Genomic DNA, 56,123 nt, shown 5'->3' with positions numbered 1-56,123 from the left:
AACCAGGTCACCGACGAATAGCCGGGCAGGCCGGACTCCGCCAGCGTGGGCAGCTCGGGCGCGAGCGCGCTGCGCTGCTGGCTGGTCACGGCCAGGGCCCGCAGGCGGCCGCTCTTCACGTGGGGCATGCCGGTGGGAATCGAGTCGAACAGCACATGCACCTGGCCCGTCGCCAGGTCGGCAATCGACTGGGCCGTGCCCTTGTACGGCACGTGCGTCATCTCGATGCCGGCCTGCGCGCTGAAGGCCGCGGCATTGAGGTGCACGATGGTGCCGTTGCCGCTGCTGGCGTAGTTGAGCTGGCCGGGGTGCGCCTTGGCGTAGGCGATCAGGTCCGCCACCGATTTGACGGGCAGCGAGGGCGTGACCAGCAGCACGCTGGCGGCGTCCGCCACGTGGGCCACGGGTGTGAAGTCCTTGCGCGGGTCATAGGCCAGGCGCGGCATGAGGTGGGGCGAGATCGCGTGCGTGCTGCTGGTGGTCAGCAGCAGCGTGTAGCCGTCGGCCGGGGCCTTGGCGGCCTCGGCCGCGCCGATGGTGCCGCCCGCGCCGGGCCGGTTGTCCACCACCATCTGCTGGCCCAGGTCCTGCGACACGCGCTGCGTGACCACGCGCGCCACCAGATCGGTGGCCCCGCTGGCCGGAAACGGCACGATCACGCGCACGGGGTGGCTGGGCCAGGCCTGCGCAGAGACCCCGCCGGCCGTCGCGGTGAGCGACAACGCAACGAGCAGGCAACGGGTGAAATTCACGAATCGCATGGAGCACTCCGATCGGGCACGCGGCAAAAGGGGCCATCTTAGGAATCGGTGCGCCTGCTGACCAACAGCAATTCGGCAAAGACCTTTGCCGCAACGGCAAAGCACTCGATACTTTGCACATTCCCGAGCAAACCCGTTCCAAGCCCCTTCAAAGCCGTTTGCGCCTTTCTCCACCATGCGAGCCCACCTGCTGCAAGACACCGCCCTGCGCTACTTCCTCGAAGTGGCGCAATGCGGATCGCTGACCGAAGCCTCCGCCCGGCTGCACGTGGCCGCATCGGCCCTGAGCCGCCAGATCGCGGGGCTGGAGGCGCAACTGGGCACGCCGCTGTTCGAGCGGCACCCGCGCGGCATGGTGCTGACGGCGGCCGGCGAGATCCTCGCCACGCATGCGCGGCGCACCGGGCTGGACGCGGAGCGCGCGCTGGGCGAGATCGGCGCGCTGCTCGGGCTGCGTGCGGGCCAGGTGCGCCTGGCCACCTCGGATGTGTTCGCCAACGAACTGGTGCCCCGGCTGTGCGTGGCGTTCCAGCGCGAGCATGCGGGCATCCGCTTCACGGTGACGGCGCTGCCCACCGCGCAGGTGCCGGAGGCCGTGCGCACGGGTGTGGCCGACATCGGCCTGTGCTTCAGCCGCGCGCCGCAGCCCGGCATCCAGGTGGCCCACCGCCAGAGCGCGCCCGTGCTCGCCATGCTGCCGCCCGGGCACCCGCTGGCCGGCGCCAGCCGCGTCAGCCTGGCGCAGATGGCCCGGTTCCCGCTCGTGCTGCCGCCGCAGGAAACCATCGTGCGCCAGATGATCGACATGGCCTGCAGCCGCCAGGGCCTGCAACTGGAGCCCGTGCTGGTCAGCAACCACGCCCGCACGGTGCTGGAGTTCGTGGCGCATGGCGGCGGCGTATCGGTATCGAGCGAAATCGCCACGCGCCATGCCGTGGCCGCAGGCGCCATCGTGGCCCGGCCCCTCGGCGACCCGGGCATGGACCTGCGCGACATTGAAGTGCAGACCCTCGCCGGCCGCGCGTTGCCCGTGGCTGCACAGGCCTTTCTGGAGCGGCTGAAGCAAGAGTTGCCGGGACTGTGACAGGCGGCAGGGCAGGCCTGCAGGATCAGGGGCCTGCCATGCGGTGCTGCAGCGCTTTCAGCACCTCGGCGTCGAGCACGCCCCGGTGCACGCTGTGCAGGGCGTCGTTGAGCAACTCCCAGGTCGGACCCTTGCCCCGCTGATCGGCAGTTTTCACATGAAACGCGTCAAGGGCTTCGAAAGGCACGGTGCGGCACGCCTCGGCCGTGATCGGCGCCTTGGCATGCAAATGCACGTAGAGCGCGGGCGCGGGCCGGCCATCCGCCAGCTTTCCCGTATCGATCTTCACTTCGAACAGGGTGCCGTGGCGGTGGTCGAGGTCGCCGTGCGATGGCAGCTTGCGGGGAGCGCCGATCCGCGGGGCCGACCCTTGCGCCTCGGCGTCAGTCGCCATGTTCAGCAGGTGCGACACATGTTTCAGGTCAGGGTACGGAAAGGTCTTGATCAGATCGGCCCCGATGGCATCGACGGACCGGTGCAGTCCCTCGATCGCCGCGATGCGCTCATTCAGCGCCTGGAGCGCGTCCGAGACCGATGGCATCCCCGCCACGCCCGCCGCCGCCAGCTGCTCGCGCCGGGCCTGCCACTGCCCCCGTACGCCGAACCATCCATCGAGCGTTTGCCGCATCTGCCGCACGGCGCTCAGCGGCTCGGTGCGCGGGTCCATCGCTGCGCTGATTGCACAAGCGTCCTTGTGCATCGATTCGGCCAGCGCCAACAAGTCGCCAGGCCCGCGCAGCCCGCCGAGCTTTGGCGCAGGGAACGTTTTCAGACGCTCCTGGGCCAGCTCCAGCACGACCGTCTGTCGCAGGGACAGCGCAGGGGCGGTCTCCTGATCCGCCTTGTTGCGCGCGAAGGCTTTGCGTGCCTTGCCCATACCGGATCGCGTGGGCCGTGTTGCGCGAGCGGAACCGGACGCGGCGGTTTCTTCCAACACCGAATCGCTCTGCGCATCGTCGTCCGGCAACGCTGCGGTTTCGCGTCGCGTCGGATGTCCCAGGAATGTGTTGCCTTCCAACAGCTTGCCAACGGTGTAGGAGACTTTGTGGGCGTTCAGCACCGCATCGCACTGCTGGGCCAGCGCGCCGACGGCGGCTACCAGCCGCTTGGCGAAGTCGAGAGCGCCGGACTGCGAAGCACCGGTTTCGGTGTCGAAGTGGCGGCTCGCGAGCACGATGAATGTCTCGGCGTGCTCACGCAAAAGCAAAGCGCCGTTTTCCATGCGGCTCACCATCGGTTGCTGCCGGGGGATGCGGGCATCCTGCAGCAGGTCGATCGCAGGGGCGTCCGACAGGTTTGCCGCACAGGTCAGCAGCGCGACGGTCTCTCGAAGAATCTCCGTGCCATTCAAGCCTTCTGCAACCACCATGCGATTGCACAATGTCCAGATCTGCTCCTTGTGCAGATCGAACGCTCTCATCCGCAGATTCGTGAGCGTGAGGATGGCCTCCTTCAAGTTCTCGGTCATCGTCGGATAGGCCTTGAGATGGGCGGGCGCACTCAGGTTTTCGATCGCCTCGGAAGTCGCACGGAGATAAGGTTCGATCGCCTCGACGGCGAGATCAACCTGACCGAGGTAGGCATGCAGGTCGCGGTCCAGCGCTGGCAGGTCCACTGGCTCCGAGCGCGCCTGGAGCATGCGTTGCGAAAGCGAGTAGCCTGCCTCGGCAGGCAATGGGGGAAGGTAGCCCACCAAGGTGGCGGCCAGCGCTGCGCGCTTGTTGTAGAGGGCCACGAACGATGTTCGTCCGTCCTCACCGGCCCGGTGAAGTTCGGTCATCTCCTTGAAGGCCGCAATGCCGCGATCTGCCGACTGAAAGGCCATCCACAACGTGCGCTGCTGTTTCTCGACCGTGACGAGCCCGCGCGTCCAAAGCTGGTCGAAAGTACGGAGATAAGCCATTGCACCGCCAACCGTCTGGGCGGCGGCCATGGCTACCTGCTTTTTTTCGTGTTTCTCAATCTGCTGTTGCTGCGCCGGCGTCGGTACCCGCTGCGCGGGCAACTGCGCACGGGGCGCAGGCGCCCCATGGCTCGCCGCGGCGCCGCTGGAGCGGGGAACAAGGCGCTCCGTCAAGTGGCTGGATGGGCTGGCCGACACGCTGGCATGCTGGTCGTCAGCGGGCACTGCCGCCTGATCCTGCACAGCGCGATGGCCACGGTCGTTCCGAGAGGTGCCTGCCGATTGCACGTGTTCGCCGGACACGGGCCTACCCTTCGAACGCGATGGGCAAGGGCTGCAAACTCATGCCTTCATGGACTTTTGCAGATCCACCAGTACCTGATCCGTCAAGGCGCCACGGTGCACTGGTCCTAGCAACGCGGCATTGAGGGCTTCCCACTTGCGGCCCAGCGCGCGCTGTTCGGCCGTTTTGACATGCACTGCCGCCAGCTCGCCGGGGGAGATATTGGCGATGGCATCGGTTCCTACCACGTTCTTGGTATGGAAGTGCACATAGAGAGGTGCCGCTGGCTGCCCGTTCGACAGTGGCTCCACAGCAAGGCGCACTTCGAACAGCGTGCCGTGGTCGCCATCCGGATCGCCGTCGGACGGCAGCTTGCGGACCGCCCCGTCCGGCACGGCCGCGCCGGAGTTCAGCAGCATGGACACATGGTTTGCCCTCGGCAGCGCGTATTGCTTCACGAGATCGATCTCGAACGCACTGACCTGCTCGTGCAAGGTCTGCACCTGTACAGCGCGCTGGGCCACCTCTTTTTGCAACTCGACCGTTTTCGGCTCCAGTTCGACGCCGGTCAAACCGTCAAGCTGTTGGCTGCGCTGGGCCCAGATGCCGGGCTGGCCGAACCATTCCACCAGCGCGCGGCGCATCATCTGGCCCGCATTGACGGGATCGGTGCCGGCGTCGAGCGCAGCCCGGATGTCCTTCGTGTCCTGCTTCATCGACGCCGCCAGGGCGAAGAAGTCGAAGCGCGCTCCGGACGGCGCCGCTGGCGGCTTGCGGAATTGGTTGACGCGTGCTTGCGCCAGTTCGATGCAGACCTGCTGCTGCACCGACAAGCCGGGCTTCGAAGCCGAGGCAGCCGATGCCCCCGATGCGGAGTGCGTGGCCTTCGCATGGCGGCGGGATTTGCGGCCGGGCCTGGACGACTGCGCCTGAGCCGCCTGATCGGAGGCCGCGGCTTCCTGCGCTGCGGCGGCGGGCTCTTCCGACTCGAGCGGAGCCTCACGCGCGGTCGTTGCCTGCCCCTCCGTAGTGAACTCATGGACGCGCTCTGCGATCTGTGGCGAAAGCTTGTACGCGTTGAGCACCTCGCCGATCTCGGTGGTCAGGAGCCGGATGCTCGCCGCCATTTCCAGCGCCGCCCTGCCGACCGGTGATGCGGCCAGGTCCTGGTCCGGCGGCAGATCCCGGGTCGCGGCCGTGAGGTGATCGTGCGCGTGGTGTTCCAGCACCTTCACGTAGTTTTGAAGCCATGCCTCCTTGCCAGGCAGGGGCCCGACGCGCGCGTCCTGCAGCAGATCCACGACGCCGCGCATGCGCACGACATCGCCGACGAGTCCTTTCTGCATTTCCCGGGTCTGGCCGGTCACGCTTTCAGTCTCGTCGGCCAGCGTCAGCATCATGATGCTCAGCATCACTCGATCCACGTGCGAATTGATGGCGATGAGCCGGCTCTCGGCCGTGCCCATGACTGCAGCCTTGAGCGTTGTTTCGGCACCGGCCGTCGATTCGAACGTTTCCCGCTTCCCTAGCGACTTCAGGGTTTCTGCCAACGCGACGGCACAAGGCTCCAGCTCTTTGAGTTGCGTATCCGTTTGCTCGATATAGCGGGTCCACAATGCCCGGGCGGTCGCCATGTCAGGATAAGAAAGAAGCTTATCCCGCAGCGGCTTGACGTCAACTTTGGGCGTCGTCATGACCAGGCGATAAGCAGCCATCGTCCGCTGCTGCTCAATAAAGACCGGAAAGAGTGGGCCGAGCTTTTGCGCCTGGCCCATCGTCAGCTTGCCCAGCGCCTCCATGGCAGCCTGGGCTCTCGGGAAAGCACGGGACGATGTGAAGCGCATGGCCGGAGCATGGGTCGCCATCGACATCCTGTCCGAGGCCGTGTGATATTGCTGGAGGAAGGGAACCGCCTCGTCGATGGTTCTGCCCGCCGCCAGGGCTGCAGGCGAAGGGCGCGCCAACGCTGTTTCCAAGACACCGCGCTGCGGGAGGGCGCTGGTTCGGGGACGCTGTGCCGCGGCGTTGGCAGAGCCACTGGCCTCCGCACCGCTGCGCGAGCGCAAAGTATCCGAAGGCCCGCCTTGGTGGACCGAGGAGCCGCGCTGCCGCCCTGCCGATGTACTGGCCGAGGGAGACGCGCCTTGCGAAGGTGGCGTGGTGGCAGGACCGGACGGTGCCCTTGCGGCATGGCCGCGACGGTTCACATTTCCTGAGGGCATGGAAAACCTTGACGAAGTCAATCTACAGCCTGAAGGATGGCTGTGGTACTGCGGAAAGACTCTCAAAACCCGAAGCAGCTCAGGGGCTGGCGAAGCCCCCTTTGCAAAGCGTGGGGGCCCGCCCAGCCCTCACGCCGTGGCTACTTCTCGGCGTGCTGCTGGCGAAACTCCCGCGCCTTGCCGAAGTGCCCGCACCCGATGAACGGCACCGGCGGGCGCAGCGCGGACAGCGGCGAAGGGTGGTTGGCGGCGAGCACCAGATGGCCCCGGTCGCCCGGAATCCAAACGCGCTTGGATTGGGCGTGCGAGCCCCACAGCATGAACACCACCGGCCGATCGCCCTCGGCCACATGGCGGATCACTGCGTCGGTGAGCTCCTCCCAGCCCTTGCCGGAATGGATGGCGGCCTGGCCCTCTTCCACCGTGAGGCAGGTGTTGAGCAGCAGCACGCCATTTTTGGCCCATTTGGCGAGGCTGCCGCCCGGCTCGGGCCAGGCGGGAAAGGGGGTGCCCAGGTCGCGCTGCATCTCCTTGAAGATGTTGCGCAGCGAAGGCGGCAGCTGCACGCCGGGCGCCACCGAAAACGCGAGGCCCTCGGCCTGCCCGCGGCCGTGGTACGGGTCCTGCCCCAGGATGACCACGCGCACCTGATCGGGCGGGGTCAGCTCCAGCGCGCGCAGCGGCCGGGGCGGGAAGATGGCGGCGCCATCCGCCAGCCGTGCCTTCAGAAACGCCAGCAGCGCCTGCCCCCGCGCACCGGCGAAAAAGGCATCCACCAGGGGCTGCCATCCGGCCGCCACGGGCCAGTCGGCAGGATCGGCGCTGTGCAGCTGGGTGGACGGCGCCACGGAATCATTCATGCTCAAAACAGCCTCCAGCACAATAAGATCTAGGGCATATAGCTATTAATTTAATAGCATCCAGCAAACCGGTGTCAGGCGAACAGCTTGGCCAGGGCCTCGCCGGGTTCCGGCGCCCGCATGAAGGCCTCGCCGACCAGGAAGGCGTTCACGCCCGCATCGCGCATCTGCCGCACGTCGGCGGGCGAGAGAATGCCCGACTCGGTCACCAGCAGGCGGTCGGCCGGCACGTTCTTTTGCAGCGCCAGGGTGGTCGAGAGCGACACCTCGAAGGTCCGTAGATTGCGGTTGTTGATGCCCACCAGCGGCGTGCGCAGGCGCAGCGCCCGGTCCAGCTCGGCGCCGTCGTGCACCTCCACCAGCACTGCCATGTCCAGGCTGCGGGCGATGGCCTCGAAATCGGCCATCTGCGCATCGTCCAGGCAGGCCGCGATCAGCAGGATGGCATCGGCGCCCATGGCCCGCGATTCATAGATCTGGTAGGCGTCCACCATGAAATCCTTGCGCAGCACCGGCAGCTGGCAGCTGGCGCGCGCCTGCTTCAGGTAGTCGGGCTGGCCCTGGAAGAATTGCCGGTCGGTCAGCACCGACAGGCACGCCGCGCTCACCTTGCCGTCTCCCTCGGCATAGCTCTGGGCGATGTCGGCGGGAATGAAATCCGCGCGCAGCACGCCCTTGGACGGGCTGGCCTTCTTGACCTCGGCGATCACCGCCGCCTGGCCCTTGGCTATTTTTGCGCGCAGCGCCCCTTCGAAGTCGCGCGTGAGCACGCGGCTTTCCGCATCCGCGCGAATGGCGGCCAGGGACGCTTTCTTTTGCGCTGCCGCGATTTCCTCGCGCTTGACGGCAATGATCTTGTTCAGGATGTCACTCATGTCGAAAACCTTCTCCGGCTCCTAGAGCCTCTTTTGTATCGATGGACGACCGCGGCGGGCACCCGACCCTCCGCAATAGGGCCCCCCTCAGTCCGCCGCCAGCGCATGGGTGCGCGCGACGAGTTGCTCCAGCTTGGCGAGGGCGGCTCCGCTGGCAATGGCGGCGCGGGCGCGGACGATGCCGTCCGCGATCGAGTCGGCCACATTGGCGGCATACAGCGCCGCGCCGGCATTCAGGCAGACGATGTCCTGGGCCGGGCCGGGCTGGCCGCGCAGTACGCCCAGCAGCACCTCGCGCGACTGCTCGGGGGTGTCCACCTTCAGGGTCCGGTTGCTGGCCATGGCCAGGCCGAAGTCCTCGGGGTGGATTTCGTACTCGGTGATCTCGCCCTTTTTCAGCTCGCCCACCAACGTGGCCGCGCCCAGGCTGACCTCGTCCATGCCGTCGCGGCCATAGACCACCACGGCGTGCTCGGCGCCCAGCCGCTGCAGCGCGCGCACCTGGATGCCCACCAGGTCGGGGTGGAACACCCCCATGAGGATGTTGGGCGCGCCCGCCGGGTTGGTGAGCGGCCCGAGGATGTTGAACAGCGTGCGCACGCCCATTTCCTTGCGCACCGGCGCCACGTTCTTCATGGCGGGGTGGTGGTTGGGCGCGAACATGAAGCCGATGCCGACCTCGGCGATGCAGCGCGCGATGGCCTCGGGCGGCAGGTTGATGTGCACGCCCAGCGACTCCATCACGTCGGCGCTGCCGCTCTTGCTGGAGACGCCGCGCCCGCCGTGCTTGGCGGTCTTGGCGCCGGCAGCGGCGGCCACGAACATCGCGCAGGTGGAGATGTTGAAGGTGTTGGCGCCATCGCCGCCCGTGCCCACGATGTCCACCATGTGCGTGGTGTCCGGCACGTGGACCTTGTTGGAGAACTCGCGCATGACCTGCGCGGCGGCGGCGATCTCGCCGATGGTTTCCTTCTTGACGCGCAGGCCGGTCACGATGGCCGCCGTCATCACGGGCGACAGTTCGCCGCGCATGATGAGGCGCATCAGGTGCAGCATCTCGTCGTGGAAGATTTCGCGGTGCTCGATGGTGCGCTGCAGCGCTTCCTGGGGGGTAATGGACATTCCGTTTCCTCGAATGAAACTCAGGCGCCGGGACGCTCGGAGAGCGCAAGCCGGATGCCGAAACCGATGAACATCGCACCGGCCACGCGGTCCAGCCAATGCATGCCTCGCTGGATCGCACCCTGGCGGCGGGCCATCCACGCCGCCGCCAGCGCCCAGCCGGCGTTGACCGGAATGGCGTTGATGTTGAACAGCACGCCCAGCAGCACGAAGGCCCAGGCCTTGTTCTCGGTGCCCGGTGCGATGAACTGGGGCACGAAGGCCAGAAAGAAGATGGCCACCTTGGGGTTGAGCACGTTGGTCCAGAACCCGCCCAGGAACACCTTCTTCAGCGAAGCTGGCGCCGAGGGCGCGGCGCGCGCGGCGGCCAGATCGGCGCCATCGGCCGCGCCGGCAGGGGCCCTGGCCCACAGCATGCGAACGCCCATCCACAGCAGGTAGGCGGCCCCCACCCATTTGAGTGCCGTGAAGGCCGTGGCCGACGCGGCCAGCAACGCCCCCACGCCCACGGCCGCCGCGACGATGTGCACGAAGCACCCGGCCGTGATCCCGAAGCCCGCGACGAGCCCGGCGCGCACGCCGGATTTCAGCGCGTTCGTGACGATGTAGAGCACGTCCGGCCCGGGCGTGAGGTTGAGCAGCCATCCGGCCGCGATGAACAGGAGCAGCTGGTGCGTCTCGATCATGGCCGCGCCTGCAGGAAGTTGCGCAGCATGGCGTGGCCGTGCTCGGTGAGGATGCTTTCCGGGTGGAACTGCACGCCCTCGATGTCCAGCGTCTTGTGGCGCACGCCCATGATCTCGCCGTCGTCGGTCCAGGCCGTCACCTCCAGCACGTCCGGGCAGGTGGCCCGCTCGATGGACAGCGAGTGGTAGCGGTTCACCGTGAACTGCTCGGGCAGGCCGGCGAACACGCCTTGCTGGGTGGTGGTGATCACGCTGGTCTTGCCGTGCATCAGTTCCTGGGCCCGCACGATGGTGCCGCCGAATGCCGCCCCGATGGCCTGGTGGCCCAGGCACACCCCCAGGATGGGCAGCTTGCCGGCGAAGTGGTGGATGGCGGCCACCGAGATGCCGGCTTCGGCCGGCGAGCACGGCCCGGGAGAGATGACGAGCCGGTCGGGCGCCCGTGCGGCGATGCCCTCCAGCGTGATCTCGTCGTTGCGGTACACCTCGACCTCGGCACCCAGCTCTCCGAAGTACTGGACGATGTTGTAGGTGAAGCTGTCGTAGTTGTCGACCATCAGCAGCATGGCTTTGACCTCTTGAATGCTTGGGGTGCCGGGCCCGGCCCCCGTTGGGAAATGCACTCCCGTCACACGGCGCGGCCCGGTCCGGGCGCGTCCGCGGCTGCCGAGGCAGCGGAGGGAGACTTTTTTGGGATGCGCGCCCGCGCGGCGCACCAGGGGTGTCAGTTCGCAGGCTTGCGCCAACGAAGGGGGAAGGGTGCCGCCAGGCAAGGACGCGGATGAGGCATGGCGGCGATTATCACCTGCCTGCCCACCCCGCAGTGCAAAGGACGGATTCGCGGGGCGCCGGCCCCTGCGACGCCTCGCAGGCGCCCCAACGAGCCCTGCGGCGCGCCGCTCTCCCGCGCCACGCCGGAGCCCGCCGCACTTCGCATGGCCGCAATCCGCATCGCATACAGAGCGTTTACATACGCTTGCCACGCGGAAAGTCGGAACCTCCGCGTTGGGTCCTGCAACCGCCCCCTTTCCGTTCCGAAAAGGCCGATTGCCGTCCAGTGCATTTCTTCATCAACTGCAAGGGGTCAATCCATGGGTGCGATAAAAAAACGCGTTCAAATCAATCGCGAAGGGCATTGAAAAGGCTGTTCAGGGCGTAGGGCAGATTGCCAAAGGCCTGGCCACGCTCGATCTGAAAGGGGCGGCGGCCGGTCTCAAGAAGCTGGGAGAGGCGGGCGGAGACATCGCCCGCGGCGCCATCAACCTCACGCCGGCCGCATTGGCGGCCAATACCTTACTGGACGGGGCGCTCGACAAGGTGCTCAAGAAGGTGCAGAGCGTCGCCCAGAAGGTGGTGGACACCGCCGTGGACAGCGTCGAGGGCGGCCTCACGAGCATCAAGAAGGGCGCCGTGGGCCTGGCCAAGGGCATTGCCAAAGGCAACCTGTCTCAGGCCCTGAACGGCATCAAGGACCTGGCGCTGGGCGCCATGGAAACCGCCTCCAATTTCGGGCCCGGCGGCATCGCCAAGAACGTGGCGCGCCTGGCGGTGGACTCCACCATCGACTTGGCCACGCAGGAGGTCACCAAGGCCGCGTCCAAGGTGCTGGACCCCAACGGCACATCGCTGCTGGGTGGCCTGGCGGTGGACACGATCGGCGCGGCCACCAGCGGCGGCCTGAGTTCCTCGCGCGCGGGCCGTTTCGCCGATGGCGAGAGTTTCCGCAAGGGCGCCAATGACCTGCCCGACACCCGCTCGCCCGGCCTGCGCCAGGACGGAGACGACCTGTCCGGCACGCGCCTGACGACCAACCGCCAGGGCGTGGACGAGCTGTGCGACACGCCTCCGACGGGCTTCCGCCAGGGCGCGCGAGACGCTGCCGAAACCGCGGCCCGCGATGCGGTCGACACGGTCGTCCAGAGCACCATCGACAAGCTGATGCTCAGCCTGCAGCAGACGCTGGACCCCAACAACGACTCGAACGCGGTCGGCACCGGCACGAACCTGGTCGGCGGTGCGTTGCAGGACGCCGCCAGCACGGCCGTGCAGACCCGCGGCCGCCGCGGCGCGGATGGCTCGCGCCAGGCCCAGGGCCCGGACGAAGTGCCGCCGCAGACCCGCCGCGAGGCCGTCAAGGAATCGGTGCAGAACTCGGTGCACAACGCCGTCGACATGGCCATCCAGGCCGCTGTGCAAGCCGCCCTGTACACGCTGCTGCCCAAGCTGGGGCTCGACCAGAACAGCGCGCTGGCAGCGCTCGGCCAGGGCGTGCTCGAGGACACGCTGTCCAACGTGAGCAGCCCGCGCAACGCGACGGGCCTGAAGTCGGGCAGCCGCCAGGTGGCCTCGGACCTCAAGCAAGGCCTGCAGAACTCCATCCAGGAAAAGCTGCTCGGCGTGGCGGACCAGGCCATCCAGGGCATCGTCGATCAGGTCATGGCCAAGGGCCTGCAGGGCCTGCAACCGACGGGCGGCGCATCGTCGCCGAGCGCTGGCGGCGTGGGCAGCCAGCTGGGCTCGGACCTGCGTGCCGGCATCCAGGACCGCATCCAGTCCGTGGTGAAGGACGTGATCAGCGGCGTGATGCAGTCGGTGATCGACACCGCCAACCAGGGGGTGGCCGCGGGCCTGTCCCTCGGCAAGGGCCTGCCGCAACTGCCACAGCTGCCCCAGCTGCCCGCCAGCACCACCGAAACCCGCGTGTCGATCGACATGCACATGCACATCCGCGCCTGACGCGGACGCTTCTTCCTCCATTCTTTTGAAAGGCAATGACCATGGACGACTCCAATGTTCACGAAGATCCCATCGCCGCCTTGGCCGTCTCCCTGGTCAACGCCATCCGCGAGAACCAGCTGGACGAAGCGGAAACCATGCTGGAGGAGCTGAATGCGCTCAGCCCGGACACCGAGGAGTACCTGATCTTTCCGGTGCTCATCGCGATCCAGCGGGGCTACACGCAAGAGGCCCTTCAGTACCTGAACACGCTGGGCGAGGACACCGCCCCGGAACTCAAGGCCCTGTGCCTGAACATCCTGGGCGACCCGACCTGGCACTACCACGCACAAAGCTGCCTGGAAAGCGGCGACGAGCACGTGCGCAAATCCATGCGCGAACTGCTCCAGCTGGAGCCCGAGATCGCTGGCGATCTCGCATAGGGCCGCCGCCATGCTGAAGCTCACTCCCCAGGCCGACCTGGGCGTGTTCTACGACGCGGATTCAGCCCGCTACGCGGCGGGCTGCGCCCAGGACTACACGCAGACGGTCACCCGCGACGCCTTCGCCGCGTTCTACGCCGAATGCCCATCCATCGGCTTCGAGTCCGATGGCGCGCCGATCGGCGGCATCCTGTTCGATGGAGAACAGGCCCACATCGCGGTGCTGCCGCGTTACCACGGCCTCTGGGCCCTGCTGCTCAAGCCGGCGCTGCAGTGGCTGTTTTCGCTGAAAGCCGAGATTCTGGTCGCGGTGGAGAACGACAACCACCGCTGCCTGCGCTTCATGGAGCGCCATGGCTGGCAGCGGATCGAAGCCCGCGGCGACGACATCATCTACCGCATCACGCCGCAGGGCGGCCTGCGCAAGACCGAGTACCCGCGCCCCCACCGCAATGGCGCGCCAGCCGCGCGCGCGGCGGGTCCCGCCTTCTTCGGAGCATCGCCATGCCTTCACCCTCAATGAGCGCCGCCGACAGGCAGCCGCCCCAGGCCTGGGGCGCTGGAGCGCACCGGATCGTTCCCCATGACGGCGCGGGCGTTCGCCTGCGGCTCGTGTCCATGGTCCAGCCTCCCATTCTTCTGGATGACGGATTCCCCCGCTCTTCCGGGCTCTGGGTGTCCAGCAACCTGTTGCTGCCCGGTTGCGAAAGCGCTTTGACGCAGCGGCACATGGCCGTGCAGGGCCTGCTGGTGCGGCTGGAGGCGCTGGCAGGCCAGGAGGGGCGGGAATTGAACCGCACCCTTCGCCTGTTCTCGGACAACCGGCTTTCGCAGGTGCACGCCAACAGCGCGGACTTCGAGCGCCTGAGCGCTCCCAGCGGCCTGTCGGGCCCAGCCGTGCCCCCCGTCTGCGGCGACGCGATCGCGTGCATCGACGAAGAGCGCGAATGGCTGCTGGTCGACGCCCAGAAAGGCTTTCACCCCGGAGGCATGGCCCCTTCAGCCGCGCTGATCGCCTCGATCGTGCGGCTGGCAGAGGTGCCGGTGCATGCACGCCGCCGGCTGGTGGACGCTGGCGACCCCGCGGGCACGATCGAGGCGGCCAGGCCCCTGGTGCTCGAAGCCGCGCGCGCCCTGGTGCAGCAAGGGCTGGGCGACACGAAGGTCCAGCTGTCGGCGCAGGCCATCGCATTGGCCGAGCATCTGAGCCCGGCCCACCTGATCCAGTGGCTGCTCACCGATGCGGCGCTGCCGTTTCGCGACCAGGCCCTGCCCACCACCTGACCCTGGTGGCCCGGCACCCACCGCAGGGGTCCGGGCCCCGTGGCAGGCCTGCTGCAGGCCGCATCCGATCCACGCGGCACCGCTGTCGACGCAGTGATTTTCGGGGTCGCGAAGCACAACGTTTTCCCATTCATTCCGTCTCGAACTCCGAGACACCTTTCTCAACCCTGGCAGGGAGCGTGGCCGCAAGCGGTCGCCTCCGTTGTCCAACGAAGGCGGCGTCCATGAACACCACGGTCAACGGCTACACAGCCTCTCTCAGCATCACCATCGGGCGCTCCCAGCCCGGCAAGACGGCGGGCAACACGGCCGCGCAGACCAAGGAGGCCGCGGCAGCCCTGGCGAAATACATGCACCAGAACGGCATCGAAACGCAGACGCCGAATGGGCTCTACGGGCTGGCCCGCAACACCTCGGGCCAAACGCCCGAGGACGTCTCGGAAGCGGCGAATTTCATGCTGACCCACCCGGATGTCTACGCGCTGCTGGACCCTTCCGGCGGTGACGGTACCGCGGACGTCTCCAGTTTCGACTTCGCGGCGCGCGGCGGCTACGACGCGCAACTGCAGGACAGCACGCCAGAGAGCGCGGTCCCCATGAACGAGCAGGCCGCCTCCGGCGCCATCGCGGCCTTCATGCGGCAAAACCATGTGCCCTCCATCGACCCCAACACGCTTTTCCAACTGGCCAAACGGCCCAACAGCGACACCTCGCCCACCGTCTCGGCGGCGGCGAAGTTCATGCTCCAGAACCCCGAGTCCTATCGCCAGATCGAGACGAACGACGGGGGCGCAGCCGACGGCCTGTCGGAATCGGACGACTTCGAGGCGGCCGCACAGGGCGCCCTTTCAGGGCTTTCGTCGCCCCAGCCCACCGGCGGCTCCACGCTGCAGCCCCCTGGCCGACCCGGAGCGTGTGGCGCCGGTGGCACCCCGCGCCCAGCAACGGTCCGCCCCTGCCGAGCCGCCCATGGACGCGCGGGATGCCTCCCGCATCCTGGCGGATCACATGCTCCAGGGGAACGCGTCGCCGCTGGCACGCCTGTTCAAGCCCCAGGCGATGACGCCCGAGCGGCTGTATCAGCTGGCCGAGGGCGGAAAAGCCTCGCCCGAGGTGGCGGCGGCTGCGGAATTCATGCTCCAGAACCCCGATGTCTACCGCGCGATTGAGACCCATGACGTCCCTGGCGCGGACGGCAAATCCGGCATCGGCAACCTGCTGGCGGCCGCGCGGGGCGAGGTCCCCGGCGTGGGCGGCCAGGCCTCCAGCGCCCGGGGCGGCGTCCTGCAACTGCTGCGGCAATTGCTGGCGCAGCTCCAGGGCCAGGGCGGTCAGCCGCAGCCGGCGCAGGCCCAGCCGATGAACGGCCAGAGCGCGGCACGCGTCCTGGCCGACCACATGGTGCAGGAAGCCGGTGGCGCGCTCCACCTCTTCGGCAAGCGCTTTCTGCCCAAGACCCAGCCCATGACCCCGGACCGCCTGTACCAGCTGAGCCAGGGACAGGGCCAGGTGGCCGAAGCCGCGAAGTACATGCTCCAGCACCCCGACACCTACCGCGCGATCGAAACGCGCGACGTGCCCGGTGCCGACGGCAAGTCCGGCCTGGGCAACCTGCTGGCCGCCGCCCGCGGCGAGATCCCTGCCGTGAAGGGCGCAACGGACTCCCTGGACAGCCTGCAAAAGCTGCTGCAGCAACTGCTGAAGCTGCTGAAGGCGCACGCGGAGCCAAGCCCACCGCTGGATGGCCAGAGCGCGGCACGCGTCCTGGCTAACCACATGGTGCAGGAAGCCGGTGGCGCGCTCCACCTCTTCGGCAAGCGCTTTCTGCCCAAGACCCAGCCCATGACGCCGGACCGCCTGTACCAGCTGAGCCAGGGACAGGGCCAGGTGGCCGAAGCCGCGAAGTACATGCTCCAGCACCCCGACACCTACCGCGCGATCGAAACGCGCGACGTGCCCGGTGCCGACGGCAAGTCCGGCCTGGGCAACCTGCTGGCCGCCGCCCGCGGCGAGATCCCCGGTGTTCCGGGCCGGGCCGGCGGTTCCGCACAGGCCCTCCTGCCACTGCTCCAACTGCTGGTGCAATTGCTCAAGGCCACCTCGAACACCCGGCCGCCACTGGATGGCCAGAGCGCTGCGCACACCCTGGCCGATCTGCTGCTGCAGGAAGGCGGCGCGATGACGCCCGACCGCCTTTACCAGCTGAGCCAGGGCCAAGGCGAGGTCGCCGACGCCGCGAAGTTCATGCTCAAGAACCCCGACGTCTACCGTGCCATCGAGACGCACGACGTGCCAGGCGCCGACGGCAAGTCCGGCCTGGGCAACCTGTTGGCGGCCGCGCGCGGCGAGATCCCTGGCGTCGAAGGCGGCTCGGCGCAACGCACCGCAGGCGCGAGCCGCTCCGTGCTTGATGCGCTGCTGCAACTCCTGCAGTTGCTCACGGGCCAGGGGACCGCGCAGTCCAACGGCGCTTCACGGCCCACCCGGCCCGTGCAGCCATCGCCGCTGGACGGGCAAGGCGCCGCGCGCATCCTGGCCGATCACATGCTGGAATGCCACTCCGGACTGCTGGCGAAGGCCTTCGGCGGCAAGGACATGACACCGGACCGCCTCTACCAGCTCGCCGAGAGCGGCAAGGCACCGCCCCAAGTGGCGGCAGCCGCGAAGTTCATGCTCCAGAACCCCGACACCTACAAGGCCATCGAAACCCACGATGTGCCTGGCGCGGATGGCAGATCGGGTGTCGGCAATCTGCTGGCCGCGCGCGCGGCGAAGTGCCTGGCGTGGGTGGCACGCCGGCTTCGAGCGCCGGCATTCTCCAGTTGCTGGCCCAGGTGCTTCAGGGCCTTCAGTCCCGTGAGCAGCAGCGCATCGTGCAGATCGAGCTGCGGGTGAGCGTGAGCGTCCAGGTCTCCGTCAAGGCCTGACCGACCCCTCGAAGACGCAATGGGGACGATGGCCTGGGCAATGCCCCAGGCCATCGTCCTTTTTTCTTGCCCGCCGCTGCCGAGCGAACGAAAAAAAAGGGCCGGCGATCATGTCGCGGCCCTCGTGGAAATCAGGGAAATCAGCGGGTGGCGGGATACCTGTCCAGCACCTTGCGCACGTAATCCTGCGTCTCGCGAAAGGGGGAATCTTGTAGCCGTGCCGCACGACCGCCCCCTCGCCCGCGTTGTAAGCAGCCAGGACCAGTTCAGTCTGGCCACTGAACTTGTCGGCCAGAAAGCGCAGATAGCGCACCCCGGTCTCGACATTGACGGCGGGCTTGAACAGGTCGGCGGAGGACGGGGCGCCAAAGCGCGCGGCGGTGGCCGGCATCAGCTGCATCAAGCCCAGCGCGCCCTTGGGAGACCGTGCGTTGGGCGCGTAGGCCGACTCCACCTCGATCACGGCCTGGACCAGGTGCGGGTCGATGGCATGGCGGGTGGCGGCCGACTCGATCACTGGCCACAGCGCTTCGTGGCGCCAACGGGGCGTCACCATCGCCGTGGGCCAGACCGCGCCGGACGGCACGGCACCAGCAGTGCGTGGGGCACGGATCACGCGCACGCTCGCCACGGCGGCCGCGCTGGCCACGGGATCGTCCGCGTCTGCCGGGTCGGCCGGCGGGTCGGGCAGCTCGACCGCCCGGCATTGCCCCACGATGGCCGGGTAGCGCTTGGCGATGTCGAACGCCACGCGCACCGGATCGGACTCCGGCCCCTTCACCCAGCAGTCGTAGGCGATGAGTGCGTTGGCGCCACACGCCTGCAGCGCCGCCGCTGCCACCAGCGCGTGACGCTGCCAGCGCACCATCACAACAGCCCCAGGTGGCGCAGCACCGGGGCACGGCTGGCAAAGAAGCGGCCGGCGCTGTGCGCCAGCTGCTGGGCCGGCACCTGGCCATCGCCATCGCCTTCGAACCGGGGCCGCATGGCGAGAACCATGTCGTCTACAGTCAACGCGCCCTGGTAGGCCGCGCGAATCTGCGCCAGGGCAATCGTTGACCAGCCCATGGCCCGGCCACTTGCACTGCAGGAAAGGTAATGCAGGCCATCGTCGGCAGGGCGTTGCATGACAGCCGTATTGAACCGGCGTACCGAATCCCGTGCACTGTCTCGCAATGCCACAGGCAGCGCCGGATGCACCTGGCCTTCGTCCTCCAGCAGCAGCAGCGCATCCACGATGTAGTCCGCATCCAGTTGTTCGAGTCCAGGCTGGAGCGACAGCTCTCGGGCAGTCGCAGGACCTTCGGCTAACACATCCAGCAGACGACACGTGGTGGGAGCATCCATGTACATCGTGGTCGCCTCGACCAGTGGGCCCGTTTTGCCCTCGCTTCGCGCAGTCGACAATATCCAGGCCCTGTCTTTACGAAATTGGTCGGCTTGTTCCACACTCGCGAGCGGGGCTCCACGGGTGTAGAGGTCCCACCGGAAAGACTTGTTCAGAACGAAGTCGCGCATCGTCTCGCGCAGTACCGGGTCGCCAACTGAACTCAGCAGGTCTCGCGTGGGTTGGGAAAGGATTGCGTTGTCCACCTGTTCAGACAACAAGGCAGGCGCTGCGAATTCCAGGCCGATATCCGCCATCTCATTGGCAACTTGGTGGAAATGCATGGGGTGCCAATCCGGATTGAAATACTCATGCGCGGCGTAGTGTGGATCGAGGCTCCGCAAGCCGCCCAAACGCGCTCGCACCGAGAGGTCCTGCTCGAAATACGTCGGATTCACACGCGCGAAGTCATCCAGAAAATCGAGGGTCTGTGACAGGCGCTCGACCGGCGTTGCACCGACAGGCACTTGACGCAAACCATGCAAGTTGACCAGTTCCCGCAATGGCATCTGGGCAGCCCAGCCGGGCAGCGCGTTGTAGCTGACATAAAACACCCCCCCCCGGGCGCAAGCGTTCTGCGATGAACCGCACCACCATCTTGCGTACCGTCGGCGATATCCAAGAATACACGCCGTGCATGGAGATGATGTCCATGGGGGGCAGATCACGATCAAGTAGTTTTTCGAAGGAATCTTCAAAAACCTCTACGTTCGTCAAGCCTGCATCCTTGGCCAATTGGCTCGCATAGCTGACATGCTGGCGATTGAAATCGTTGCCGTAAAAGCGCATGTGTGGAAAGCACGCGGCATGCGCGACCAACGGCAAGCCAAAACCCATTCCCAATTCAAAGCAGTTGAGAGGGGCCGACAGATCGGGCCCGCACACACCGCGCGACTCCAGAGCCACGCTCATCTGTGCAGGGGAAAGGACGCGGTAATAGCCACGCGTATAGGGTTCGCTGCGCAAGTCAAGTACGGCAGGCTGAGATGATTTCATCGGTCTTCTCCTTTGGGAATTGAGGCGGTGCCAGGGAACATGCAAATCCGCTTTTCGCGAAGGCACGAACAACTGCGCCCATTGCAGCCGCATCGGGCGGCAACGCTGACTCAATAGTCGAAACGATGACCGGAAAGGCGAAGCACAAGCCTCACAACCGCTGTAAGCGCCATGTCGATCACTTCGGGAAGAAATTGGGCAAGGACTCCAGAGCCCTTGGCACGCAGCCTTCGCACCACTGTCCGTCTGTTCGCCTTCACGGGCGCACCGGTGGGCTCCCCCACCTACTCTTCGCTTGCCAGCCCAACGAACCGGAGTACGCGTTGAAATCCACCGCCCCCATCCCACGCAAGCCATCCGCCTTCTCGGCCTGCGGCATGGGCGCCGTTCACTGCGACACCCTCGCCGCTGTGCTGCTCGCCCTGTCCCTCACCGGGGCCGCCTTTGCGCAACCCTCGCCGAGCTACATGAAAATGTCTCAGCAGCTAGGCAGCCTGTCTGGCCTCGCTTACGCCACAGGCCCATTCACCGCCTTGACGCCGGCACGCACCCAAAGCGATGCCTCCGTGTCCACCCGGCCAGTGGCCATGCCATCCGCCCGGGCGACTCCGCTGTCTGCCGCGCTCACTCTGCCCATGCCGCCCAGCACCTCGGAAATGGCTCCCTGGGAGACAGGCCGCTTCGTCTATCGGGCGGAGAACAAGCGGATCTCGGACGTGCTGCAGGACTTCGCTGCCAGTCGGGGAACCCCTGCCATCGTGGCTGACGGCGTGGAAGGCGTGGTGAATGCCAACTTCGATCTCAAGCCACGGGAATTCCTGGACAGCGTCTCACGCGCCTACAACTTGCTGTGGTACCACGACGGCTCGGCGCTGTACTTCTACCCGGGCCGCGCCTTGCAAAGCCGGATGTTCCGGCTCAAGGGCTTCAACCGCGAACAAGTGGCCGAACTGCTGCAGTCGTTCGACCTGGGTGACAAGCGGTACCCCATCCGCTTCAACGAAGTCAACAGCACACTGTATGCGTCCGGCCCGCCACGCCACCTAGAACTCGTAAGTTCCGCACTAGAGGCGCTCGACGCGGGCGTGACGGACAACAACGCCCGCACTGTCCGTGTGTTTGGGCTGCAGTTCGCTTCTGCAGGCGACCGGGCCGTTGGCAATGCCACCGTGCCAGGCGTAGCAACCATGCTTCGCAAGTTGTATGGTGAACGCGAAAAAGACACCCCCAATGCCACCCCGCTGGCACGCCTCATGGACAAGGACGGAGACACCACGCGAAAAAAAGCTCGGTGCTTACATCCCCCTGCCTTCGGCCAACCAGTTCCTGCCACCGCTGCCGCGCGCCACCAACCAGGACGCCAGCACGCCGGCCTCCGAACTGCGGCCGCTGACGCCCCCCGCGAAGAACCCCGAAGAAGACAACCAGCCGCGCTTCGAGGCCGACGAGGGCACGAACTCGGTCGTGGTTTTCGGGCGTGCCGACCGCATGGCGGAGTTCGAGACCCTGATCCGCCGGCTCGACCAGAAACCCCAGCTCGTCGAACTGGAGGCCACCATCATCGAGGTCAACTCCGATAGCGTGGATGCGCTGGGCGTGAACTGGACCTTGCGGGGCAGCGACACCAACATCAGCATGAACCTGTCCAACAGCCTCATGCCTGCCGCGGCGCTGGGCACGATCGTGGCCGACGCGGGCCGCCATCTGCTGGCCCGCGTGAACGCCCTGCAGGGCGAGGGCAAGGCCCGCGTGCTGTCCAAGCCGTCCGTCATGGGCGTCGCCAACCGGACCGCGGTCATGCGCGAAAAACGCGTGGCCACCGTGCGGGTGGCCGGCAATCTGGAAGCCAACCTGTTCCAGATCGAGGCCGGCACACTGCTGGAGATGACGCCGCAGGTCACCCGCATGGACGGCAGCAACAACATCAAGCTCACGCTCTACATCGAAGACGGAGCGTTCGAGACGAACGTGGTGGACCAGGTCCCCATCGTGAAGAAAACCGAGATCCGCACCGAAGCCCATGTGCGCGAGGGCGAGAGCCTGCTCATCGGGGGCATCACCGTGGAGTCGGAGCAGTCCCAGAACAACGCCGTTCCCGGGCTTTCCAAGCTGCCGCTCGTGGGCGGGGCATTTCGCAACAACGAGCGCCAGACGCAGCGCACCGAGCGGCTTTTCCTCATCACGCCGCGCCTTCTCAACAACGGCTCGCCCGCCGCCCCTGTCGCCTTTTTGAACGAGGTTCGCAAGCCATGAAGCAGCTTCGCATACTGACCGGCCAGCATGCCGGCGCACAGATAAATTTGACCTCAACGCGCTACCTGATCAGCGCGGAAGACGCAGCAGATATCCAGCTCACCGACTGGACCTCGGATGCGATGTTGATCGAAGCAGGAGAGGACGGAATGATTCAGTTCGCGCTGTCGCCACAAGGCTCTGCACCGGCATGGCTTCCCATGGAGGACTTCATTCCTCATCGCATGGGTGACATCGTGCTGTCCACCGGACCCAGCAACGCCACCTGGCCCGCCAGCGTCGATCTGATCGCCCGTCTCAGCCAGGTCCCCGTGGTCGTTCCCCAGCGCCGCAAGGTGTCGCCGGTGGTGCTTTCGGCAGTGGTGGGAACCGCGCTCATGACCGCGGCGCTGAGCGCGGCCGTCGCGCCGTTGACCCCCTCCAAGAAGGATCGCCCCGCCACCGACGCCGTCGCCCGTGAGGCGGTGCCCAAGGAGCCGCTCCTGGTGCGGGTTCAGCGCGCTCTGGCGACGGCCCCGGTCTCCGGTCTGGAGGTGATGGCCCAGGCGGATGGCGTCGTCGTGCGCGGCCTGCTGGCCGAAGCCTCGGATGCCGATACGGTACGCCAGTTGCTGGCACCCTTCAAGTCAGAACGCATCGTGCACGCGTATGCGACGAGCACCGAAGTGGAGCAAAGCATCGCCGACGCGATTGCACGCCCGGGACTCCGTGTCCACCACCTGGGCGAAGGGCGCTTCAACGTCACCGGCGACACACATAACCTGTCGGCGCTCAAGGACAGCGCCACGCGCATCGCGTCCGACCTGGCACCGCTGGTCAAGCGGATCGACGTGAGCGCAGCAGAACTGCCCCCTGCAGGCGTCAAGCGCATGAGCGCGCTGATGAACACCGGGGACCTGCAGTACGTACAGACACGCGACGGCGTGAAGCACCTCTCGCCGCCGAATGCAGAGAGCCTGGCCGCCAACGACTGGTCGGTTTCCCGTTAACCCCTCACCCAACGAACGCCAACACCATGACTGCTTCCAACGAATCCATCATCTTCAGCGACCTCGCCAATCTGGACCAGGCGCTCACCGAGGACAAGAGTGGCGACCGTGCGCGGGCCATGATCCGCTACTTCGCCGAGATCGCAGATGAGAGCAGCGCGATGTTGAAAGCGACTCAGGTGGATGCGGAACGCCAGCTCGTCTCGCAACTGATCCAGGCGTTCTACGCGTCGCAGCGCGTGATCCAGCGGATCTGGGAAACCCTGCACGGCACCACCCTGGCCGTCTGAGACACAAGGAGCCCCTCCATGCTGGTCCTCGAAGCACCCACCGCGGCCAAGAGCGCATATCCGGTGATCTACCGCAACCTCATGACCGTGGGCTTGCTGGGCACGATCTACCGGGTGGGCGAAGACGCGCAAACCATCCACTCCACCGTCGAGATGACGCTCGAAGACACCCACGGCTACTCGCTGTACCGCACCGTTGCCATGGCGATGGCCGGCCAGCTGGGCGAAGCGCGGGAGGCCCTCGCAGCGCGAATCGAGGAAGAACCTCAGAACGGCGAGAACAAGATCGCCATGGCCGTCGCGATGCTCTTTGGCGGCGACCGGGGCTGGCGCTACTGGATCGACAACGTGCTGGCCACCCACGCAGACCAGGAGGTGCGCGAAGCCGCCTTCGGGGTGCTGAAGTACGTGGGCCAGCAGGACCGAAGGGTGGCCCTTCATTAACAGAATTGGCATGCCGGCATCCCGCCGACATGCCTCAACGAATGAAGGTCACGCGGTGTGGCCTTCAGTAACGCGGAATCTTCCGCATATTTAGGAGCTTAGACATGACGACTCGTACCAACGGCGCTGACGGCAAGACCAATGACCTGATTCGTGAAATGAATCAACAGCAAGAAAATCAAAATGCCCTGACGAAGGCGCAAATCAAGAACCAAGAGAAACAAGCAGAGAACAACGTGCGATCGTCCATGGCGGAAGCGTACGGCAAGAACGCGAAGGGCAATGCCGAAAAACTGGCAGGACAAGCATAAAAACGCGCCGCGCCGCGCCGTATCGGCCATCTGCCAACGGCGCAGCGCCGCCTCTGCCTCTGACCTAATTGTGGCGAGCAGGTTCTATATCTCAACTCGATCTGATCAGTGCTTTGCGGTCACCATGACACGGCGCGCAACTCGTGTCGATTTAATTTTACGGAGTAAAAAATGATTTCTGCACCAGATGGTAAGACGCAAGCGCTGATAGCCGATCTGAATCGGCAGCAGAAAATTCAAGATGACTTGACCGACGTGCAAGTCAGAGAAAGTTTGAAAAAAGGCAGGAGCACTTTGGTGTCTTGCGTTGCCGAAACATTTCAAAAACACTCTAAAAGCATTACCGAAAAGCTGGCACAAAGCGCGAACTAATAGCACCGGCCTTTACGGATAAAAATCCAACCTCCATGGACTTCGAACATCCTCCATTCAAGGCTGCAGGCGATGGCCCAGTTACCACAACGATCGTGGTCATTTTGGCTTGCGCTTCATACTTCGTATTAATGAACGCTGAGGCGGACCATGCACCGAAGTTGGTGCAAGGATGCACGCGGCTCCATGCCACCCACACCTTAGAAGGAGTACTCCATGAACCCGAAATTTGAGCGCAAGGAATTTGTCTCCGCTTTAATCAAACTGGTCTATCAGGTCATTGACAAAGACATGCCGGACGAAGCATCGGACCTCTTGGCCGGAATTCGCATACTGCGGCCAAAACTTGCGGAACTCGACATCACCGCCGGTTGGATCGCCTTCCGCCGCGGTGCTTATCGTGAATGCATCCAACTGGTACGCGGCCTCGAAAACCATCCCACGGAATGGGATTCAGCAAAAGGCATGATTGCCAACTGCCAATTCCTGCTCCGCGACAGCGGATGGATGATTACCCTGAACGAGTTGGAGCAAGGAAGTGCCAGCCCCTTCGCACTCCAATTGGTAAGTGGGCTGATCAAAAACAGAGACAGGGCTTCCGGAAACTTTCAGGGCACCGCCGAAGCACAGGGCCCTGACGAAACCGCGAGTGTGTCTAACTTCCAGATGCCTTTCATGTTCATGCGCGCCTGATCCATTCATTCCTGGAGAATTCACCATGGCCCCCATTGGCAGCATTAGCGAGGCATCCAGTTCCCTGATCTTTGAACAGGCATCTGCCCCCACGATGAACATGAGCGCCCTCGCGGAAAAATTCGCCAGCATGATGAAGGACGCGCCACCACCGTCTTCCGTGGAAGTCGAAGGCCCTTCCACACTGGGCAAGATGTTGATCAATCAGGACGAGTCCATGCGCAAGGGAATGCAGGACACTGCAGCACTCATGCAGGCAACCATCGAACAGCCCCCCGGGGTAGACCTGACACCGTACCAAGTCACGCTCATGTACCAGTTCGCCGGCACCCACTTCCAGGTCCAGGCGATGAGCAGCCTTGCGCAAACCGCCAAGAACGGCCTGCAGACGCTCATGCGCAACCAATAAACCCCTTTCAGCGAAGCATCCATCATGGCGCCATCCCTCTGCTCCCGCGCGGCGACCTATCGCCAGTTCGCGCGCCGCGCGCTGATCCCGCTGCTACTGCTGCTGGCCCTCACCGGCTGCAAGACGGACCTCTACACCAAGCAGACGGAGACCGATGCCAACGACATGGTGGCCGCCCTGCTGGAAAGCGGCGTGCAGGTGAGCAAGGCCACCACGGATGCCGGCAAGACCTGGAATGTGCAGGTCGACCAGGACGATGTGGTGCGCTCGCTGACCGTGTTGAGGTCCTATGGCCTGCCCCGCGAGCGCCACGTCACGCTCGGCGAGATGTTCAAGAAGGAAGGCCTCATCTCCACGCCGACCGAGGAGCGGGTGCGCTTCATCTATGGTGTGGCCCAGCAGCTGGAGGCCACGCTGTCGCAGATCGACGGCGTCGTCACCGCACGGGTGCACATCGTGCTGCCCAACAACGACCCCTTGGCATCCTCGGTCAAGCCGGCCAGCGCCTCGGTCTTCATCAAGTACCGCGAGAGCGCCAACCTGGCAGGGCTGGTCGCCGGCATCAAGAACATGGTGGCACGCAGCGTCGAAGGGCTGGCCTATGAGAACGTGACCGTCACACTCGTGCCAGGCATGCCTCTGAGCCCTGCCGTGCTGAAGGAAGAGTCCAACAACAGCCTGTGGATCGGCCTGGCCGCCTTGCTGTTCGTCCTTGCCGCGGCGGGTGGATGGCTGGCCTGGAAGCGCCCCGCCTGGCTGCCAGCGCCGCTGCGGCGCAAGGAAGCCAGCGCATCGCAGCCTGCCGTGGAGGCCGCCCAAACCCACCCCCGCGCCGGCCACGGCGCCCGCGGGAGCCTCGGCATGACCCCCCTCCCCGACACGGCCGATGGCCTGGGGCGGCGGCCATGAGCCGGGCCAGCCAACTTGCCTCGCTGGCGCAGGCGCTCCAGTTGCGGCTCGAAGCCCTGCACGAAGGCATGGACCCGAGCTGGCGCGCCCCGCTCGGCCTGGCGCAATCCGCCCAGGACTGGGACCAGGGTGCCGTGGGACAGCGCATGTCCATTGCGCTGTATGAACGCAGCTGTGGCCCCCTGCCTCCCCTGCCCTCCCTGGAGCACCCTGCCAGCCGGCTTGCGCTGATGGACCGGACAAAGATGCTGTCGCGATTGTGCGCTCTCGCCCTGATGGGCCGGCCCGGTGTGTTGCGCTGCTGCGTCGAGCGCACGTCGCGGGCCGCGCTGCAGCAATGCCTGGGGCCGGCCTACGGGGCCCTGCGAGGCCTTCAGGAAGGCACACCCGTGCCCAGTGAAGTCGCATCGTGGACACCCCTCGCATGGGCCTGGGTCGGTTACCGCGAACTGGTGCGGGAAGGCGTGTGGCCCGACCGGGGATTGCGCCGGCTGGCCCGATTGTCTCTGCCCCTGTCGCGGCAGGACGAGCCCCGCGCCCGGCATGTGCCGGCGGCACTCAGCCCGGCCCATGCCCGCCTGGAGCGGCTGGAATCGCTGTTCGAAGGCACACCATGCTGATCTGGTCCAACCCGAACCGCGCCCAGCTGCGCACCGACACCGGCATCCTCCGGGCCCATGAAATCCCCACGGTGACCGGCGTACTGGGGCTGCTGGAGAGCGTCCGGGATGAATGCGCCGCCATCCGCGAGGAAGCCCGGGCCCAGGCTCAACGCACCGCCGACGAAGCCGAACAGTCGGCCCAGGCCCTGTTGCAGCAGGCGCGGCAAGAGGCCGAAGCCCTGGTGGACGAGGCACGGCGCGAGGCGGCTGCCGAGCGAGAGCTGGGCTATGCCCACGGCGAGTGCGAAGCCGCCGCGCGGTGGCATGGCCGCTTCGCGCAGCTCAAGGCCACGCATGAAGCCGCCTGGCACGCCATGGACACCCAACTGGCCGGCGTGGTCGCGCTGGCCGTCGAGCGCATCGTGCAATCCGAATCGCGCGAAGCCCTGTTCCAGCGCGCCCTGTGGACCGTGAAGGATGCGCTGCGCCAGGCAGGAACGGCCAGCCTGCGCGTTCATCCGGACGAGGCCGAAGCGGCACGCACCGCCATCGCCTCGGCCGTGCGTGGGCCGAACGAGCCCGAGGTGCGCGTCGAGACCGATGCATCGCTCGCGCTGGGCTCCTGCATCTTCGAGTCCGACATCGGCCGGCTCGACACCAGCCTCGGTGTGCAGCTCGCTGGCGTGCGCTCTGCACTGGAGCGGGCCACCCGGTTGGCGATGGCCAATGCTTCGCAGGAAGCCAGCACGCCGCCAGACCCCGAAGAGATCGAGATGGAACCTTTGCATGAGGTCCAGCTGACGTCCGCCCACGAAGCCACGGAGTGGCTGGAGGCGGACGAAGCCGAAGCCGAAGCCGAAGCCGAAGCCGAAGCCGAAGCCGAAGCCGAGGAAGCGGAAGCGGAAGCGGAAGCGGAAGCGGAAGCGGAGGAGCCTCTCGTAGCCGAGGACCCGCTGGACACCGAAGAGTCGGTGCCCGAGCAAACCCTGGCATCCGTTGCACCGCCTCTGGCCCAGAGGGCAGACGACTCGCCCAACTGGTTCTCATCCGCCAAGCCGTTGCACAACGACGACGATGCGGTGGACTGGCTCGAAACCCTGGACCCGATGAGCGGGACTGCCGGCGACGGCGATGACGATGACGACGAGGAAAAGCACCATGCTTGAAGTCTCCGGACTGCCCCAATGGATGGAGCAGGAAATTGCCTCCGCGACCATCGTTCGCCGCAGTGGCAAGGTCGTCGAGGTGATCGGCACCTTGATGCGCGTGACCGGCCTGGACGCCAAGCTCGGCGAGCTGTGCCATGTGCTCGATGAAAGCGGTGGCCTGCTGCAGGCCGCCGAAGTGATCGGCTTTGCCAACGGCCAGAGCATCCTGTCACCGTTCGGATCGATCCTCGGCGTGCGGGGCGGCTCGGCGGTGGTCGGCCTGGGCGAGGTGCTGTCCGTCCCTGTGGGACCCAAGCTGCTGGGCCGGGTGATCGACAGCCTGGGCCAGCCCATCGATGGCAAGGGTCCGCTCGATTGCCTTGAGCGGCGCCCGGTGTTCGCCCTTCCGCCCACGCCGATGGAGCGGGAAATGATCGAGCACCCCTTGCCCACCGGCGTGAAGGCCATCGATGCCCTGCTCACCCTGGGCGAAGGCCAGCGCATGGGCATCTTCGCGCCGGCGGGGGTTGGCAAGAGCACGTTGATGGGCATGCTGGCACGTGGCACGGAGTGCGACATCAGCGTGATCGCGCTCATCGGCGAGCGGGGCCGCGAAGTGCGCGAATTCGTCGAGTTCATTCTGGGTGAAGAAGGCATGGCGCGGTCCGTGGTGGTGTGCGCCACCTCCGATCGGTCGTCCAGCGAACGCGCCAAAGCAGCCCATGTGGCCACCGCCGTGGCCGAGTACTACCGGGACCAGGGCTTGAAGGTACTGCTCATGATGGACTCGCTCACGCGCTTCGCCCGCGCGCAGCGGGAAATCGGCCTGGCTGCGGGCGAGCCCCCTGCGCGGCGCGGCTTCCCGCCCTCGGTGTTCGCCGAGATCCCCCGCCTGCTGGAGCGGGCCGGCATGGGTGCGGTGGGCTCGATCACGGCGCTGTACACCATCCTTTACGAGGACGAGAGCGGTGGCGACCCGATCTCCGAAGAAGTGCGAGGCATTCTGGACGGCCACATGATCCTGTCACGCAAGATCGCGGCCCGCAACCAGTACCCGGCCATCGACGTGCTGGGCAGCCTGAGCCGCGTGATGTCGCAGATCGTGCCCAAGGACCATCAGCAGGCTGGGGGGCACTTTCGCCGCCTCATGGCGAAATACGACGAGATCGAACCGCTGGTGCAGATGGGGGAATACAAGCCCGGCAACGATGCGCTCGCGGACGAGGCCATGCAGAAAATGCCCCAGATCCTGGATTTCCTGAACCAGGCCACATCGGATCTCTGGGATTTCGACCGATCGGTGGGCACCTTGGCACACGTGGCCAACGGCTGACCCCACGGCCCGCCAGCCGGGATCCGGCCAACGGTCAGGCCAGGCGGCGGGGCAAGAGACCGGCGAGCGAAGCGATGGCCATGCGGCCCACGCCGGGCGCCGTGCGCCATGCGAACCGCGCTGCCTGCCCCAGCAGGCCCAGCGGGCGCACGTGGCCGTCAACCATGTCCCGCCACAACAGCCCCGTCAGCAGGCGCGACAGATCGATGCCGAGGTACAGCGCCGCCAGCGCCAGGCATGCCACACGCCGGACATGGCCAATACCGAACGCGCGGGCCACATCGGAGGCCACATGGCGATGCCCCACCTCTTCCTCGCAATGCCAGCGCCACATCCGCGCCTCACGGCCATCGCCCTGCAGCCAGGCCGTTCCCTGCAGCACCTGCGCTGAGAGCAGCGCAGTCAGGTGCTCGAACGCCTCGGCCAGCGCCAGGCGTGTCGGCAGCGGCAGACCGGCCAGGTCCTGGACCGCCGCCGCGACCCGCCCCTCCAATTTGGATACCGGCACGCCGGTCTGCGCCAGGCGCTCGTTGTAACGGCGGTGCGCTCGCTGGTGGGTGGCTTCTTCCCGCACGAAGCGCAGGGCCTCGTCACGCAATGCGGGAGCCGAGACGCCTTGCCCGCCGTCGGCCTGGAGCGCATCGGAGATGGCATCGATCACGAAGGCTTCGCCGGACGGCAGCAACAGCGACAGGGCGTCGAAGAACCGCGTGCGGAACATGTCTCCATTCCAGGGCACCACACGGGCTTGCGTAGCGCTCAAAGCAGCGCTCCGGCCCAGTGCGTGGCACGTCGCAGCACCGCAAACGGCAGGATGCGCCACAGCGGCCATGCCGCCGCGAGCGGCACGGTACCACGCAGCAGAACGCCGTGGTCCAGCGATTCCGCATGCGGGAAGTAGTCCGGCCGCACGCCGACGATCTCGCGAAAGCCCTTGCGATGGTAGTACCGCAGCTGGGCATCGGCCGGCAGGCCGCCGCGGCGCGAATGCACATAGGTTTCCGCATCGGGCGCAAGCCCTTCCTGCAAGGCCCGGCGCAATCCGGGCACTGGCGATCCCAGATAGATGTCGCGCCAGCCATGCCGAAGCGCATGGGGCCAGAAGAACCGGATCAACTGGCAGGCCGCTTCCGGGTCCACGCTGGTCAGGCTGATCCCGAAGAGGCTGCGGCCAGGCTTCGCGCCGACCGGTTGTCCTGCGCAATCGTGCCAGGACCGGGCGGCCACCAACGCCTCGCGGCAGGCCGGCTTCATGAAGAGCGACGCCAGCGCCTCTCCTGTTTTCGGGCAGAACGCACCCACGCACAGATCGGGATGGGCCAGGATGCGACTGCGCAGAGCCGCTTTGTCGGCGGCTTGCTCCGGCGTCCATTGCCGGGCTTCCAGGCGCAGCAATTGCGGAATGTCGTCCAGCCCCAAAAACCGCGCACGGGGCCTGCTCGCCACCTGAGCAATGCCCTGGGGCGCCATGGCTGGCGAACGCACGCTGCGCGACGGCATCCAGGAGCCCGCCGGCGCAGCGCGCCGAATCTGCATATCGAAAGACATGGGGTCGGATGATCGCCAGCCCGTATGAAAGGCTGATGACACCCCGTGCAATCGGCCACCGCTGGCCTGGCCCGCTCGCTTGTCGGTCGATCGCTTCGCATGCCGGCTGCCTGCGCTGGGTATGGCTGCCTACCCTGGAGGCATCCCGATCAACGCGAGAACGCCATGAACAGCCTTATCCTGAAAAGCCCCCCTACAGAACTGCGCCCGGTAGCGGGCGGCCTCTTCGCCTGGCTGAGCGCCAAGGCCTCCAGCGCCCATCGCCTGCGCCGCGCATCGTCCCATCGCATGGGTGGCGCGTCCTTGGCGCCTGCCGCAAAGCAAGCAGCCGCCCGGCCGGCCGAGCACCCCGTGCGGGACCTGTCCGAGGGGCAGGCTGGCGTGCCGGTGGTGCGTGGCACACAGGGCCTGCTCGACATCTGCGAGGACGGACTTTTCCCCGGGTTGCGCAAGATGGTGCTGCGGGGTGAGTTCAGCGACGCGGATCTGCAGCACCTGCCCGGGTCGCTTGAGGAGCTGGAACTGCTGCATTGCAAAGGCATCAGTTCCGCAGGCCTTGCACAACTTTGCCAGTTGGATCTGCGCTCGCTCACGGCCCGCCATCTTCACATCGATGCGCAAGGCGCCGCGATCCTCGCAGGCCATCCCACGCTGCGCTGCCTGGACCTCAGCCACAACCCGATTGGCGATGAAGGCGCTCGCGCGCTGGCTCGAAACCCCGGCGTGCAAACGTTGCGGCTGAACGACTGCGGCATTGGCAATGCGGGCGCCACCGCCCTGGCCGCCAACCCCCACCTTCAGGTGTTGGAGCTGCGCAGCAACCCAACGTTGGGCGCCGAAGGCATCCGCGCCCTGGCCCGCAGCCACGGCATGCGTTCGCTCGACCTGAGCGACAACCGGCTGCGCGACCCGGCCATTGCCCCGCTGGGCAGCAACCGCAGCCTGACCCACCTGGTACTGGGCGGCAACCTGATCGGCGAAGACGGTGCCCGCAGCCTGGCGGCACACCCGTTCCTGGAATCGCTGAACATGCAACGCAACCGGATCGGGGACCAGGGCGCTGGCGCTCTGGCGCGCATGCCACGTTTGCACACACTGGTGGCATCGGGCAACGGCATCGGCACGGCCGGTGCGCAAGCCCTGGCACAGCACACCGCCCTGACCACCTTGGACCTGCGCCACAACCCGATTGGCGATGCAGGTGCCCAGGCGCTGGCCGACGCCCCGTCCCTCGTCTGCCTGGATGTGGGCAGTTGCCAGGTGGGCAATGCCGGCGCGTGCGCATTGGGCCGCTCCCGCACGCTGACGCGCCTGGTCCTGCGCAACGACATGGCCGGCACCGTGCAGATCACGGAAGCCGGCGCTTGCGCCCTGGCGGCCAGCACCTGCCTGACCGAACTCGATCTGGAGGGCCACCAGATCGGCTCCGGCGGTGCCCGGGCCCTGGCGGCCAATCCCCGGCTGCAGAAGCTGAATCTGGCCCGCAACCGGATCGGCGAGTCGGGCGCGCATGCGTTGGCTGGCAACCGCACGCTGGCATCGCTGGACCTCTGGAGCAACCCGTTTTCCGAGCGGGGAAACCGCGCGTATGCGCAAACGCATCGCGCATTGATGACGGCCCTCGGTTGAGGAACTCCGGCAGCGCCGGATCAACCGAAGGCTCCTGCCGCAAAGCCAGGGCAGGGCCCGGCCGTTGAGGCATGCCTGCTTCGGCTTGGCGTGCAGTCCGATGGTCGGGCAGGCAACAGTTGCCAGCCCGCAGGGCCCCCACTCCCTCACTCAATCGGATTTGGGCTTGACCCAATGGGTCAGTTCATCCCGGTGCTGCAGGGTGCGAAGGGTCTGATCGACCATTCCCTGGATTTGCGCGATCTCGCCTCGGTGGATACCAGCGCCAGCCGCACCGCCTCGCAACAGCTGCTGAGCGATCTGCAGGTCGGCCAATTCCGGCTTGCTGGCGTCCCGTAGTCCAGCCAGCGTGTCAATCGCCGCACTGAGGTACATCGCGTCATCGCCCCCCTGCTCGGAAATCACGCCCTGCAGCTCTTCAGCCAGGGCCACCAAACCATTCTGCGCGTGATACGCCGCATTTGACAGCCGTACCAGCTTGTTGTCTCGCCACTTGTCCAGGGAGTCCGTCAGGCTGTGCGATGCACCGCCCAGGTACTCCTTGCTCGCCTGCCAGACAAAATCGTTGGAGGAGCTCTGGCCAGCCTGCTGCAGCATGTAGCCCTGCGATCGCAGGGATTCGCCTGGCAAGGCGGAATTGGAGCCGCCCCGCCCCAATTGCCCGACCAAGGCGCCGATGCCGGTCGAGGCAACGCCCGCCATCACATTGGACGCCAGCGACCGGCCCATGTCGCTGATCCGGGCACGAACGTCGTCGCCATTGGGCAACCATGATCCGCTGGTGCGCCAGGGGCCGACCCAAAAGTGCTGCGTCAATGCCAGCGTTTCCTTGGCCACCTCCGCTCCATAGCCAGGCAAACCTTTGATGTCGGCCAGCCCCGCCGCTGGCAACCCGGGCTGGGGCAAGCTTCTGGCAAACACGTTGGCCTTTCGCGTTCCTCCGGCGAAATCGTCCAGATTCGCATAGGCCACTGACTTGCCCATGCCCAATGCCAGTTTGGTCACGCCCCCTCCGAGCCCCGAAGCCCATAGCGAGTGCGCGAACACCAAGGCGGGATTGGTGAACGCGTAGATCGGCATCACCTGCCGGCGCAGCACATTGAAGCCCGCCGTCATCAGCGGCTGGGCCAATACCCCCCACTGTTTGCCATCCAGTGCCACCTGCAGCGCGGTCACCGACTTGCGCCGCAGGTCCGCCTGGGCCTTCAGCTCGTTCATCGTGGGCAAATGCCGCGGACCACCGAGCGAGTCTGCCGTCACCGGCCTCCAGAACTCCTTGCGTTCGTTCACCACCCGGATCTGTACTGGGCAAGGGTCGGGGACCAGCACGTGAGGATCGATGGCCTTGAACTGGGGAAAGTTGGCCAAGGCCGCTCGCCGGTCCATGGCCGACAGCAACGTGGTATCGACCATGTGCGCGGTGAGCCCCCCGAGGGTGCCGCCTGCGAGCGCCGGGTCGTACTGGTTGCTCAACTCTCCGATGTTCACCGATTGGCCTTCGGCGTTCAGGCCCGAGCGTGGACCGATCGCGGTGGCCATCGCATTGGTGGCAGGCGAACGCGCCATCGAACTCAACAACTGCCGCCCAAAATCGTACCCTGCAGGCAAGGCTGCATCGCCAGCCCGCAGCGAGTAGCCCCCGGCCCCGGCAGCCTCCTGCGCATCGGCATGCTGCCGGGCCCATTCCTCGTACACTGCCGCCATTTCGCGCTGCTGCTCGTTTTCTGTGCGAAACGGTATGTTACGCAGGAAGGCCACCAAGCGGTCGCCCGCGGACAGAGCGGTACGGTCTGAGGTCGGGGGGTCGACGACCACATGCGGCATGCTGGCCTCCAGATCCACCCTGTCGACGGCGATGTCTTGCACCGGCGCCTGCACATCGGCCGCCTGGGCCGTCGCGGGCTCTGGCGTCTGGCCTCGCCATCCCACCTGTCCCGCCAGGGCATGGGCGCCGGTCCATGCAGCCCCCACGCCTTGCGCCATGCGCCACCCACCCGACTGCAAGGTCTGGCCAATGGTCTCCATCCAGCTGCGGGAGGTCCCGGCATTGGCCAGGCTTTCATTCGGAGATGGCATGTCGATGGCGACGTAGCTTCCGGACGCCGACGGGGAGTTGGTGCTCCGTTCGGGCAACACTGTCCGGCGCACCGGAGTGGCCGACTCGGTGCTGCCTGGCGTGGCGCGCGGGCTCAAGCCCTGGTGCTCGAGCGTTTGCGTCGGGGGCCGCTCGTTCGTGTGGCTGGCGGCCGTGGTGTTGGCATCGGTCCGATGGGGGATGGTCCGGATGCTGCGGCCAGTGATGTTCGGGTGGTCCATGGGAGTGTCCTTGGGTCCAGAAGTTCGTGAAACGGAGAGTCCGCCGGTCTCAAGCCGAGGAAGGCGCTGGCGCGGGTTCGTCCAGCAGTGCCTGAAGCACACTGGCCCCGATGCCATTGAGCATGTCCATGGCGGTGGCCGCGTCTTGAGGCGCCTCGATCCAGGACAGCGAACTGAGCTGCAGCATGCCCTCAGCGGATGCTCCCAGATACCAGCCAAACTCCTTCAGGACCACGGCCTGCAGCGTCAAAAGCTTCAAGACCTCCGGACCGGCAAGCTCTTGCGCCGCGACCGGCAGCAGCACTTCGGGCAGCACCGCGGCATGCTCGGGGTGCAAGTGGAAACGGCCGGCCAAGCCGGCCGGCCCGCTGATAACCCGCGGGGCCACCAGGAGAAGGCCGTCTTCCGCCCGCAGGCCGATGTGCACGGCCAACTGGGTCAGGAAATCGATCTGGGCGCGCGTCGCGGCCTCGGGCACGCGGGCAACGGTGGATGGGGCGCTCATGGGAGTGTCCTATGACGAATTGAGTGGGGGGTGTGGGAGAGAAATCAGGGCACGGAGGTGGCACCGACGGAAAGACATTGCACTGCCGCTGCTGCTGAAAACGAGGCAGCAGGCCGTGTGGCGGCGGGATGCGCCGCACGCAGGCGCAGCGGCTGGCAGGGCAGGCGAACGCCTGCATGCACCAGCCGCTGTGGCCAAGCAAGGCCGGAAGATCCGCTGGCATGGCGCAGCAGACTTCCAGCCTCTTTTTCATCAGCCCGTGAAGGCCTTCGTACCGCGGTTTTCCGCACCTTCCACCTTGGTGGCTGCGGGTGCGAGCACATCGTGGGGCGCGCCAACGATGTCGTTGTTGGCCAGCTTGATGTTGGCCTGCGTCGCGTCGGTACGCACCACGGCTTCCTTGACGTTCCTGATCGTCGAGTTGGTGATCGAGATGTCGGTCGCGAAGTCCTTGCCACCGTTGGTGCGGACCAGCTTGCTGGTGCCATCGAAGAAGGAGTTGTCGATGGAGAAGGCGCCGCCGTGGTTGAGCTGGAACGTCTTGTCGGTGGCATTCGCCGCGCCGCCGTTCTTGAACACCACGTCGCCTTCGCCCTTCTTCGTCATGAAGTCCTCACCCACATCGCGGCCAAACACGCCGTCGAGGGTGGCGTTGCCTTGGGTGTGAATGCCATCGCCGCCGGAAATCTGGACGTTCTTAAGGGTAGCACCGGGTTCCAGGATGAATACCGGCTTCTGATTCTCGCTCTGGCCGCCGTCCCCAAGAGCAGGCCCCGCCTTGTAATGCACGTTGCCGCCGTCGAAGGTGGTACCGGCCTTGACCACAATGGGCTCATTGACGATCTTTTCGCCGCTGGCGGGTGGAATGCTAGTTACCTTGCCGCCAGAGCCAGAACCCGTAGTGGAAGGGGTCTCGGAAGGCTTGGTGCCGGTAGAAGGGCCCGTCGTGGAAGGCTTGTCGGTGGAAGGCTTTTCCGTACCGCCGCCATCACCCACTGGAGGCTTCGTGCCGCCACCATCACCAGAAGGCTGCGTGCCGCCACCACCAGCAGAAGGCTGCGTGCCGCCGCCACCACCGGCAGAAGGCTGCGTGCCGCCGCCACCGCCAGCAGAAGGCTGCGTGCCGCCGCCACCACCGCCTCCACCCGACTCGCTATCGGACTCGTCCGGCTTCTTGCCCGTCAGGAGTTCGATCAGCTTTTGCAGCAACTCCATCAGTTGTTGGGTTGCATCCTGTGCGCCACCATTTTGCTTGTCGCCATTGGCCAGCTTGTCCAATGCGCTGCTGTCGCCCTTGATGAGGGCCTCGACCAATTGCTTGAGCATGTCGCCCGGCGAGCCCTGCCCTTTTGCACCATCAGTTCCATCGACTCCACCGGAATCACCAGTTCCGCCAGTTCCACCGGCATTGCTGGTGCCGCCAGAGTCCTTGGTGCCGCCGGCCCCACCGCCACCACCAGAGCCTTCCGCCTTTCCGCCCTGCAGGGTTTGCAGGATTTGCAGAATCTGCTCGAGCACCTGCAGCAGCTGCTGGATCGACGACTGGCCGTCGCCGCTTTGCGTGCCGTCCGCGCCCTCAGGGCCGCCAGTGCCGCCAGTGCCGCCGGCACCGTTCGTGCCTCCGGTGCCACCCGTACCGTTTTTCCTGCCCAGGTCTTCCACCGCACCCGAGCCACCCGACAGCAGTGCTTCGATGAATTGCTTGGCCAGATCGCCAATGTCGCTGGCGCCTGTATTGCCGTCGCCACCACTGCCGCCGCCATTGGTTTGCCCCGTGCCGCCGGCACTGCCCGTGCCGCCTGTGGTCATCTTGTCCAGGATCTGGCGCAGATAGCTTTCGCCCAGTTGCTCCAGCAGGTTGCCACCGCTGCCGCTGTCCTTGCCCATTTCATCGAGCGTGTTGCCGCCACCGCCGCCGAGCTTGTCGGCAATGCTTTTGGCCAGATCGCTGGCAGGATTCTTCTGCGAGTTCTGCTCCATGGACTTGGCGATCTGCTGCAGCAACTCGCCGAACTGCTGGATCAGGCCGGCCACGCCCTGGCCCTTGTTCGCGCCGCCGCCTCCGTTGGCGCCGCCCGCGCCGCCCTTGCCCGACACACCATCCGTGCCGCCCGCTTTGCTGTCGGAACCGTCTTTGTCCATCGCTTTCATGACTTGTTGCAGCACCAGCACGACCAGCTGGAGCAGTTCGTCCTGCAGTTTCTGGGAAGAGTTCTGTTGGTTGTCCGACAGAGAGTCCAGGTTGTTGTTGAACCGGGAGGTGGTCTGGGTTTGGAAATTGACTGACATACTGACTCCTTAAGGCAAAGTGAAAAAAAAAGCTGTCCACCCCATGGCGGCTCAGACAGAGAAATGCGGCGAAGGGATCCACCGTGTTGCGCGACGGCGTGGGTTCAGAGAAAGCGACTGACTGCGGTGGCGACCGGATCGACACGTGGTGGGAAACCCCGGCCCCGCGGTGCACCTCACTGGGACACTGCAGGCGCGACGGCACGAGGGGCCGTCCACACCTCACCGACACAGCGCATCGGCGCGCCGCCAGTGCACAGGACAGGCTGGCAGTCCAGCTGCGAAGGCGGGACTGCGCGGCCTGCCGGTTGCCCTCAGCGTTATCCATGGGGCACCGCCGGCGATTGGGGTGAGGCAGGGGGCGAGGCCGCAGGCGACAGCAAACGCTTGATGCGCTCGGCCACGGGCCGCATCGTGAGTTGCGGCCGCACCTGCTGGAAGAAAACGCCCACCAGGAGTACCAGCAGCAGCATGGTCGTCGCCCCCTTGATGGGCTGCGCGAGGCTGTTGGGCTCCAGTTTTTCTGCGGCCTTGCCGAGCAAGCCGATGCCCAGATCGATGAGCATCAGGATCACGATCACCGGTCCGGCGATCTTGAGCACGGTTTCGGCGTAGTTGGTGACTTCGGTCGGCAGGAACCGCTCCATCAGCACCGACCAACTGGGCATGACGCCCGTGAGCGGCCACCACTCGTACGAATCGAACAGCAGGCCGATGAAGACCAGCATGCCCCCCAGCATGTAAAAGCCTACGATGGCCAGTTGCGACAGCAGGTTGCCCACCGGCGTGCTCTGCTGGCCGCTGAGCGGATTGGTCTGCTGGATGTTGTTGTAGCCGGTCTGGTTGTCAATGAGCATGCCCACGCTCTCGGCCACCCAGAAGACGGTGCCGACCGCGAACCCGATCAGCATTCCGATGACGCCCTCCTTGAGCACCAGCACCGCCATGTCCACGGCGGTCAGCGAATGCAGCAGTTCGGTCGGCTGGCCCCAGGCCACAAAGGCGCCCAGCACAAGCACGAGCCCACCGCGAGTGCGCCCATACAGCAGCATGTCGTTCGTCGCCGGCATGACGAGCATGGCGGCATAGATGCGCGCAGTGGACAGTGCCAGCACGGCAAAGAAGCCCTTGAGATCGAGGGTCAGCTGGAAAAGGCCCAGCCCCTGCTGCATGGAGGGGTCCATCGCCACCTCATGCCCTGGCGCCGCGCGCCAACTGCAATCGCGTGCGCGCAGCGGCACGGGAGCAGGCCAGCATGCGAGCAACGGCCGTTTCCTCTGCCTCCTCGTCCTGCGCGTCCTCCTGGGCCCGTTCAGCCTCCTGCACGGCCCGCTCCAGCCGGGCCTCGGTCGCCTCCATTTGCTGCGTTGCGCGCCGCAGCGCGAACTCTCGCTCGGCCACCCGCTGCACGGCGGCTTCCACCTGCGCTGCCGCGCGCTGCGTCAGCTTGCCGGCATCGGCGCTGCGCACTTCCGCCTCCTTGACCAGGATTTGCAGCGTCACCACGTCCTGCGCATGAAAGCCTTGCGGACGCTCCGTGGTCGAGGCGATGCGGCCGCGCAGGTCGCTCTCGGCCTGGCGCACCTGCGCCTCCTCGGCCACGGCCGCTTCGTGCGCGGCCTGCTCGCGATCGCGCTGCCGGGCGCTCTCCTGCAATGCCGCTTCGCTCTGCTCGACACGCCGCTTCTTCAGGCGCACCAGGATGCGCAACCCCTTGATCGTGCTCATGAATCCCTCTCCAGCGGCCAACCGACATCGATTGACCTTCTGGCGGCAAGACTAGAAGCGCGCGGCCTCGCGCCATGGAACCCGAACGAAGGCAGTCACGGCAATGCGAATGTGGGCACGCAGCGCAGGACTGCGATCCGTCACGTTCGTCTGCGAGGGCAAGGACTTCGCATGGATCGCATGCCAGGCGGCGTGCAAAGCTAGATTGCAAGAACCCATCGCGCACCGCGACCAACGAGCCCACGCCATGTCAGAAAAAACGGAAGAACCCACAGACAAGAAGCTCCTGGACGCCCGCAAGAAGGGAGAGGTTCCCAAAAGCCAGGACGTCGTGGCCGCGGCCATCCTGGTGGCCTCGCTGCTGGTGCTGATCGGCTCCGGCCCCATGCTCTACGACCACATCGCGAAGGTGGTGAAAACCGCCATGCACCAAGGCATGCAGGCGCAGGACACGCAGGAGGTTCTGGCGCTGATTTCCTCCATGGTGCTGGACGGCGCGATCGCCGCGTTCTCCCTGGTCATCGTCTCCGTGCTGGTGGCGATCATTGCCATGATGGGCCAGGTGGGGGTGATCATTTCGTTCGAAGCCATCCAGCCGAAATTCGAAAAACTGAACCCCGCCGAAGGCCTCAAGAAACTGATCAACGCACGCTCGATCATCGAGTTCTGCAAGTCTGTGGTGAAGGCCGTGGCACTGGGGGCCGTGATCTGGCAAATCGTGCTCAGCCTCGTGCCATTGCTGGTGGGCTCGGCCTACCTTTCTGCCCAAGGCGCGGGTCAGGTGGCGTGGAGCGCCATCCTGCGGTTGATCGGTTTTTTCGTGCCTGGTGTTCGTGATCATCGGTCCCGTGGACTTCGGCTTGCAGCGCTGGCTGTTCATGCGCGACCAGCGCATGAGCAAGGACGATATCAAGCGGGAGCGCAAGGACAGCGACGGAGACCCCCATGTCAAGGGCCAGCAGCGCTCGCTGCGCGACGAGCTGGCCAACAGTCCACCGCAGGAACGCGTGCCCGGCGCCACCGTGGTGGTCACCAACCCGACCCACTACGCCGTGGCCCTGCTCTACGAGGAAGGCGTCACGCCCCTGCCCATCGTGGTGGCCAAGGGGATGGATGCACAGGCCGCGGTGATCCGCGGCCTGGCCGCAACGCATGGTGTTCCGATCATCGCCAACCCGCCCCTGGCCCGCGCGCTGCACCGCCTGCCGCTGAACCAACCCATTTCCGAAGAACTGCTCGAGTCCGTTGCCGTCGTGCTGCGCTGGGTCGCAGAACTCGACCAATTCGGCGGCGGCACGGCCGCAAACACCTCTCCTCCCTGACAAGCCTTCACCACCAGGAACACCCCATGGCCAAACGCTTCGACTCCACCCTGGTCAACGACATGACGATGGCGGGCTTTCTCGTCGGCGTGATCGCACTGATGATCCTTCCGCTGCCGACCATGCTCATCGATGCGCTGCTGGCCATCAACCTCACGGTGAGCATCCTGCTGCTGATGACCACGCTGTTCATACCGGACGCGCTGTCGCTTTCGACCTTTCCTTCGCTGCTGCTGTTCACCACGCTGTTCCGGCTGGCGCTGAACATCGCCTCCACCAAGGCGATCTTGCTGCATGCCGATGCAGGCCACCTGATCGAGAGCTTCGGGCAGTTGGTGGTGGGCGGCAATCTGGTGGTGGGGATCGTGGTGTTCCTGGTCATCACCATCGTCCAGTTCATCGTGATCGCCAAAGGCTCGGAGCGGGTGGCGGAAGTCGGCGCGCGCTTCACGCTGGATGCCCTGCCAGGCAAGCAGATGAGCATCGATGCCGACTTGCGCGCGGGCCTTTTGACGCCCGATGAAGCCAAGCGAAAACGCGCTCACCTCGGAATGGAAAGCATGCTGCACGGCGGCATGGACGGCGCGATGAAGTTCGTGAAAGGCGACGCCATCGCCGGGCTGATCATCACGATGGTGAACATCCTCGCAGGGGTTGTGGTCGGCATCATGTACCACAACATGACCGCCGGCGAAGCGGCCAACCGCTTCGCGGTGCTGTCCATCGGCGATGCCATGGTGTCGCAGATTCCTGCCCTCTTCATCTGTATGGCGGCCGGCGTTCTCACCACCCGGGTGACCGACGAGCACAAGAAAAAGCCCACCTCGCTCGGCCAGGACATGACCGAGCAACTCACCCGCAACCCCCGTTCGATGTACCTTGCCGCGGCGCTCACGGCGGGCTTCGGCTTCATTCCGGGCTTTCCGATGGTGCCTTTCGCCCTGCTGGCGGGCGGTCTGGTGGCTGGCGGGCACTTCCTCACCAAGAAACGAACCCAGCTCGCGGGCAACTCGCTGTCCAAGCCGATCGCGGCCCTGATGCGCGAAGGGGCCAAGGGAGACGCGCCCTCCATCCAGCAAAAAGCCCCCGAGTTCGCCAAGCCGCTGTCGATCCGCATGTCGGATGCATTGGGCAAGCTGATCGATGCAGAGCGGCTCAACGGCGCACTCAACAAGGAACGGGAAGGACTGCAGTCCAGGCTGGGCCTGCCGTTTCCCGGCGCTGCGATGTGGGTGGACATCGAACTGACCGGCCTGCGCTACGAAGTGCTGATCAACGACGTTCCGGTGGCGCAGCCCGAACTGCCGGGCCGCATGCTGCTGCTGCTCGACCCCCAATCGCCCCTGGCCGCATCGGCCCAGCCACACGGGCCCGCACTGGGCAGCGAGGTCTCGCTGTGGCTGGCGCCGGAGGCCGTGCCCATGGCCCAGCGAGAAGGCGCATGCATCGATGTGGAGCAGGTCATCGCGCGCGAAGTCGTGGGCATGCTGCAGCGGCACGCCCACCTGTTCATGGGGGTTCAGGAGGTGCAGTGGGTGATCGAGCGCAGCACGCCGGAATACCCCGGTCTCGTGGCCGAGGTGCAGAAGATCATGCCCCTGCAGCGCATGGCCGAGGTGCTGCGCAGGCTGCTGGAAGAACAGGTGCCGATCCGCAACATCCGCAGCATTTTCGAGAGCCTGATCGTCTGGGGGCCCAAGGAAAAAGACCTGTTGCTGCTCACGGAGTACGTGCGCTCCGACCTCGGCCGCTATCTCGCGCATGAAGCGACCAGTGGCCAGCGGCATCTGTCGGCCATCTTGCTCGATCCGGACATCGAACAGGCGATCCGCGGCTGCATCAAGCCCACGCCGGCGGGGAACTACCTGGCCATGTCGCCCGACGACGCGCGCGACCTGACCGAGCGCATCGCCGCGGTCGCCGATACCGCCAGGCAGCCCGGCGTGGCCTTGGTGACGTCGATGGACATTCGCCGCTATGTCAAGAAGATGATCGAAAGCCGCCTCGACTGGCTGCGCGTGTACTCGTTCCAGGAGTTGGGAACCCAGGTGGAACTGCGGCCTATCGGCCGCGTTTCCTGAGGACCGCGGCCATGACCTCTCTCCAGCGCCCCGATCACACCCTGCGCCACGTCGCGCACCCTGCAGTGGCAGCCACCCCCGCGCTGCTGCGGCCGAACTCGCAAGAGCGGTTTCGCCGCGAGCTGTTTCCACCCGCACTCCCGCAGGACGACCCCGCCGAAGACGAAGTGATCGAGTCCACCGATCCCTTCGCCACGGCTGCGGAGGGCACCCCGCCCGACCCCATGGACTCGAGCGACGGAGAGCCTCGGGAGCAGGCCGATGCGCAAGGCGATTCGCCGAACGAGGAAGAGCGGGACAACAACGCACCACCCGCTCCTGCGCCGCAGGCTGCGACATCCGACCCCTTGCCGCCGCAATACTTCTTCATCCAGGGCGATACCGTTCCGCCACCGCTGGCACGCACACCCGCCCCCGGGGAAGCAGGGCAGGATCTGCCCGACGACCGGCCACCCGTGCACGCCGTCGGTGCCACCGGCACCGCCACGGATGCGGAGCCGCCGCAGTGGCTGCGAGATACCGCGCAAACCATTACCGATCTGTGCCTGCGGGCAGACCCGGCTTTCCAATCCTGGGCCGTCACGGTGCCCATGGACCCCAAGGTGCTGCCGGAATGCGAGCTGGCCCTGGGGCTTTCGTCCTATGCCATGACGCTTCGCTTCCGAACGATGTCGTCCGAGTCCCGCCACCTAATCTCAAAGCATCGCGATCAACTGCACGGGTTGCTTGCCCGCCTGGGCACGGCCCACCGAAGCATCGACATTGACCTGGAATGACCTTGAACGCAGTCAAGCCACTGGCTTTCCCCTTAAGCGACCTCGCAAGGTATCTGCCGCCCATGGACCACGGCGAAGCCCGTCTGGCGCGGGTGATGTTCGATCGGCGATTCGTGCGGTGGGTTCGGGCCCTTTCGGGACAAACGGGTGCGTCGGTCAGCCGGGCGCCGCCGATCCGGCAAACGCATCAGCATGGAATTTCGGTCGGCGCAGGGCACGATGCGGCTGTCGGTACCCAGGACCGACTGGCCTGCGCTGGAGATGGCGGCGCGCCTGCCAGACCCCGCGCTGGCCCGGGACGTTGTGCACTCGCTGCTGGCCCAGCTGCTCGCCCCGTTCCAGTCCCGCTTTGCCGGCCTGGTGCTGCATGGGATGCAGCTGGACTCCGGCGCTGCCCCTTTCGAGATCACCGCAAGAAATCGCCGCATCGAGCTGCAGGCCATCGACGAAGCGATGGCAGGACAGATCCAGGCGTTGCTGGCTGCCTCGGTCCGAAGCGACGCAAGCCACCTGCTCGGCCTGCGCGTGGCCTGCCGCATCCGGCTCGCGCGCAAAACGTATTGCGCCTCCGAACTGGGCTCGGTCAGTGCGGGCGATGTGCTGCTCACAGGCTTGCCCGCCGGCGCCTCGGCCTCTTTGCATTGCCACTTGTCTTTTGGAATGGGCGTCTCCATGGAAACCACTGCACAACTCGATATCGACTCGCACCAAGCCACGCTCGACGGCACACCTGAGCCCGGCAGCGAACCCATTCCGGAGCACGACCTGCCAGCGGGTGCGGAAATCGGTGCCATCGGAAAGCTGTCCATCCCCGTGGCCTTCGAGATAGACAGCGCCCGCGTCCGGCTCGACGATCTCGCGGCCTTCGGTCCGGGCTCGGTCATCACGCTGGACATGCCCGTGCGCGAAGCACTGGTGCGCCTCGTGTGCCACGACCAGGTGATCGGTACCGGCCGCCTGATTGTCATCGGCGAGCAACTCGGCGTGCGCATCGAGCGAATGGGGCTCAGCCTGGCGGCCGAAGCACCACCACAAGATTTGCCATGACCCCGCTGTCATCCGTCCAGGGGCTGGACCCCATCTCGCTGTTCATCGCCCTGATGGCGCTGGCGGTGCTGCCGTTCGCGGCCATGGTGGTCACCTCGTACACCAAGGTGGTGGTGGTGCTGGGCTTGCTGCGCAACGCGCTGGGCATTCAGCAGGTGCCGCCCAACATGGTGCTCAACGGCATCGCCATCATCATTTCGATTTACGTCATGGCGCCGGTCGCCATGGAGGCGGCCGACAAGATCCAGAACGGGCCGCCGTCATCGCAGACGTCGAACACCCAGCAGCTGCTGGCAGCCGCCTCCGCCGCGAAGGAGCCGTTCCGGCAATTCCTCGTCAAGCACGCGCACCCGGCCGAAAAGGCATTTTTCCTGAAGTCGGCACAGGCGATATGGCCCCAGGAACGCGCAAAAGCGCTTCTGGTCGACGACCTGATCGTGGTGGCCCCGGCTTTCTTGCTGACGGAGCTGACGGCCGCCTTTCGCATCGGTTTCCTGCTGTATCTGGCCTTCGTGATCGTGGAGCTCGTCATCGCCAACGTGCTGCTGGCCATGGGCCTGTCTCAGGTGTCGCCCACCAACATCGCCATCCCGTTCAAGCTGCTGCTGTTCGTCGTGCTCGACGGGTGGTCCCAGGTCATGCACGGACTCGTGCTGACCTACCGATGACGGAGGACGCAACCCCATGACGCACGACAACATCGTTCAACTGACGTCCGAGGCACTCATGCTGTGCCTCATTCTGTCGCTGCCCGCGGTGGCCGTGGCGGCCATCGTCGGTTTGCTGGTGGCGCTGGTGCAAGCCGTGACATCGCTCCAGGATGCTGCCATTTCACAGGGCATCAAGCTGATCTGCGTGACCGTCACTGTTGCGGTTTCCGCCCCGTGGGTCGGGAACACCGTGCTGCAGTTCTCCCAAAGGCTGCTCGCGGCCACGTTCACGCCATGAACCCCAATGCGCCGCTCTTTCGCGGGCTGCAACAGCTGCAGCGGCTCAAGCAGTTGCGCCTGCGCGAGCACAATCATTTGATCGCAGTGCAGCATGAGCAGGCCGCGCGCAACGCCTCGCTCATGCAGCAGGGCCGGTTCGGCGACTACATTTTCCGCACGGTTCCCCGCCCACCGCTGCCCTTGCCACCCAAGCAGGCCCGGCTCCCCGGCCAGCCCGATGCCCCGCTCTTGGCACCGGGACAAGACATTCCGCTCGAAATCCTGCAGGCCGGTCCCGAAGAATCCGAAGCAAGGCAAGGATCTGCGGAGCGGTGGAAGGCGGCCCTCGACGACGACCGTGGAGAACGCTACGCGCGGTACCGGGAATCACTCCGGGACACCGGGAACGAGCCCGCGGCGCTGGACAGTTTCCTGCGACAAGGAGGCAGCAGCCGTGACAAGGGGGATTCCCAGGAGAATTCCGAAGGCGGCAATTCCGGATCAGGGTCCGGATCGGGATCGGGATCGGGTTCTGGCTCCGGGTCGGGCTCCGGCAAAGGCGATCAAGGAAGTTCGCGTGACAACCCGCAAACCAGCCGGATGGCCAAGCCAGGCCTGGCTGGGGGTGCCATGGCGGCCCAGCATGTTTTGCAGCAGCATTACGCCGGCACGGCGCAAGACCGGGCCCATGTCCTTACACGGCGGCTTTGGGATCACAGCCGAAAGCCCCACTTCGCTGCCACCCCCACGCGGGGCATGGCGGAGATGGCGGCGTACCTTCAAAACCACGAAGAACGGGGTGCATTGGGCACCCTGCAACGGGTCAAGATGGCGTTGTTGCTGTGCGGGGGGCCCGCACCCGATGCAGCCAGTGACACCGTTCGCATGAAAGACCTCAAGGCCTTGCTGCCGCTGGCTTTGCTGAGCACCGATCTCCCACGCACGCCGTCCCAGGCAAGCATCGCTGCAGAGCGGCAATTGCAGGCCAGCCAATCCTTGAAACGGCCCGTTCGCCCATGAGTCTCGATCAATACAACCAGTTGGTCACCGAGCTGTGCGAGGCCATCGACTTGCCCGATCCGCAGGCGGTGCTCGCGCAGGGCTGGATCGAGGTCGAAGGATTCGAGGTTCTGCTGTCGCACTACGAGAACGACCCTGCCGCGCTGTATCTCAACTTCCATTTCGGCATCGTCACCGCAGGGCGCACGCTGACCATCTTTCGGCTCCTGCTGGAGGCCAATCTCACCGTGTATGCGCAGGATCAGGCCCAGGCAGGCATCAACCCCGATACAGGAGGCATCATCCTGATCGTGCGGGTGCCGATGACGCCGGAAATCACCGGGACCTGGCTGGCCGAAACACTGACCCACTACACAGAGCACGGACGGTACTGGAAGGACAACGTGCTGAGTTCCACCGACGAAGCCTTCAACGGCATCTGTGCGGGGGACTACATCTGGCTCAAGGTGTGAAACCCAGGCCCCCGCCGCCCATGCCCCGATCGGGCTAGAACGTGTTCAAGGTCTTTTTTGGAGCACGTGCTGGCACGCAATTGGACGGGGTGGGGGTCCGTGGCACCGCATGGGCGGGTGCCCACGCAAGCCGCCGGAACGCTGCGTCATCCAGTTGCGCTCCAACCCGCGGGACCCATGCCTTTTCAAGCGGCCTGCGTGGTGGCGCTGGCCGAAGTCCGAGGCAATGGGTGGCGCACCACGCTTTGCACCCGATTGCGAAACGTCACCTGCACGGCCCGAAAAAGACATTGAGCACGGTCCTGCTGCCGTTACCAGTAAAGCGCGGTGTATTCGTTGCCGACCGCCTCCGTCCCCTCATGGGACAGCAGCCGGTAGCCCCGTCCATAAGCCGCCTGGACGCGCAACTGGCAACCGGCCTCTCGCAGTTTGGTGCGCAGCTTGTAGATGTGCTGCTCCAGGGTGCGTTTGTTGGACTCGACCGAGCGCCCCCACACCTTGGCGATGATCGTAGGCAAGGACACCACCTGGTTGGGCTTGGAAAACAGCAGGCAGGCCAGTTCACATTCGCGGTGCGTGAGGCCCACTGTCTTGTCTCCATGAACGAGGCAAAGCCTGGCGGGGTCGAGCCGGCAGCCGTCGACATCGATCGGGTGGGCGGCCTGGAACGCCTGGGCTTCCATGTGGCCGCGCAGCCGGGTCTTGAGTTCGTCATGCCCGACGCGGGAAAGGCTGATGTAGTCCACCGCACCGCAGGCCAGGGCCACGCCGAAGCCGGCGTGCAACTCGGCCCCCACCACCACGACGGGAACCTGATCGGAGACGCAGGTTTTGATCAGTCCCAGATCTTCCGCCAAAGTGCCTCCGCAGTCTTCAAGGATCACGGCATCAAAGGCCTGCTGTCTCACTTGCATGCGAAAAGCCGCAATGCTGACGTGCAGCATGGCTTGAATTCCGCCACGGGAAAGCAGGTCCACCAGGAACTGGTTCACCGTCGATCGACGCGAAAGAAGAGCAATGTTCATGGAATCCCTCGACGCAAATTTATATCGACAAATGGCGGCGCATCACGCTGCCCCCTTGGCCTGTTCAGCTGGACCGTGGGTGCCAAAAAAGCGCCATCCGGTTGCTACACATAGTCACAGATTTTGCAATTTTTTTCCCAACCTTCCGCGGAACAGAATCAGCGAAATATTCTCTGCAGTATGCCCTTTCGATAGGTCAATTGCTTATAGGCAATAACTATTCGACGCCATAGCAGTCCCTTATCAGTCTCCGGTCCAGGCTTTGTGCGCTCAATTGGCTGGCGCAGCAGTCCCTGTTTTTTTTACTGGCCGTTCTGAATTCGCCGCCCTCCCCTCTCTCGCTGCAAATCCCGTCCTCGACGGCCTGATTTCACTCTAAGCACCTCGCATGAACGACGAAGCAGCCCTTCATGAAAAACCGATGACTTGCCGATGAACATTGGATGAACAGGGGAGCGGATGTGCTGCCAATAGCTTCAGGCAACGCGTGCAAAGGTATCCGAAGGCACTCACCATAAAACGTGGCAATTAGCAAAAGTTGAGGATTGAACGTAAGGAAGTTGAGCATTGCCCGGACGCCCGTTCCTAGCATTGACTGGTCATCAATCAAAGGCGCGGCAACACCGCGAAGACCCATGCTGCTCACACTTCTGTCGTTGACCTGCCAGCGCGCCCAAGCCCAGGCGCCAGAGCTTTCCAATCTCATTCACGCCATGCGCGTCAAGGACGCGGCGGGCATCGGCCGCCGGCGCCTGGAGCGCAATGGCCGCGATACGGGCACGCCGCAGGAAGGCGCGCTGCTCGGGCGCAGCCTGCTGCTGGTTGGCATGGAAGAGGCCGCCAGCGAAGTGTTCCACCAGCAGCTCAAGGCCTATGACCAGGTATCGCGCAGCAACGTGCGCTGGCAGTCGGCACTGGACCAGGCCTGGCTCTTTCATCATCTGAACAAGCCCGCCCGTGCCGTGGCCTGCTGGTCGATCGTGGCCAGCGACCACGAAGCCCCGCTCGAATTGCGTGTGGAAGGCCATTGCGGCAAGGCGCTGTCGATGCAGGCCCTGGGCCAGCATGCCGAAGCCTTGGCCACCGCACGCCAGGCGGAAGCGCTCTGCCAGTCAGCTCCCGCAGCCATGCTGGAGCCGCACGCCAGGGCGATCCGCCTGGAGGTGCTGGCCCGGGTGCACCTGCTGCGCCATGAAGAACTGACAGACCATGCGCTGTCGGAGTCCGCAATGGCACTGGCACGCGATCTGCCGACCGAGGCAGAGATGGTGGCCGAACTGGCGGCGCTCGAGTCAAGCCCCCACGCGCCCGAACTGCTGCGGGCCCGCCTGGCTTACCTGCGCTGCGGCTTGCTGGGACACCACCCTGCCAGCCGGCAAGAGGCGGTGGCGAGCTTCGTGCGCTGGCTGCGCGAACACGAACTGGCGGGCCTGGAATCGCAAGTGCGGGTGGAAGCCTGCCTCGCGCTGCTGACCGACAAGGCGGCCACGGGTGCCCGCGATGTGATCCAGCCGCTGGCCAGCGTCGAACGCGAGGTCGATCGGCACCCTTACGCGTCGGACATCCAATACTGCCTGTCCAAGATCCACATGGAAGAAGGGCGGCTGGGCGAGTCACTGCGCCAGTACAAGCGCCACGTGGCCCAGGCCATGCGCGTGGTGCACAACACGGTGCTGGCGCGCATGAACAGCGCCGCGTCCACCCTGCCCTCCCAGGCCCAGGACACGACCGGCTTGCGCCTGCCGCCCCGCTACCGCGCGGCCTACCGCTACATCGTCGAGCACCTGCACGACGCCAACCTTTCGGTGCGTGAAATCGCAGGCCGCCTGGGGGTCACCGAACGCGCCCTGCAACTGGCGTTCCGCAACCACCTGGGCATGACGCCTGCCGAACTGATCCGGACCGAGCGCGTGAAGCGCATCGAGGACGAACTGCGCGAGATGAGCGAAACCGGCGGACGGGCCCACATGCTGGACGTCGCGTCACGCTGGGGCATCTGCAACCGGTCCACGCTGGCCAACGCCTTCAAGCTGTCCGCCGGGCGTCCCGCCGATGCGCACTGATATCACGGCTGGCGGGACGCGACAGCCGCCCGCCGCCCTGCCGTCACTTCACGGAGGTCTTGGCGCCTTGCTCGACCAGCCGCGCGAACTCTTCATGTTCGTAGGCGATGTAGGTCTCCATCATGCTGCGGTAGATGGCCTCGATCACCTCGGGCTGGCCGCCTTCGGCCAGCGCACGCTCGCGCACCCGGCGCACGATGAATTCGATGCGGCCTTCGTCCCGCACCTGGGACTCGCGCTGCTTGTTCAATGCGGCCTGGGTCATGTAGCCGCCGCGCTCCACCAGCAACGGCACCAGGATGTCGTCCAGCGCGTCGATGCGCGCACGCACCTGCGCCATGCTGCTGCAGCGCTCCACCTTGTCGATCGCCCGGGTCATCATTCGAGTCCTTCCTCAACCAGTTCGGCAGCGCGCAGCAGAGCGCGGGCCTTGTGTTCCGTTTCCTTCCACTCCAGCTCGGGCACCGAGTCGGCCACGACGCCGGCCGCGGCCTGAACATAGAGCGTTCCGTCCTTCACGATGCCGGTGCGGATGGCAATGGCCACATCCATGTCCCCGGCGTAGCTGAGATAGCCGCACGCCCCGCCATACAGGCCACGCTTGACGGGCTCCAGCTGGTCGATCAGCTCCATCGCATGCACCTTGGGCGCGCCGGTGAGCGTGCCTGCCGGAAACGTCGCCTTCAGCACGTCCATGTTGGTCATGCCGTCATTGAGCAGGCCCTCGACGTTGCTCACGATGTGCATCACGTGGCTGTAGCGCTCCACGGCGAACGCCTCCGTCACCTTCACCGAGCCCGTCTTGGCGATGCGCCCGATGTCGTTGCGCGCAAGGTCGATCAGCATCACGTGCTCCGCGCGCTCCTTGGGGTCGTTGACCAGTTCGATTTCCGTGGCCTTGTCATGCTCGGGCGTGTTGCCGCGCGGGCGCGTTCCGGCCAAAGGCCGGATCGTGACCTTCTGGCCTTGCGGGGTGCTCTCTTGCCGCACCAGGATCTCCGGCGACGCCGAGACGATGTGGAAGTCGCCCATGTGGTAGTAAAACATGTAGGGCGAGGGGTTCAGCGACCGCAGCGCGCGGTACAGGGAGAGCGGCGATTCGGTGTAGCGCTTGTGGATGCGCTGGCCCACCTGCACCTGCATGAAGTCGCCCGCGGCGATCAGCTCCTTGGCACGATCCACCGCCGCCAGGTAATCGGCCTTGGCAAAGTCGCGCTGGGGAGGATGGCTCTCCGTCGGCTTGACGACCGGCGCGGCCACCGAATACTTGAGCTGGTCCTTCAAACCCCGCAGGCGTTGCTTGCCCCTGGAATACGCCTCGGGCTGGCCCGGGTCCGCGTAGACGATGAGGTACAGCTTGCCCGAGAGGTTGTCGATGACCGCCAGTTCCTCGCACTGCAGCAGCAGGATGTCGGGCATGCCCATCGTGTCGGGCGGGCAACTCGCTTCGAGCTTCTTTTCGACGTAACGCACCGCGTCATAGCCGAAGTACCCCGCCAGGCCGCCGCAGAACCGCGGCAGGCCGGGGCGCAGCGCCACCTTGAAACGCTTCTGGTACGCCTCGATGAAGTCCAGCGGATTGCCGGCGGCGGTCTCGACCACCTGCCCATCGGTGACCACCTCGGTCTTGGCGTCGGCCCCGAAGCCGCTGGCCCTCAGCAAGGTGCGCGCCGGCAGGCCAATGAAGCTGTAGCGGCCGAACCGCTCGCCCCCCACGACCGATTCGAGCAGGAAACTGTATTTGCCGCCGTCCTTGCTGTAGGCCAGCTTCAGGTACAGCGAAAGCGGCGTCTCCAGGTCGGCGAAGGCCTCCGCGATGAGCGGAATGCGGTTGTAGCCTTCGCTGGCCAGGCTTTTGAATTCAAGTTCTGTAATCACGGGAATTTCCCAGTCGGGCAGCGCCAGCACAAGGACGTGGGGCGCCGCAGTTCATTGCGTTCGGCCCGTCAGGGCCACGGGTGCAGCTGGGATTGCCCCAGGTGCCATCAGGCGTTCGATGCGGCTGGCTTGCGCCAGGGCCAGGCTCCCCGGTCGCTGCAACCTGTGATGAACACGTGGTGAATGAACATGGGGAGAAAGTGTAGCAAAGCGCCTGCGCCCGCCCGCCGCGGCCGGCGAACCAGGGGCCCTGCCGCAATCCTTGCTGAAAACCCTGTTGTGCGCGCCCGGACACGCGGCAACAATCAGAAACGAACGATCGTTCTTTTTTTGGGAGTTGCCATGATGTTTCTGCAGCGGTGGCTGGCAGCCACCCTCGCCGGCCTTCTTGTGACCATGGGGGCCGCCTGGGCCCAGGTCGTGACCGTCGCCGATGTGAAGTACGCCACCGCCCTGCCACTGCAAGGCAGCCCCTTGCTGCTCAATGGTGCGGGCATCCGCTACAAGGCCGTGTTCAAGGTGTACACGGCGGGCCTGTACCTGGAGCGCAAGGCGGGCACGCCGCAGGAAGTGGCCGCCCTGCGCGGTCCCAAGCGGCTGTCGATCACCATGCTGCGCGACATCGAATCGGCCGAGCTGGGCAAGCTGTTTTCGCGCGGCATGGAAGACAACATGGACAAGGCCTCGTTCTCCCGCCTGGTGCCCGGCGTGCTGCGCATGAGCGAGATCTTTTCCCAGCACAAGAAGCTCTCGGCCGGCGACACCTTCACCGTGGACTGGCTGCCCGGCACGGGCACCGTGATCAGCGTCAAGGGCGTGGCGCAGGGCGAGCCGTTCCGCGAGCCCGAATTCTTCGATGCCCTGATGGGCATCTGGCTGGGCGAGCGGCCGGCGGACTGGAAACTCAAGGACGCCCTGCTGGGCAAGGCGGGCGGCTGACCCAGGTGTTCGCGGCCCTCCGGCTGGCGGCGCACGGCGTCCGGCCCCTGCTTTACCCGCCTCGCAACCCGGATGCTATTGATTTTATAGCTACATGCCCTAGTACATATTGCGCCAGAGCATGATTTGACCGCTTTGAAGAAAACCGCGATGCCGGCACGGCACCTGAATTCCAGGAATTTTTTCACCCGCCTGTAACCCGCGGCGCATTCCGCCCGAACTACTGGACGAGGCCCGATCGCCGGGCCCTCTTTCAGGAGCACTCATGGCGGCATCCGCGAAACCACAGCCCATCCACCCCTTGTGGATACGCATCAGCCACTGGCTGAACGCCCTGGCGGTGCTGATCCTCATCGCCAGCGGCTGGCGCATCTACAACGCGGCGCCGTTTTTCCCTTTCACGCTGCCCAACGCGCTGACCCTCGGCGGCTGGCTCGGAGGTGCACTGCAGTGGCATTTCGCCGCCATGTGGCTGCTGGCCGCCAACGGCCTGTTCTATCTGGTGATGAACCTCGCCAGCGGCCGGCTGGCCCGCAGGTTCTTTCCGGTCTGGCCGCGCGCCGTGCTGCGCGATGCCATGGACGCCCTGCGCGGAAAGCTCGCCCACACGGATGCGCGCCAGTACAACAGCGTGCAGCGGCTGGCCTATCTGTTCGTGATGCTGGACCTTCTCGTCCTGGTGCTGTCCGGGCTCGTGCTGTTCAAGTCCGTGCAGTTCCCCGTCTTGCGGGAATGGCTGGGGGGCTACGAGTTCTCGCGCCGCATCCATTTCGTGGCCATGGGGTTGCTGGTCGGGTTCATTGCCCTGCACGGTGTGATGGTGGCCCTGGTGCCGCGCACGCTGCTCACCATGCTGAGCGCCGGTCGCCAAGGGAGTGCGGCATGAACCTCTTCAGACGCCGGAGCTTGTCCAATGCCGATGCGGACCTGGCCGTGGCCGACGCGCGCAAGCTCCTTGAGCGCCGCATGGCGCCCGCCGCGCGCCGCCATTTCCTGCGCGGCAGCCTGACGCTGGGCGGACTGTCCCTGCTGGCCGGCTGCAGCATCAGCGACAACGAGGATGTGGAAGCCATGCTCCAGCGCATCTCGCGCTGGAACGACCGGGCCCAGGGATGGCTGTTCGACCCCGGCCGGTTGGCACCCACCTATCCCGAATCCATGATCGTCCGGCCGTTTCCCTTCAATGCGTACTACGGCGAAGACGAAGTCCGGATCGTGAAAGAGGAAGGCTACCGGCTCGAAGTGGCCGGCCTGGTGGCCGAAAAACGCCCCTGGACCCTTGCGGCGCTGCGCGCCCTCGCGCAGCAGGAGCAGGTCACCCGCCACATCTGCGTGGAGGGCTGGAGCGCCATCGGAAAGTGGGGCGGCGTGCCTTTCGGCGATTTTCTGCGGCGCATCGGCGCCGACCTGAGCGCGAAGTACATCGGCTTCGCATGTGCCGACGACTATCACACCAGCATCGACATGGCGACCGCGCTGCATCCGCAGACGCTGCTCGCGCTGACCTGCGACGGCGAGCCATTGCCACCGAAATACGGCTTTCCGCTGAAGCTGCGCATACCGACCAAGCTGGGCTACAAGAACCCGAAACACGTCATGGCGATGTCCGTGACCAACACCTATCCAGGCGGCTACTGGGAAGACCAGGGCTACAACTGGTTCGGCGGCAGCTGAGCGATCGGGCTCGGCGCCGCAGACGGCGCGGCCGTGCCCGATTCCCGGGTGCGGCGCAATTTTTCTCTTCCCTCTACAAAAGGACTTTCGACATGAACCAGCTCACGACCGCACTGCTCGCCGCCTGCCTGACCGCGGCCTCCGTCTCCGCCATGGCGGCGGACGACATGATGAAAAAGGACCCCATGGCCAAGGACGGCATGCCGAAAGACGCCATGAAACACGACGGCATGAAGAAGGATGCAATGAAGAAAGACGGCATGAAGCACGACACCATGGCCAAGGATTCCATGGGAAAGGACGCGATGAAGAAGGATGAGATGAAGAAGGATGAGATGAAGAAGGATGAGATGAAGAAGGACGAGATGAAGAAATAAGCCACGGCATGCCTGCACGCAACGGGTCCATGCAGGCCGTCAGCGCAGGCCGTGTCCCACGCCATCGCGCGATGCGCGCGAGTGGCGCCGATGCCGTGTACCCTGAGGCGGCCATGGCACCCCGACCGCCTCGAGATATTGCGCACCTCCAGACCGAACAGCGCCTGCGAAGCCTGATGCTCGCCGGGCTGGAGGGCGATGCGGCGGCGTACCGGCAATTCCTGCAGCAAATGGCAACCCGCCTGCGGTCCTTCTACCGCCGGCGGCTGTCCGGTTGGCCCGACGACGTGGAGGACCTTGTGCAAGACACCCTGCTGGCCCTGCATAACCAGCGCCATACCTACCAGCACACCGAGCCGCTCACGGCCTGGGTGCACGCCATCGCGCGCTACAAGACCATCGATCTGCTGCGCGCGCGCCAGGCGCGCGAAGCGCTGCACGACCCTCTGGACGACGATGCCACCGGCCTCTTCGATCACACCGAGGACACGGCCGCCGAGGCCCGGCGCGATCTCGGGCGACTGCTCGCCACCCTGCCCGACCGCCAGCGCCTGCCCATCGAGCAGGTCAAGCTGCATGGCCGGTCGGTCTCCGACGTGGCCCAGGAAACCGGCATGACGGAATCCGCCGTGAAAATCGGCATCCACCAGGGCCTGAAGGCGCTGGCGAGCCGCATCGCGTCTTCGTCCCCACCCACGGCGAAGCCAAAGGCCTTCCCATGAAAACCGACGATCTGATCCATCTATTGGCCGCCGACACGGTGCCGGTCCCTCGCCATGCCGCAGCGAAGCGCCTGGCGCTCGGCCTTCTCCTGTCGGTGCCGGTTTCGGGCTGGCTGATGGGGTATGGGCTCGGGCTCAATCCAGCGCTCGGCCAGTACGCCACCCTGCCCATGTTCTGGGTGAAATTCGGCGCTCCGCTGCTGATGGCACTGGCCGCGTTGCCGCTGGTCGCCCGGCTCGGGAAGCCGGGCTCTGTCACCCGCCTCGCATGGCTGGGCTGGGCCACCCCGATCGGCCTGGTATGGGCCCTGGGGCTGATGGCGGTGTGGCAGGCCCCCGCGGCACAACTGCCGGAGCTGGTGCTCAGCCGCACCTGGCGCGTGTGCGCGGAAAATATCGCGATGCTGTCGCTGCCGGTGTTCCTGGCCGCGATCTGGGTGCTGCGGGGCATGGCGCCCGTCCGCCCGGCCTGGGCCGGCGCAGGGGCCGGGCGCCCTGGGCG

At 65.8% G+C, this 56,123-nt stretch carries 55 protein-coding genes and 2 pseudogenes (1 of these 57 running past the window's edge); 36 read left to right on the top strand and 21 right to left on the bottom strand.

The features are described 5' to 3' along the window. Positions 1–761, bottom strand: partial view of a Bug family tripartite tricarboxylate transporter substrate binding protein gene (locus tag AC27KI_RS02040; protein WP_487112307.1) — the 5' portion only. Its footprint begins 223 nt before the window's first position; only the first 761 of its 984 coding nucleotides appear in the window; the start codon lies at positions 759–761; its stop codon lies beyond the left edge, outside the window. A 175-nt stretch (positions 762–936) separates the two neighbouring features. On the opposite strand from AC27KI_RS02040, the gene AC27KI_RS02035 reads away from it, so the two are divergent. After that, positions 937–1,845, top strand: coding sequence for a LysR family transcriptional regulator (locus AC27KI_RS02035; RefSeq protein ID WP_284394199.1), 909 nt, complete (start codon positions 937–939; stop codon positions 1,843–1,845). Between the two features lie 25 nt (positions 1,846–1,870). Here the strand turns inward: AC27KI_RS02035 and AC27KI_RS02030 are convergent, their stop codons facing one another. The 7 genes from AC27KI_RS02030 to AC27KI_RS02000 all read right to left on the bottom strand — a co-directional run bounded on the left by AC27KI_RS02030 (position 1,871) and on the right by AC27KI_RS02000 (position 10,362). Next, positions 1,871–4,051 carry a hypothetical protein gene (locus AC27KI_RS02030; protein ID WP_487112305.1) on the bottom strand — a complete coding sequence of 727 codons (2,181 nt, stop codon included), beginning with the start codon at positions 4,049–4,051 and terminating at the stop codon, positions 1,871–1,873. A 39-nt stretch (positions 4,052–4,090) separates the two neighbouring features. After that, positions 4,091–5,830: a hypothetical protein gene (locus AC27KI_RS02025; RefSeq protein ID WP_487089804.1), complete on the bottom strand. Its 1,740-nt coding sequence runs from the start codon at positions 5,828–5,830 to the stop codon at positions 4,091–4,093. A gap of 563 nt (positions 5,831–6,393) precedes the next feature. Next, entirely contained in the window at positions 6,394–7,113 is a 720-nt protein-coding gene (locus AC27KI_RS02020) for a uracil-DNA glycosylase (RefSeq protein ID WP_487112303.1), read from the bottom strand. Positions 7,114–7,187: 74 nt separating this feature from the next. Further along, positions 7,188–7,988: an indole-3-glycerol phosphate synthase TrpC gene (gene trpC, locus AC27KI_RS02015; RefSeq protein WP_487089802.1), complete on the bottom strand. Its 801-nt coding sequence runs from the start codon at positions 7,986–7,988 to the stop codon at positions 7,188–7,190. Between the two features lie 87 nt (positions 7,989–8,075). Continuing rightward, on the bottom strand, positions 8,076–9,110 hold the full coding sequence (trpD, locus tag AC27KI_RS02010; RefSeq protein ID WP_487089801.1) for an anthranilate phosphoribosyltransferase: 1,035 nt from the start codon (positions 9,108–9,110) through the stop codon (positions 8,076–8,078). Between the two features lie 20 nt (positions 9,111–9,130). After that, positions 9,131–9,796 (bottom strand): LysE family translocator, encoded by a 666-nt coding sequence (locus AC27KI_RS02005; RefSeq protein WP_487089800.1) that lies wholly within the window; start codon positions 9,794–9,796, stop codon positions 9,131–9,133. Next, a complete protein-coding gene (locus AC27KI_RS02000; RefSeq protein ID WP_284394222.1) occupies positions 9,793–10,362 on the bottom strand; it encodes an aminodeoxychorismate/anthranilate synthase component II in 570 nt (189 codons plus the stop codon). The genes AC27KI_RS02005 and AC27KI_RS02000 overlap by 4 nt, the downstream gene beginning before the upstream one ends. A 712-nt stretch (positions 10,363–11,074) precedes the next feature. Between AC27KI_RS02000 and AC27KI_RS01995 the strand changes: the two genes are divergently transcribed. The 5 genes from AC27KI_RS01995 (at position 11,075) to AC27KI_RS01975 (ending at position 17,133) form a co-directional block, all read left to right on the top strand. Further along, on the top strand, positions 11,075–12,532 hold the full coding sequence (locus AC27KI_RS01995) for a hypothetical protein (RefSeq protein ID WP_487112301.1): 1,458 nt from the start codon (positions 11,075–11,077) through the stop codon (positions 12,530–12,532). Positions 12,533–12,573: 41 nt separating this feature from the next. Continuing rightward, entirely contained in the window at positions 12,574–12,954 is a 381-nt protein-coding gene (locus AC27KI_RS01990; protein WP_272565598.1) for an HrpB1 family type III secretion system apparatus protein, read from the top strand. 10 nt (positions 12,955–12,964) lie between these two features. Next, positions 12,965–13,477: a GNAT family N-acetyltransferase gene (locus tag AC27KI_RS01985; RefSeq protein WP_284431045.1), complete on the top strand. Its 513-nt coding sequence runs from the start codon at positions 12,965–12,967 to the stop codon at positions 13,475–13,477. After that, entirely contained in the window at positions 13,459–14,238 is a 780-nt protein-coding gene (locus AC27KI_RS01980; RefSeq protein ID WP_284431044.1) for a hypothetical protein, read from the top strand. Before AC27KI_RS01985 ends, AC27KI_RS01980 begins: the two co-directional genes overlap by 19 nt. Before the next feature lie 1,008 nt (positions 14,239–15,246). Then, entirely contained in the window at positions 15,247–17,133 is a 1,887-nt protein-coding gene (locus AC27KI_RS01975) for a hypothetical protein (protein WP_487112299.1), read from the top strand. A gap of 21 nt (positions 17,134–17,154) precedes the next feature. Here AC27KI_RS01975 and AC27KI_RS01970 read toward each other — a convergent pair whose 3' ends face one another. From AC27KI_RS01970 to AC27KI_RS01960, 3 genes are read right to left on the bottom strand one after another with little or no spacing between them, the layout of a single operon-like run. Next, a complete protein-coding gene (locus AC27KI_RS01970; RefSeq protein WP_487089559.1) occupies positions 17,155–18,033 on the bottom strand; it encodes a lytic transglycosylase domain-containing protein in 879 nt (292 codons plus the stop codon). Then, positions 18,033–19,061, bottom strand: coding sequence for a methyltransferase regulatory domain-containing protein (locus AC27KI_RS01965; protein WP_487112297.1), 1,029 nt, complete (start codon positions 19,059–19,061; stop codon positions 18,033–18,035). The genes AC27KI_RS01970 and AC27KI_RS01965 overlap by 1 nt, the downstream gene beginning before the upstream one ends. After that, positions 18,961–19,548, bottom strand: a complete 588-nt coding sequence (locus AC27KI_RS01960; RefSeq protein WP_487112295.1) for a class I SAM-dependent methyltransferase — start codon at positions 19,546–19,548, stop codon at positions 18,961–18,963. The genes AC27KI_RS01965 and AC27KI_RS01960 overlap by 101 nt, the downstream gene beginning before the upstream one ends. A gap of 125 nt (positions 19,549–19,673) precedes the next feature. On the opposite strand from AC27KI_RS01960, the pseudogene AC27KI_RS01955 reads away from it, so the two are divergent. From AC27KI_RS01955 to sctN, 13 genes and pseudogenes are all read left to right on the top strand, one after another. Further along, a pseudogene (locus tag AC27KI_RS01955) lies at positions 19,674–20,567 on the top strand (hypothetical protein); the annotation flags it as partial. Between the two features lie 211 nt (positions 20,568–20,778). Continuing rightward, complete coding sequence (gene sctC / locus AC27KI_RS01950; RefSeq protein WP_487089557.1) at positions 20,779–21,801, top strand: type III secretion system outer membrane ring subunit SctC; 1,023 nt, start codon at positions 20,779–20,781, stop codon at positions 21,799–21,801. Beyond that, positions 21,798–22,790 (top strand): HrpD5 family protein, encoded by a 993-nt coding sequence (locus AC27KI_RS01945; RefSeq protein WP_487089556.1) that lies wholly within the window; start codon positions 21,798–21,800, stop codon positions 22,788–22,790. The genes sctC and AC27KI_RS01945 overlap by 4 nt, the downstream gene beginning before the upstream one ends. Positions 22,791–22,816: 26 nt before the next feature. After that, positions 22,817–23,080, top strand: coding sequence for a hypothetical protein (locus AC27KI_RS01940; RefSeq protein WP_487089555.1), 264 nt, complete (start codon positions 22,817–22,819; stop codon positions 23,078–23,080). 18 nt (positions 23,081–23,098) lie between these two features. Next, positions 23,099–23,524 carry a hypothetical protein gene (locus tag AC27KI_RS01935; protein ID WP_487089554.1) on the top strand — a complete coding sequence of 142 codons (426 nt, stop codon included), beginning with the start codon at positions 23,099–23,101 and terminating at the stop codon, positions 23,522–23,524. A 104-nt stretch (positions 23,525–23,628) separates the two neighbouring features. Beyond that, entirely contained in the window at positions 23,629–23,835 is a 207-nt protein-coding gene (locus AC27KI_RS01930; protein WP_487089553.1) for a hypothetical protein, read from the top strand. A gap of 171 nt (positions 23,836–24,006) precedes the next feature. Next, positions 24,007–24,207: a hypothetical protein gene (locus AC27KI_RS01925; RefSeq protein ID WP_487089552.1), complete on the top strand. Its 201-nt coding sequence runs from the start codon at positions 24,007–24,009 to the stop codon at positions 24,205–24,207. A gap of 216 nt (positions 24,208–24,423) precedes the next feature. Further along, the gene (locus AC27KI_RS01920) at positions 24,424–24,900 is read left to right on the top strand and encodes an HrpB1 family type III secretion system apparatus protein (protein ID WP_487112293.1); all 477 of its coding nucleotides are present in this window, start codon (positions 24,424–24,426) and stop codon (positions 24,898–24,900) included. A 25-nt stretch (positions 24,901–24,925) separates the two neighbouring features. Beyond that, positions 24,926–25,309 (top strand): type III secretion protein, encoded by a 384-nt coding sequence (locus tag AC27KI_RS01915; protein ID WP_487089550.1) that lies wholly within the window; start codon positions 24,926–24,928, stop codon positions 25,307–25,309. Positions 25,310–25,333: 24 nt separating this feature from the next. Then, positions 25,334–26,218 carry a type III secretion system inner membrane ring lipoprotein SctJ gene (gene sctJ / locus AC27KI_RS01910; protein WP_487112291.1) on the top strand — a complete coding sequence of 295 codons (885 nt, stop codon included), beginning with the start codon at positions 25,334–25,336 and terminating at the stop codon, positions 26,216–26,218. Beyond that, positions 26,215–26,838, top strand: coding sequence for a type III secretion protein HrpB4 (locus AC27KI_RS01905; RefSeq protein ID WP_284406598.1), 624 nt, complete (start codon positions 26,215–26,217; stop codon positions 26,836–26,838). Before sctJ ends, AC27KI_RS01905 begins: the two co-directional genes overlap by 4 nt. Then, entirely contained in the window at positions 26,832–27,986 is a 1,155-nt protein-coding gene (gene sctL, locus AC27KI_RS01900; protein ID WP_487112289.1) for a type III secretion system stator protein SctL, read from the top strand. The genes AC27KI_RS01905 and sctL overlap by 7 nt, the downstream gene beginning before the upstream one ends. Next, on the top strand, positions 27,979–29,301 hold the full coding sequence (gene sctN / locus AC27KI_RS01895; RefSeq protein ID WP_284406600.1) for a type III secretion system ATPase SctN: 1,323 nt from the start codon (positions 27,979–27,981) through the stop codon (positions 29,299–29,301). Before sctL ends, sctN begins: the two co-directional genes overlap by 8 nt. Before the next feature lie 34 nt (positions 29,302–29,335). Here sctN and AC27KI_RS01890 read toward each other — a convergent pair whose 3' ends face one another. After that, the gene (locus tag AC27KI_RS01890) at positions 29,336–30,064 is read right to left on the bottom strand and encodes a metal-dependent hydrolase (RefSeq protein ID WP_284431033.1); all 729 of its coding nucleotides are present in this window, start codon (positions 30,062–30,064) and stop codon (positions 29,336–29,338) included. After that, entirely contained in the window at positions 30,061–30,720 is a 660-nt protein-coding gene (locus AC27KI_RS01885) for a hypothetical protein (protein WP_487088134.1), read from the bottom strand. Before AC27KI_RS01885 ends, AC27KI_RS01890 begins: the two co-directional genes overlap by 4 nt. Before the next feature lie 294 nt (positions 30,721–31,014). Here AC27KI_RS01885 and AC27KI_RS01880 point away from each other — a divergent pair, with 294 nt between their 5' ends. Then, positions 31,015–32,478 (top strand): leucine-rich repeat domain-containing protein, encoded by a 1,464-nt coding sequence (locus AC27KI_RS01880; protein WP_284431031.1) that lies wholly within the window; start codon positions 31,015–31,017, stop codon positions 32,476–32,478. Between the two features lie 150 nt (positions 32,479–32,628). Here the strand turns inward: AC27KI_RS01880 and AC27KI_RS01875 are convergent, their stop codons facing one another. From AC27KI_RS01875 to AC27KI_RS01855, 5 genes are all read right to left on the bottom strand, one after another. Continuing rightward, positions 32,629–34,671, bottom strand: a complete 2,043-nt coding sequence (locus AC27KI_RS01875; RefSeq protein WP_487112287.1) for a hypothetical protein — start codon at positions 34,669–34,671, stop codon at positions 32,629–32,631. A gap of 172 nt (positions 34,672–34,843) precedes the next feature. Then, complete coding sequence (locus tag AC27KI_RS01870) at positions 34,844–35,299, bottom strand: hypothetical protein (RefSeq protein ID WP_284431029.1); 456 nt, start codon at positions 35,297–35,299, stop codon at positions 34,844–34,846. Positions 35,300–35,551: 252 nt separating this feature from the next. Then, positions 35,552–37,588, bottom strand: coding sequence for a pectate lyase (locus AC27KI_RS01865; protein ID WP_487112285.1), 2,037 nt, complete (start codon positions 37,586–37,588; stop codon positions 35,552–35,554). A 320-nt stretch (positions 37,589–37,908) separates the two neighbouring features. After that, complete coding sequence (gene sctT / locus AC27KI_RS01860; protein ID WP_284394248.1) at positions 37,909–38,772, bottom strand: type III secretion system export apparatus subunit SctT; 864 nt, start codon at positions 38,770–38,772, stop codon at positions 37,909–37,911. A 7-nt stretch (positions 38,773–38,779) separates the two neighbouring features. Next, positions 38,780–39,316 (bottom strand): type III secretion protein, encoded by a 537-nt coding sequence (locus AC27KI_RS01855; protein ID WP_487088142.1) that lies wholly within the window; start codon positions 39,314–39,316, stop codon positions 38,780–38,782. A gap of 103 nt (positions 39,317–39,419) precedes the next feature. Here AC27KI_RS01855 and AC27KI_RS01850 point away from each other — a divergent pair. From AC27KI_RS01850 to AC27KI_RS01810, 9 genes and pseudogenes are all read left to right on the top strand, one after another. After that, positions 39,420–40,070, top strand: a pseudogene (locus AC27KI_RS01850) (EscU/YscU/HrcU family type III secretion system export apparatus switch protein); the annotation flags it as partial. Between the two features lie 79 nt (positions 40,071–40,149). Further along, complete coding sequence (locus AC27KI_RS01845; RefSeq protein WP_487088187.1) at positions 40,150–40,638, top strand: EscU/YscU/HrcU family type III secretion system export apparatus switch protein; 489 nt, start codon at positions 40,150–40,152, stop codon at positions 40,636–40,638. 26 nt (positions 40,639–40,664) lie between these two features. Next, entirely contained in the window at positions 40,665–42,719 is a 2,055-nt protein-coding gene (gene sctV / locus AC27KI_RS01840; protein ID WP_284406609.1) for a type III secretion system export apparatus subunit SctV, read from the top strand. A gap of 11 nt (positions 42,720–42,730) precedes the next feature. After that, positions 42,731–43,495: a type III secretion HpaP family protein gene (locus AC27KI_RS01835; protein WP_317353822.1), complete on the top strand. Its 765-nt coding sequence runs from the start codon at positions 42,731–42,733 to the stop codon at positions 43,493–43,495. Positions 43,496–43,687: 192 nt separating this feature from the next. Then, positions 43,688–44,542, top strand: coding sequence for a type III secretion system cytoplasmic ring protein SctQ (gene sctQ / locus AC27KI_RS01830; protein WP_487088144.1), 855 nt, complete (start codon positions 43,688–43,690; stop codon positions 44,540–44,542). After that, positions 44,539–45,210 carry a type III secretion system export apparatus subunit SctR gene (gene sctR / locus AC27KI_RS01825; protein ID WP_272565652.1) on the top strand — a complete coding sequence of 224 codons (672 nt, stop codon included), beginning with the start codon at positions 44,539–44,541 and terminating at the stop codon, positions 45,208–45,210. The genes sctQ and sctR overlap by 4 nt, the downstream gene beginning before the upstream one ends. 16 nt (positions 45,211–45,226) lie before the next feature. Then, a complete protein-coding gene (gene sctS / locus AC27KI_RS01820; protein ID WP_284431025.1) occupies positions 45,227–45,490 on the top strand; it encodes a type III secretion system export apparatus subunit SctS in 264 nt (87 codons plus the stop codon). Continuing rightward, positions 45,487–46,491, top strand: coding sequence for a hypothetical protein (locus AC27KI_RS01815; RefSeq protein ID WP_487088147.1), 1,005 nt, complete (start codon positions 45,487–45,489; stop codon positions 46,489–46,491). The genes sctS and AC27KI_RS01815 overlap by 4 nt, the downstream gene beginning before the upstream one ends. Further along, on the top strand, positions 46,488–46,943 hold the full coding sequence (locus tag AC27KI_RS01810; protein ID WP_272549503.1) for a type III secretion system chaperone family protein: 456 nt from the start codon (positions 46,488–46,490) through the stop codon (positions 46,941–46,943). The genes AC27KI_RS01815 and AC27KI_RS01810 overlap by 4 nt, the downstream gene beginning before the upstream one ends. Before the next feature lie 311 nt (positions 46,944–47,254). On the opposite strand, the gene AC27KI_RS01805 is transcribed toward AC27KI_RS01810, so the two are convergent. Beyond that, entirely contained in the window at positions 47,255–47,935 is a 681-nt protein-coding gene (locus tag AC27KI_RS01805; protein ID WP_487112283.1) for a winged helix-turn-helix domain-containing protein, read from the bottom strand. A 668-nt stretch (positions 47,936–48,603) separates the two neighbouring features. On the opposite strand from AC27KI_RS01805, the gene AC27KI_RS01800 reads away from it, so the two are divergent. Then, on the top strand, positions 48,604–50,031 hold the full coding sequence (locus tag AC27KI_RS01800) for a helix-turn-helix domain-containing protein (RefSeq protein WP_284426252.1): 1,428 nt from the start codon (positions 48,604–48,606) through the stop codon (positions 50,029–50,031). A gap of 43 nt (positions 50,032–50,074) precedes the next feature. Here AC27KI_RS01800 and AC27KI_RS01795 read toward each other — a convergent pair whose 3' ends face one another. Together AC27KI_RS01795 and trpE are read right to left on the bottom strand one after the other, a co-directional pair. After that, positions 50,075–50,410 (bottom strand): chorismate mutase, encoded by a 336-nt coding sequence (locus AC27KI_RS01795; RefSeq protein WP_284426251.1) that lies wholly within the window; start codon positions 50,408–50,410, stop codon positions 50,075–50,077. Further along, positions 50,410–51,909, bottom strand: coding sequence for an anthranilate synthase component I (gene trpE / locus AC27KI_RS01790; RefSeq protein ID WP_284431023.1), 1,500 nt, complete (start codon positions 51,907–51,909; stop codon positions 50,410–50,412). The genes AC27KI_RS01795 and trpE overlap by 1 nt, the downstream gene beginning before the upstream one ends. A gap of 342 nt (positions 51,910–52,251) precedes the next feature. Here trpE and AC27KI_RS01785 point away from each other — a divergent pair, with 342 nt between their 5' ends. The 6 genes from AC27KI_RS01785 to AC27KI_RS01760 all read left to right on the top strand — a co-directional run. Continuing rightward, positions 52,252–52,848, top strand: a complete 597-nt coding sequence (locus AC27KI_RS01785; RefSeq protein ID WP_284426249.1) for a chalcone isomerase family protein — start codon at positions 52,252–52,254, stop codon at positions 52,846–52,848. 265 nt (positions 52,849–53,113) lie between these two features. Next, on the top strand, positions 53,114–53,734 hold the full coding sequence (locus AC27KI_RS01780) for a cytochrome b/b6 domain-containing protein (protein WP_487088151.1): 621 nt from the start codon (positions 53,114–53,116) through the stop codon (positions 53,732–53,734). After that, positions 53,731–54,522 carry a molybdopterin-dependent oxidoreductase gene (locus tag AC27KI_RS01775; protein WP_487088153.1) on the top strand — a complete coding sequence of 264 codons (792 nt, stop codon included), beginning with the start codon at positions 53,731–53,733 and terminating at the stop codon, positions 54,520–54,522. Before AC27KI_RS01780 ends, AC27KI_RS01775 begins: the two co-directional genes overlap by 4 nt. Positions 54,523–54,614: 92 nt before the next feature. Further along, a complete protein-coding gene (locus AC27KI_RS01770) occupies positions 54,615–54,899 on the top strand; it encodes a pentapeptide MXKDX repeat protein (protein WP_487088155.1) in 285 nt (94 codons plus the stop codon). Between the two features lie 113 nt (positions 54,900–55,012). Continuing rightward, a complete protein-coding gene (locus AC27KI_RS01765) occupies positions 55,013–55,621 on the top strand; it encodes a sigma-70 family RNA polymerase sigma factor (protein ID WP_487088157.1) in 609 nt (202 codons plus the stop codon). After that, the coding region (locus AC27KI_RS01760) for an NrsF family protein (RefSeq protein WP_487112281.1) at positions 55,618–56,123 on the top strand (506 nt) is incomplete at its 3' end. The genes AC27KI_RS01765 and AC27KI_RS01760, both read left to right, overlap by 4 nt.

It is taken from the genome of Acidovorax sp. KPB24-03 (assembly GCF_057546605.1).
This window is presented reverse-complemented; position numbering and strand designations above follow the sequence as displayed.

Bases quoted from the DNA above. Each gene is read 5' to 3' on its own strand.
- AC27KI_RS02035 (WP_284394199.1), top strand. From the start codon at position 937: ATGCGAGCCCACCTGCTGCAAGACACCGCCCTGCGCTACTTCCTCGAA.
- AC27KI_RS02025 (WP_487089804.1), bottom strand. From the start codon at position 5,830: ATGGAGGCGCTGGGCAAGCTGACGATGGGCCAGGCGCAAAAGCTCGGC.
- AC27KI_RS02020 (WP_487112303.1), bottom strand. From the start codon at position 7,113: ATGAATGATTCCGTGGCGCCGTCCACCCAGCTGCACAGCGCCGATCCT.
- trpC (WP_487089802.1), bottom strand. From the start codon at position 7,988: ATGAGTGACATCCTGAACAAGATCATTGCCGTCAAGCGCGAGGAAATC.
- trpD (WP_487089801.1), bottom strand. From the start codon at position 9,110: ATGTCCATTACCCCCCAGGAAGCGCTGCAGCGCACCATCGAGCACCGC.
- AC27KI_RS02005 (WP_487089800.1), bottom strand. From the start codon at position 9,796: ATGATCGAGACGCACCAGCTGCTCCTGTTCATCGCGGCCGGATGGCTG.
- AC27KI_RS02000 (WP_284394222.1), bottom strand. From the start codon at position 10,362: ATGCTGCTGATGGTCGACAACTACGACAGCTTCACCTACAACATCGTC.
- AC27KI_RS01990 (WP_272565598.1), top strand. From the start codon at position 12,574: ATGGACGACTCCAATGTTCACGAAGATCCCATCGCCGCCTTGGCCGTC.
- AC27KI_RS01985 (WP_284431045.1), top strand. From the start codon at position 12,965: ATGCTGAAGCTCACTCCCCAGGCCGACCTGGGCGTGTTCTACGACGCG.
- AC27KI_RS01980 (WP_284431044.1), top strand. From the start codon at position 13,459: ATGCCTTCACCCTCAATGAGCGCCGCCGACAGGCAGCCGCCCCAGGCC.
- AC27KI_RS01975 (WP_487112299.1), top strand. From the start codon at position 15,247: ATGCTCCAGGGGAACGCGTCGCCGCTGGCACGCCTGTTCAAGCCCCAG.
- AC27KI_RS01970 (WP_487089559.1), bottom strand. From the start codon at position 18,033: ATGGTGCGCTGGCAGCGTCACGCGCTGGTGGCAGCGGCGGCGCTGCAG.
- AC27KI_RS01965 (WP_487112297.1), bottom strand. From the start codon at position 19,061: ATGCCATTGCGGGAACTGGTCAACTTGCATGGTTTGCGTCAAGTGCCT.
- AC27KI_RS01960 (WP_487112295.1), bottom strand. From the start codon at position 19,548: ATGAAATCATCTCAGCCTGCCGTACTTGACTTGCGCAGCGAACCCTAT.
- sctC (WP_487089557.1), top strand. From the start codon at position 20,779: ATGCCACCCCGCTGGCACGCCTCATGGACAAGGACGGAGACACCACGC.
- AC27KI_RS01945 (WP_487089556.1), top strand. From the start codon at position 21,798: ATGAAGCAGCTTCGCATACTGACCGGCCAGCATGCCGGCGCACAGATA.
- AC27KI_RS01940 (WP_487089555.1), top strand. From the start codon at position 22,817: ATGACTGCTTCCAACGAATCCATCATCTTCAGCGACCTCGCCAATCTG.
- AC27KI_RS01935 (WP_487089554.1), top strand. From the start codon at position 23,099: ATGCTGGTCCTCGAAGCACCCACCGCGGCCAAGAGCGCATATCCGGTG.
- AC27KI_RS01930 (WP_487089553.1), top strand. From the start codon at position 23,629: ATGACGACTCGTACCAACGGCGCTGACGGCAAGACCAATGACCTGATT.
- AC27KI_RS01925 (WP_487089552.1), top strand. From the start codon at position 24,007: ATGATTTCTGCACCAGATGGTAAGACGCAAGCGCTGATAGCCGATCTG.
- AC27KI_RS01920 (WP_487112293.1), top strand. From the start codon at position 24,424: ATGAACCCGAAATTTGAGCGCAAGGAATTTGTCTCCGCTTTAATCAAA.
- AC27KI_RS01915 (WP_487089550.1), top strand. From the start codon at position 24,926: ATGGCCCCCATTGGCAGCATTAGCGAGGCATCCAGTTCCCTGATCTTT.
- sctJ (WP_487112291.1), top strand. From the start codon at position 25,334: ATGGCGCCATCCCTCTGCTCCCGCGCGGCGACCTATCGCCAGTTCGCG.
- AC27KI_RS01905 (WP_284406598.1), top strand. From the start codon at position 26,215: ATGAGCCGGGCCAGCCAACTTGCCTCGCTGGCGCAGGCGCTCCAGTTG.
- sctL (WP_487112289.1), top strand. From the start codon at position 26,832: ATGCTGATCTGGTCCAACCCGAACCGCGCCCAGCTGCGCACCGACACC.
- sctN (WP_284406600.1), top strand. From the start codon at position 27,979: ATGCTTGAAGTCTCCGGACTGCCCCAATGGATGGAGCAGGAAATTGCC.
- AC27KI_RS01880 (WP_284431031.1), top strand. From the start codon at position 31,015: ATGAACAGCCTTATCCTGAAAAGCCCCCCTACAGAACTGCGCCCGGTA.
- AC27KI_RS01870 (WP_284431029.1), bottom strand. From the start codon at position 35,299: ATGAGCGCCCCATCCACCGTTGCCCGCGTGCCCGAGGCCGCGACGCGC.
- AC27KI_RS01865 (WP_487112285.1), bottom strand. From the start codon at position 37,588: ATGTCAGTCAATTTCCAAACCCAGACCACCTCCCGGTTCAACAACAAC.
- sctT (WP_284394248.1), bottom strand. From the start codon at position 38,772: ATGGACCCCTCCATGCAGCAGGGGCTGGGCCTTTTCCAGCTGACCCTC.
- AC27KI_RS01855 (WP_487088142.1), bottom strand. From the start codon at position 39,316: ATGAGCACGATCAAGGGGTTGCGCATCCTGGTGCGCCTGAAGAAGCGG.
- sctV (WP_284406609.1), top strand. From the start codon at position 40,665: ATGGCCAAACGCTTCGACTCCACCCTGGTCAACGACATGACGATGGCG.
- AC27KI_RS01835 (WP_317353822.1), top strand. From the start codon at position 42,731: ATGACCTCTCTCCAGCGCCCCGATCACACCCTGCGCCACGTCGCGCAC.
- sctQ (WP_487088144.1), top strand. From the start codon at position 43,688: ATGGAATTTCGGTCGGCGCAGGGCACGATGCGGCTGTCGGTACCCAGG.
- sctR (WP_272565652.1), top strand. From the start codon at position 44,539: ATGACCCCGCTGTCATCCGTCCAGGGGCTGGACCCCATCTCGCTGTTC.
- sctS (WP_284431025.1), top strand. From the start codon at position 45,227: ATGACGCACGACAACATCGTTCAACTGACGTCCGAGGCACTCATGCTG.
- AC27KI_RS01815 (WP_487088147.1), top strand. From the start codon at position 45,487: ATGAACCCCAATGCGCCGCTCTTTCGCGGGCTGCAACAGCTGCAGCGG.
- AC27KI_RS01810 (WP_272549503.1), top strand. From the start codon at position 46,488: ATGAGTCTCGATCAATACAACCAGTTGGTCACCGAGCTGTGCGAGGCC.
- AC27KI_RS01800 (WP_284426252.1), top strand. From the start codon at position 48,604: ATGCTGCTCACACTTCTGTCGTTGACCTGCCAGCGCGCCCAAGCCCAG.
- AC27KI_RS01795 (WP_284426251.1), bottom strand. From the start codon at position 50,410: ATGACCCGGGCGATCGACAAGGTGGAGCGCTGCAGCAGCATGGCGCAG.
- AC27KI_RS01785 (WP_284426249.1), top strand. From the start codon at position 52,252: ATGATGTTTCTGCAGCGGTGGCTGGCAGCCACCCTCGCCGGCCTTCTT.
- AC27KI_RS01780 (WP_487088151.1), top strand. From the start codon at position 53,114: ATGGCGGCATCCGCGAAACCACAGCCCATCCACCCCTTGTGGATACGC.
- AC27KI_RS01775 (WP_487088153.1), top strand. From the start codon at position 53,731: ATGAACCTCTTCAGACGCCGGAGCTTGTCCAATGCCGATGCGGACCTG.
- AC27KI_RS01770 (WP_487088155.1), top strand. From the start codon at position 54,615: ATGAACCAGCTCACGACCGCACTGCTCGCCGCCTGCCTGACCGCGGCC.
- AC27KI_RS01765 (WP_487088157.1), top strand. From the start codon at position 55,013: ATGGCACCCCGACCGCCTCGAGATATTGCGCACCTCCAGACCGAACAG.